Annotated in this window: 58 protein-coding genes and 1 tRNA gene (2 of these 59 running past the window's edge); 35 read left to right on the top strand and 24 right to left on the bottom strand. The window is 67.8% G+C overall.

All coding sequences use genetic code 11. The annotated features are described in order from the left end of the window. The 3 genes from rpsG to tuf form a co-directional block, all read left to right on the top strand. A protein-coding gene (rpsG, locus tag ACW174_RS17505) for a 30S ribosomal protein S7 (protein ID WP_168044696.1) crosses the window boundary here: on the top strand, positions 1-359 show its 3' portion. Its footprint begins 115 nt before the window's first position; the window shows 359 of its 474 coding nt (coding positions 116-474); its start codon lies beyond the left edge, outside the window; the stop codon is at positions 357-359. 145 nt (positions 360-504) lie between these two features. Next, complete coding sequence (fusA, locus tag ACW174_RS17500) at positions 505-2,586, top strand: elongation factor G (protein ID WP_492015633.1); 2,082 nt, start codon at positions 505-507, stop codon at positions 2,584-2,586. An 87-nt stretch (positions 2,587-2,673) separates the two neighbouring features. Then, entirely contained in the window at positions 2,674-3,864 is a 1,191-nt protein-coding gene (gene tuf, locus ACW174_RS17495) for an elongation factor Tu (RefSeq protein ID WP_492014552.1), read from the top strand. Positions 3,865-3,963: 99 nt separating this feature from the next. Here the strand turns inward: tuf and ACW174_RS17490 are convergent, their stop codons facing one another. Beyond that, positions 3,964-4,530 (bottom strand): YdcF family protein, encoded by a 567-nt coding sequence (locus ACW174_RS17490; RefSeq protein ID WP_492015632.1) that lies wholly within the window; start codon positions 4,528-4,530, stop codon positions 3,964-3,966. A 135-nt stretch (positions 4,531-4,665) separates the two neighbouring features. Between ACW174_RS17490 and ACW174_RS17485 the strand changes: the two genes are divergently transcribed. The 7 genes from ACW174_RS17485 to rplA all read left to right on the top strand — a co-directional run bounded on the left by ACW174_RS17485 (position 4,666) and on the right by rplA (position 8,711). Continuing rightward, positions 4,666-4,797 (top strand): hypothetical protein, encoded by a 132-nt coding sequence (locus ACW174_RS17485; RefSeq protein WP_492015631.1) that lies wholly within the window; start codon positions 4,666-4,668, stop codon positions 4,795-4,797. Between the two features lie 94 nt (positions 4,798-4,891). Continuing rightward, the gene (locus ACW174_RS17480) at positions 4,892-6,232 is read left to right on the top strand and encodes a hemolysin family protein (RefSeq protein WP_492015630.1); all 1,341 of its coding nucleotides are present in this window, start codon (positions 4,892-4,894) and stop codon (positions 6,230-6,232) included. Between the two features lie 132 nt (positions 6,233-6,364). Beyond that, a tRNA-Trp gene (locus ACW174_RS17475) sits at positions 6,365-6,440 on the top strand. Positions 6,441-6,513: 73 nt separating this feature from the next. Next, positions 6,514-6,804, top strand: a complete 291-nt coding sequence (gene secE, locus ACW174_RS17470; RefSeq protein ID WP_492015629.1) for a preprotein translocase subunit SecE — start codon at positions 6,514-6,516, stop codon at positions 6,802-6,804. A 16-nt stretch (positions 6,805-6,820) separates the two neighbouring features. After that, on the top strand, positions 6,821-7,390 hold the full coding sequence (gene nusG, locus ACW174_RS17465) for a transcription termination/antitermination protein NusG (protein WP_492015628.1): 570 nt from the start codon (positions 6,821-6,823) through the stop codon (positions 7,388-7,390). Positions 7,391-7,585: 195 nt separating this feature from the next. Then, positions 7,586-8,017 (top strand): 50S ribosomal protein L11, encoded by a 432-nt coding sequence (rplK, locus tag ACW174_RS17460; RefSeq protein WP_492015627.1) that lies wholly within the window; start codon positions 7,586-7,588, stop codon positions 8,015-8,017. Between the two features lie 4 nt (positions 8,018-8,021). Beyond that, on the top strand, positions 8,022-8,711 hold the full coding sequence (gene rplA, locus ACW174_RS17455; protein ID WP_492015626.1) for a 50S ribosomal protein L1: 690 nt from the start codon (positions 8,022-8,024) through the stop codon (positions 8,709-8,711). Positions 8,712-8,844: 133 nt separating this feature from the next. Here the strand turns inward: rplA and ACW174_RS17450 are convergent, their stop codons facing one another. Beyond that, complete coding sequence (locus ACW174_RS17450; protein WP_492015625.1) at positions 8,845-9,453, bottom strand: NAD(P)-dependent oxidoreductase; 609 nt, start codon at positions 9,451-9,453, stop codon at positions 8,845-8,847. 57 nt (positions 9,454-9,510) lie between these two features. Between ACW174_RS17450 and ACW174_RS17445 the strand changes: the two genes are divergently transcribed. From ACW174_RS17445 to ACW174_RS17410, 8 genes are all read left to right on the top strand, one after another. Beyond that, positions 9,511-9,927 (top strand): winged helix-turn-helix transcriptional regulator, encoded by a 417-nt coding sequence (locus ACW174_RS17445; protein WP_492015624.1) that lies wholly within the window; start codon positions 9,511-9,513, stop codon positions 9,925-9,927. 120 nt (positions 9,928-10,047) lie between these two features. Beyond that, positions 10,048-10,692, top strand: coding sequence for a DUF47 domain-containing protein (locus tag ACW174_RS17440; protein WP_492015623.1), 645 nt, complete (start codon positions 10,048-10,050; stop codon positions 10,690-10,692). A gap of 12 nt (positions 10,693-10,704) precedes the next feature. After that, positions 10,705-11,706 (top strand): inorganic phosphate transporter, encoded by a 1,002-nt coding sequence (locus tag ACW174_RS17435; protein WP_492015622.1) that lies wholly within the window; start codon positions 10,705-10,707, stop codon positions 11,704-11,706. Beyond that, positions 11,706-12,140, top strand: a complete 435-nt coding sequence (locus ACW174_RS17430) for an NUDIX hydrolase (protein ID WP_492015621.1) — start codon at positions 11,706-11,708, stop codon at positions 12,138-12,140. The genes ACW174_RS17435 and ACW174_RS17430 overlap by 1 nt, the downstream gene beginning before the upstream one ends. Positions 12,141-12,200: 60 nt before the next feature. Further along, positions 12,201-12,806: a DUF2059 domain-containing protein gene (locus tag ACW174_RS17425; RefSeq protein WP_492015620.1), complete on the top strand. Its 606-nt coding sequence runs from the start codon at positions 12,201-12,203 to the stop codon at positions 12,804-12,806. Between the two features lie 153 nt (positions 12,807-12,959). Next, a complete protein-coding gene (locus ACW174_RS17420; RefSeq protein WP_492015619.1) occupies positions 12,960-14,762 on the top strand; it encodes a M3 family oligoendopeptidase in 1,803 nt (600 codons plus the stop codon). A gap of 37 nt (positions 14,763-14,799) precedes the next feature. Continuing rightward, complete coding sequence (locus ACW174_RS17415; RefSeq protein WP_492015618.1) at positions 14,800-16,137, top strand: serine hydrolase domain-containing protein; 1,338 nt, start codon at positions 14,800-14,802, stop codon at positions 16,135-16,137. 86 nt (positions 16,138-16,223) lie between these two features. Next, positions 16,224-16,463 (top strand): aa3-type cytochrome c oxidase subunit IV, encoded by a 240-nt coding sequence (locus tag ACW174_RS17410; RefSeq protein WP_492015617.1) that lies wholly within the window; start codon positions 16,224-16,226, stop codon positions 16,461-16,463. A gap of 314 nt (positions 16,464-16,777) precedes the next feature. Here ACW174_RS17410 and mdoH read toward each other — a convergent pair whose 3' ends face one another. Beyond that, positions 16,778-18,682: a glucans biosynthesis glucosyltransferase MdoH gene (mdoH, locus tag ACW174_RS17405; protein WP_492015616.1), complete on the bottom strand. Its 1,905-nt coding sequence runs from the start codon at positions 18,680-18,682 to the stop codon at positions 16,778-16,780. Positions 18,683-18,858: 176 nt separating this feature from the next. Continuing rightward, positions 18,859-20,631: an acyltransferase family protein gene (locus tag ACW174_RS17400; protein WP_492015615.1), complete on the bottom strand. Its 1,773-nt coding sequence runs from the start codon at positions 20,629-20,631 to the stop codon at positions 18,859-18,861. Between the two features lie 109 nt (positions 20,632-20,740). Between ACW174_RS17400 and ACW174_RS17395 the strand changes: the two genes are divergently transcribed. The 6 genes from ACW174_RS17395 to ACW174_RS17370 are packed head-to-tail and all read left to right on the top strand — an operon-like array spanning position 20,741 to position 24,520. Further along, on the top strand, positions 20,741-21,874 hold the full coding sequence (locus ACW174_RS17395) for a Re/Si-specific NAD(P)(+) transhydrogenase subunit alpha (RefSeq protein WP_492015614.1): 1,134 nt from the start codon (positions 20,741-20,743) through the stop codon (positions 21,872-21,874). Further along, on the top strand, positions 21,871-22,083 hold the full coding sequence (locus ACW174_RS17390) for a hypothetical protein (protein ID WP_492015613.1): 213 nt from the start codon (positions 21,871-21,873) through the stop codon (positions 22,081-22,083). The genes ACW174_RS17395 and ACW174_RS17390 overlap by 4 nt, the downstream gene beginning before the upstream one ends. Positions 22,084-22,087: 4 nt before the next feature. Further along, positions 22,088-22,420: an NAD(P) transhydrogenase subunit alpha part 2 gene (locus tag ACW174_RS17385; RefSeq protein ID WP_492015612.1), complete on the top strand. Its 333-nt coding sequence runs from the start codon at positions 22,088-22,090 to the stop codon at positions 22,418-22,420. After that, positions 22,417-22,707, top strand: coding sequence for a hypothetical protein (locus tag ACW174_RS17380; RefSeq protein WP_492015611.1), 291 nt, complete (start codon positions 22,417-22,419; stop codon positions 22,705-22,707). Before ACW174_RS17385 ends, ACW174_RS17380 begins: the two co-directional genes overlap by 4 nt. Beyond that, on the top strand, positions 22,704-23,105 hold the full coding sequence (locus tag ACW174_RS17375; protein WP_492015610.1) for a hypothetical protein: 402 nt from the start codon (positions 22,704-22,706) through the stop codon (positions 23,103-23,105). Before ACW174_RS17380 ends, ACW174_RS17375 begins: the two co-directional genes overlap by 4 nt. After that, a complete protein-coding gene (locus tag ACW174_RS17370) occupies positions 23,102-24,520 on the top strand; it encodes an NAD(P)(+) transhydrogenase (Re/Si-specific) subunit beta (protein ID WP_492015609.1) in 1,419 nt (472 codons plus the stop codon). The genes ACW174_RS17375 and ACW174_RS17370 overlap by 4 nt, the downstream gene beginning before the upstream one ends. Positions 24,521-24,830: 310 nt before the next feature. Here ACW174_RS17370 and ACW174_RS17365 read toward each other — a convergent pair whose 3' ends face one another. Both ACW174_RS17365 and ACW174_RS17360 read right to left on the bottom strand, forming a co-directional pair. Further along, complete coding sequence (locus ACW174_RS17365) at positions 24,831-25,112, bottom strand: DUF2442 domain-containing protein (RefSeq protein WP_492015608.1); 282 nt, start codon at positions 25,110-25,112, stop codon at positions 24,831-24,833. Beyond that, entirely contained in the window at positions 25,102-25,377 is a 276-nt protein-coding gene (locus ACW174_RS17360) for a DUF4160 domain-containing protein (protein WP_492015607.1), read from the bottom strand. The genes ACW174_RS17365 and ACW174_RS17360 overlap by 11 nt, the downstream gene beginning before the upstream one ends. Positions 25,378-25,413: 36 nt before the next feature. Between ACW174_RS17360 and ACW174_RS17355 the strand changes: the two genes are divergently transcribed. After that, on the top strand, positions 25,414-25,833 hold the full coding sequence (locus ACW174_RS17355) for a DUF1801 domain-containing protein (protein ID WP_492015606.1): 420 nt from the start codon (positions 25,414-25,416) through the stop codon (positions 25,831-25,833). Between the two features lie 43 nt (positions 25,834-25,876). After that, positions 25,877-26,986: an acyltransferase family protein gene (locus ACW174_RS17350; protein WP_492015605.1), complete on the top strand. Its 1,110-nt coding sequence runs from the start codon at positions 25,877-25,879 to the stop codon at positions 26,984-26,986. A 2-nt stretch (positions 26,987-26,988) separates the two neighbouring features. On the opposite strand, the gene ACW174_RS17345 is transcribed toward ACW174_RS17350, so the two are convergent. Next, positions 26,989-27,210, bottom strand: coding sequence for a hypothetical protein (locus tag ACW174_RS17345; protein WP_492015604.1), 222 nt, complete (start codon positions 27,208-27,210; stop codon positions 26,989-26,991). Positions 27,211-27,299: 89 nt separating this feature from the next. Between ACW174_RS17345 and ACW174_RS17340 the strand changes: the two genes are divergently transcribed. The 3 genes from ACW174_RS17340 to ACW174_RS17330 all read left to right on the top strand — a co-directional run bounded on the left by ACW174_RS17340 (position 27,300) and on the right by ACW174_RS17330 (position 31,283). Beyond that, a complete protein-coding gene (locus ACW174_RS17340; RefSeq protein ID WP_492015603.1) occupies positions 27,300-28,289 on the top strand; it encodes a helix-turn-helix transcriptional regulator in 990 nt (329 codons plus the stop codon). A 65-nt stretch (positions 28,290-28,354) separates the two neighbouring features. Further along, positions 28,355-29,770 carry a M1 family aminopeptidase gene (locus tag ACW174_RS17335; protein ID WP_492015602.1) on the top strand — a complete coding sequence of 472 codons (1,416 nt, stop codon included), beginning with the start codon at positions 28,355-28,357 and terminating at the stop codon, positions 29,768-29,770. Between the two features lie 61 nt (positions 29,771-29,831). After that, positions 29,832-31,283 carry a glycoside hydrolase family 125 protein gene (locus tag ACW174_RS17330; protein WP_492015601.1) on the top strand — a complete coding sequence of 484 codons (1,452 nt, stop codon included), beginning with the start codon at positions 29,832-29,834 and terminating at the stop codon, positions 31,281-31,283. Here the strand turns inward: ACW174_RS17330 and ACW174_RS17325 are convergent. From ACW174_RS17325 to ACW174_RS17315, 3 genes are read right to left on the bottom strand one after another with little or no spacing between them, the layout of a single operon-like run. Next, the gene (locus tag ACW174_RS17325; RefSeq protein WP_492015600.1) at positions 31,280-31,558 is read right to left on the bottom strand and encodes a type II toxin-antitoxin system RelE/ParE family toxin; all 279 of its coding nucleotides are present in this window, start codon (positions 31,556-31,558) and stop codon (positions 31,280-31,282) included. The genes ACW174_RS17330 and ACW174_RS17325 overlap by 4 nt on opposite strands. After that, the gene (locus ACW174_RS17320; RefSeq protein WP_492015599.1) at positions 31,555-31,761 is read right to left on the bottom strand and encodes a TraY domain-containing protein; all 207 of its coding nucleotides are present in this window, start codon (positions 31,759-31,761) and stop codon (positions 31,555-31,557) included. The genes ACW174_RS17325 and ACW174_RS17320 overlap by 4 nt, the downstream gene beginning before the upstream one ends. A 39-nt stretch (positions 31,762-31,800) precedes the next feature. Beyond that, the gene (locus tag ACW174_RS17315) at positions 31,801-33,234 is read right to left on the bottom strand and encodes a helix-turn-helix domain-containing protein (RefSeq protein ID WP_492015598.1); all 1,434 of its coding nucleotides are present in this window, start codon (positions 33,232-33,234) and stop codon (positions 31,801-31,803) included. 154 nt (positions 33,235-33,388) lie between these two features. Between ACW174_RS17315 and aceA the strand changes: the two genes are divergently transcribed. Next, on the top strand, positions 33,389-34,669 hold the full coding sequence (aceA, locus tag ACW174_RS17310) for an isocitrate lyase (protein ID WP_492015597.1): 1,281 nt from the start codon (positions 33,389-33,391) through the stop codon (positions 34,667-34,669). Positions 34,670-34,695: 26 nt separating this feature from the next. Then, positions 34,696-34,905, top strand: a complete 210-nt coding sequence (locus ACW174_RS17305; protein WP_492015596.1) for a hypothetical protein — start codon at positions 34,696-34,698, stop codon at positions 34,903-34,905. Between the two features lie 28 nt (positions 34,906-34,933). Here the strand turns inward: ACW174_RS17305 and ACW174_RS17300 are convergent, their stop codons facing one another. The 5 genes from ACW174_RS17300 to ACW174_RS17280 all read right to left on the bottom strand — a co-directional run bounded on the left by ACW174_RS17300 (position 34,934) and on the right by ACW174_RS17280 (position 43,582). Further along, positions 34,934-37,219: an ATP-binding protein gene (locus ACW174_RS17300; RefSeq protein WP_492015595.1), complete on the bottom strand. Its 2,286-nt coding sequence runs from the start codon at positions 37,217-37,219 to the stop codon at positions 34,934-34,936. Between the two features lie 79 nt (positions 37,220-37,298). Further along, entirely contained in the window at positions 37,299-37,916 is a 618-nt protein-coding gene (locus tag ACW174_RS17295; protein WP_492015594.1) for a M23 family metallopeptidase, read from the bottom strand. Positions 37,917-38,133: 217 nt separating this feature from the next. Then, positions 38,134-39,957, bottom strand: a complete 1,824-nt coding sequence (locus ACW174_RS17290) for an autotransporter domain-containing protein (RefSeq protein WP_492015593.1) — start codon at positions 39,955-39,957, stop codon at positions 38,134-38,136. A gap of 89 nt (positions 39,958-40,046) precedes the next feature. Then, positions 40,047-41,936: a phosphoglycerate dehydrogenase gene (serA, locus tag ACW174_RS17285; protein ID WP_492015592.1), complete on the bottom strand. Its 1,890-nt coding sequence runs from the start codon at positions 41,934-41,936 to the stop codon at positions 40,047-40,049. 239 nt (positions 41,937-42,175) lie between these two features. Continuing rightward, positions 42,176-43,582 (bottom strand): SDR family oxidoreductase, encoded by a 1,407-nt coding sequence (locus ACW174_RS17280; RefSeq protein ID WP_492015591.1) that lies wholly within the window; start codon positions 43,580-43,582, stop codon positions 42,176-42,178. Between the two features lie 123 nt (positions 43,583-43,705). Here ACW174_RS17280 and ACW174_RS17275 point away from each other — a divergent pair, with 123 nt between their 5' ends. Continuing rightward, positions 43,706-44,626: an Hsp33 family molecular chaperone gene (locus ACW174_RS17275; RefSeq protein ID WP_492015590.1), complete on the top strand. Its 921-nt coding sequence runs from the start codon at positions 43,706-43,708 to the stop codon at positions 44,624-44,626. On the opposite strand, the gene ACW174_RS17270 is transcribed toward ACW174_RS17275, so the two are convergent. The 5 genes from ACW174_RS17270 to ACW174_RS17250 form a co-directional block, all read right to left on the bottom strand. Beyond that, the gene (locus tag ACW174_RS17270; protein WP_492015589.1) at positions 44,590-45,435 is read right to left on the bottom strand and encodes a hypothetical protein; all 846 of its coding nucleotides are present in this window, start codon (positions 45,433-45,435) and stop codon (positions 44,590-44,592) included. The genes ACW174_RS17275 and ACW174_RS17270 overlap by 37 nt on opposite strands. 21 nt (positions 45,436-45,456) lie before the next feature. After that, positions 45,457-46,248 (bottom strand): hypothetical protein, encoded by a 792-nt coding sequence (locus ACW174_RS17265; RefSeq protein ID WP_492015588.1) that lies wholly within the window; start codon positions 46,246-46,248, stop codon positions 45,457-45,459. Between the two features lie 75 nt (positions 46,249-46,323). Continuing rightward, positions 46,324-47,037 (bottom strand): CPBP family intramembrane glutamic endopeptidase, BDIM_20840 family, encoded by a 714-nt coding sequence (locus ACW174_RS17260; RefSeq protein ID WP_492015587.1) that lies wholly within the window; start codon positions 47,035-47,037, stop codon positions 46,324-46,326. Positions 47,038-47,155: 118 nt separating this feature from the next. Beyond that, the gene (locus tag ACW174_RS17255) at positions 47,156-47,443 is read right to left on the bottom strand and encodes a DUF6881 domain-containing protein (protein ID WP_492015586.1); all 288 of its coding nucleotides are present in this window, start codon (positions 47,441-47,443) and stop codon (positions 47,156-47,158) included. Beyond that, positions 47,443-49,293: a gamma-glutamyltransferase family protein gene (locus ACW174_RS17250; protein WP_492015585.1), complete on the bottom strand. Its 1,851-nt coding sequence runs from the start codon at positions 49,291-49,293 to the stop codon at positions 47,443-47,445. Before ACW174_RS17250 ends, ACW174_RS17255 begins: the two co-directional genes overlap by 1 nt. Positions 49,294-49,457: 164 nt before the next feature. Here ACW174_RS17250 and ACW174_RS17245 point away from each other — a divergent pair, with 164 nt between their 5' ends. The 3 genes from ACW174_RS17245 (at position 49,458) to ACW174_RS17235 (ending at position 51,857) form a co-directional block, all read left to right on the top strand. Further along, a complete protein-coding gene (locus ACW174_RS17245) occupies positions 49,458-50,897 on the top strand; it encodes a hypothetical protein (protein WP_492015584.1) in 1,440 nt (479 codons plus the stop codon). Positions 50,898-51,225: 328 nt separating this feature from the next. After that, positions 51,226-51,474, top strand: coding sequence for a hypothetical protein (locus tag ACW174_RS17240; protein WP_492015583.1), 249 nt, complete (start codon positions 51,226-51,228; stop codon positions 51,472-51,474). A gap of 23 nt (positions 51,475-51,497) precedes the next feature. Beyond that, on the top strand, positions 51,498-51,857 hold the full coding sequence (locus ACW174_RS17235; protein WP_492015582.1) for a hypothetical protein: 360 nt from the start codon (positions 51,498-51,500) through the stop codon (positions 51,855-51,857). Between the two features lie 21 nt (positions 51,858-51,878). On the opposite strand, the gene phoB is transcribed toward ACW174_RS17235, so the two are convergent. The 4 genes in view from phoB to pstA are tightly spaced (at most 30 nt apart) and all read right to left on the bottom strand, a layout consistent with a single transcriptional unit that may run on beyond the window. Then, positions 51,879-52,568 (bottom strand): phosphate regulon transcriptional regulator PhoB, encoded by a 690-nt coding sequence (gene phoB / locus ACW174_RS17230; protein ID WP_492015581.1) that lies wholly within the window; start codon positions 52,566-52,568, stop codon positions 51,879-51,881. Positions 52,569-52,598: 30 nt separating this feature from the next. Next, positions 52,599-53,321 carry a phosphate signaling complex protein PhoU gene (phoU, locus tag ACW174_RS17225; protein WP_492015580.1) on the bottom strand — a complete coding sequence of 241 codons (723 nt, stop codon included), beginning with the start codon at positions 53,319-53,321 and terminating at the stop codon, positions 52,599-52,601. Beyond that, positions 53,321-54,187 carry a phosphate ABC transporter ATP-binding protein PstB gene (gene pstB, locus ACW174_RS17220; protein WP_492015579.1) on the bottom strand — a complete coding sequence of 289 codons (867 nt, stop codon included), beginning with the start codon at positions 54,185-54,187 and terminating at the stop codon, positions 53,321-53,323. The genes phoU and pstB overlap by 1 nt, the downstream gene beginning before the upstream one ends. A 5-nt stretch (positions 54,188-54,192) precedes the next feature. Beyond that, positions 54,193-54,869 carry the 3' portion of a phosphate ABC transporter permease PstA gene (gene pstA / locus ACW174_RS17215; RefSeq protein ID WP_492015578.1) on the bottom strand. 622 nt of this gene lie beyond the right edge of the window, so the window shows 677 of its 1,299 coding nt (coding positions 623-1,299); its start codon lies beyond the right edge, outside the window; its stop codon occupies positions 54,193-54,195.

The following is a 54,869-nucleotide window of genomic DNA, read 5'->3' as shown; positions in this document are numbered from 1 at the left end:
CCGAGAACATCGTGTACGGCGCCTTCGACATCCTGGCTGACAAGAAGAAGGACCAGGAGCCCGTCGCGACCTTCCACACCGCGCTGGAAAACGTCGCCCCGGCGGTCGAAGTCCGTTCGCGTCGCGTCGGCGGCGCCACCTACCAGGTGCCGGTCGAGGTTCGTCCGGACCGCCGCAAGGCGCTGGCCATCCGCTGGCTGGTCAACGCCGCCCGCAAGCGCGGTGAAAACACCATGACGGAAAAGCTGGCGGCCGAGCTGCTGGACGCTTCGAACAACCGCGGCACCGCCGTGAAGAAGCGCGAAGACACCCACAAGATGGCCGAAGCCAACCGCGCTTTCAGCCACTACCGCTGGTAACGCCTTCAAGGGGCCATACCTGGTCCCTATCTAGTGACTATCCGGCGCGGGCGGTTTGAGCTAAATCGCCCGCGCTCGCTTATCCGCACAGATCGACATCTCCCCGAGGGCGCCCATCGCGTCCTGAACTCAAGGCACGCTTCTCATGGCCCGTCTCAACAAGATCGAGGACTACCGCAACTTCGGCATCATGGCGCACATCGACGCCGGCAAGACGACGACGACCGAGCGGATCCTGTACTACACCGGCAAGAACCATAAGATCGGCGAAGTCCACGACGGCGCCGCGACCATGGACTGGATGGACCAGGAGCAGGAACGCGGCATCACGATCACGTCCGCCGCGACGACCGCTTTCTGGAAAGACAAGCGCCTCAACATCATCGACACCCCCGGACACGTGGACTTCACCATTGAAGTCGAGCGCTCGCTGCGCGTCCTCGACGGCGCCGTGACGGTGCTGGACGGCAACGCCGGCGTCGAGCCGCAGACCGAAACCGTCTGGCGCCAGGCCGACAAATACCGCGTGCCGCGCATCGTCTTCGTCAACAAGATGGACAAGATCGGCGCCGACTTCGACGCCTCGGTCCAGTCGATCCGCGACCGTCTGGGCGCCAAGGCCGTGCCGATCCAGTTCCCGATCGGCGCCGAGTCGAACCTGACGGGTCTGGTCGACATCGTCGCCATGAACTCGGTCGTCTGGGACAACGACGCCCTGGGCGCCAACTTCACCGTGGGCGAGATCCCGGCGGACCTGGTCGACAAGGCCAATGAAGCCCGCCAGTACCTGATCGACAACGCCGTCGAACTCGACGACGAGGCGATGGAAGCCTACCTCGAAGGCACCGAGCCCTCGATCGAAGTGCTGAAGAAGTGCATCCGCAAGGCCGTGCTGACCGGCGCCTTCTATCCGATCCTGTGCGGCTCGGCCTTCAAGAACAAGGGCGTGCAAACCCTGCTGGACGCCGTCGTCGACTACCTGCCGTCGCCGGTCGACATCCCGCCGACCCCGGGCATCGACTACAAGACCGAAGAGCCGGTCGTGCGTCGCGCCTCGGACGAAGAGCCCCTGTCGGTTCTGGCCTTCAAGATCATGGACGACCCCTTCGTCGGCTCGCTGACCTTCTGCCGCCTGTACTCGGGCAAGATGGAAACGGGCATGGGCCTGCTGAACTCGACCCGTGACCGCAAGGAACGTGTCGGCCGCATGCTGCTGATGCACTCGAACAACCGCGAGGACATCAAGGAAGCCTACGCCGGCGACATCGTCGCCCTGGCCGGCCTGAAGGACACCCGCACGGGCGACACCCTGTGCGACCCGCTGAAGTCGCCGGTCATCCTGGAGCGTATGGAGTTCCCGGCGCCGGTCATCGAGATCGCCGTCGAGCCCAAGACCAAGGCCGACCAGGAGAAGCTGGGCGTCGCCCTGGCCAAGCTGGCGTCGGAAGATCCGTCCTTCACCGTCTCGACCGACCACGAGTCGGGCCAGACGATCCTGAAGGGCATGGGCGAGCTTCACCTGGACATCAAGATCGACATCCTGAAGCGCACCTACAAGGTCGAGGCCACCATCGGCGCGCCGCAGGTCGCCTACCGTGAATCGATCAGCCGCAAGGCCGAGATCGACTACACGCACAAGAAGCAGACCGGTGGTACGGGCCAGTTCGCCCGCGTCATGCTGACCTTCGAGCCGGGCGAGCCGGGTTCGGGCTTCGTGTTCGAGTCGGGCATCGTCGGCGGCGCCGTGCCGAAGGAATACATCCCGGGCGTCGAGAAGGGCCTGGAATCGGCCAAGGAAAACGGCCTGCTGGCCGGCTTCCCGCTGATCGACTTCAAGGCGACCCTGACGGACGGCAAATACCACGACGTCGACTCCAGCGTGCTGGCGTTCGAAATCGCGGCCCGCGCCGCCTTCAAGGAACTGCGCGAAAAGGGCGGACCGAAGCTGCTCGAGCCGATCATGGCCGTCGAGGTCGTGACCCCGGAAGAGTATCTGGGTTCGGTCATCGGCGACCTGAACGGCCGTCGCGGCATGATCCAGGGTCAGGACATGCGCGGCAACGCCACCGTCGTGAACGCCTTCGTGCCGCTGGCCAACATGTTCGGCTATGTGAACACGCTGCGTGGCATGTCGCAGGGCCGCGCCGCCTTCACCATGCAGTACGACCACTACGAAGCGGTGCCGCAACACGTCGCCGACGAAGTCATCAAGAAGTACAGCGCCTAAACCCCAACCAAACCCGACGGGCCCGAGGGCCCGTCGGACCCCTGAAAATTAGGATCAGCCCCCTGTTCAGGGGACGGAGAGAAGAGAATGGCCAAGGAAAAGTTCGAACGTAACAAGCCGCACTGCAACATCGGCACGATCGGTCACGTTGACCACGGCAAGACGACGCTGACGGCGGCGATCACGATGACGCTGGCCAAGGCCGGTGGCGCCAAGGCCATGGCCTATGCCGACATCGACGCGGCTCCGGAAGAAAAAGCGCGCGGCATCACGATCAACACGGCGCACGTGGAATATGAGACGGCCAACCGTCACTACGCCCACGTCGATTGCCCGGGCCACGCCGACTATGTGAAGAACATGATCACCGGCGCCGCTCAAATGGACGGCGCGATCCTGGTGGTTTCGGCCGCTGACGGCCCGATGCCGCAGACCCGCGAGCACATCCTGCTGGCCCGTCAGGTCGGCGTGCCGGCCCTGGTGGTCTTCATGAACAAGGTCGACCTGGTCGACGACGAAGAGCTGCTGGAACTCGTCGAGATGGAAGTGCGCGAGCTGCTTTCGTCCTACCAGTTCCCGGGCGACGACATTCCGATCACCAAGGGCTCGGCCAAGGCCGCGACCGACGGCGTGAACCCGGAAATCGGCGAGCAGCGCGTGCTGGCCCTGATGGAAACCGTCGACAGCTACATCCCGCAGCCGGAACGTCCGGTCGACCTGCCCTTCCTGATGCCGGTCGAAGACGTGTTCTCGATCTCGGGCCGCGGCACCGTGGTCACGGGCCGCGTCGAAAAGGGTATCGTCAAGGTCGGTGAAGAAGTCGAAATCGTCGGCATCCGTCCGGTCCAGAAGACGACCTGCACGGGCGTCGAAATGTTCCGCAAGCTGCTGGACCAGGGTCAAGCCGGTGACAACGTCGGCGTTCTGCTGCGCGGCACCAAGCGTGAAGACGTCGAGCGCGGTCAGGTTCTGTGCAAGCCGGGTTCGATCACCCCGCACACCAAGTTCCTGGCCGAGGCCTACATCCTGACCAAGGAAGAGGGCGGCCGTCACACCCCGTTCTTCACCAACTACCGTCCGCAGTTCTACTTCCGTACGACCGACGTGACTGGCATCGTGCACCTGAAGGAAGGCGTCGAGATGATCATGCCCGGCGACAACGCCGAGCTGAACGTCGAGCTCATCACCCCGATCGCCATGGATCAGGGCCTGCGCTTCGCCATCCGTGAAGGCGGCCGCACCGTCGGCGCCGGCGTCGTCGCCAAGATCATCGAGTAGTAGAACTCGAGGATCTGACGATCTGAAATGAAACGGCCCCCGGAGCGATCCGGGGGCCGTTTTCGTTGGGGCGGCCGCCCCGCGCGCCGGTCGGTCGCGTCAGCCCCCGAGGTAGCTGGCGTAGCCCGGGATTTCGCGGGCGAGGGCGTAGAAGTCCCGGGGCTCGAAATAGTCGGGATGGGCCGAGCCGACGCCGGGGAGGCCTTCCTGCGCGAAGGCCAGCTTTGTGCGCGGGATATGGAAATACTGGCTGACCACGATGGCGCTGTGCAGGTCATGGGCGCGCATGAGGGCGGCGGCGTTCCGGGCGGTGGCGCGGGTGTCCACGCCTTGATCGTCGACGATGACGGCGGCCTCCGGCACCCCCTGCGAGACAAGCCAGCGCTTCATCGCCGTGCCTTCCGGCACGCCTTCCACGCCCGTGCCGCCGCTGACGAGGATGCGTGACGTCCAGCCCTCTCGATAAAGCTCCAGCGCCCGCCCCAGGCGGGCCCGAAGACGGGGGGAGGGCGTGCCGTCCGGATGGACCTTCGAGCCCAGCACGACGGCGACATCGCTGTGACGAACCTCGTCCGTCAGGCCGTCGGCGACGATCAGGCCCGCGCAGGCGGCAAACAGGACGGCGCCCGCGGCGGTCGCGCCCGCCAGTCCCCGGATCACGTTCATGCTCGTCCAACTCCTGTGGTTCGCCTGTCAGGCGGCCTGACGCGGTTAACAGCGCAACCGCGGGGAGGCTTGCCCTTGCCGAAACCCGAATCCTCCGTCTTTGTGCGAGACAGTTGTTAAGGTTTCGGTAACCACATGCGTCGCGCGATCCACATCGGACTGTTCATCGGCACCCTGATCGGGATGTCTGCCTGCGCGAGCGTGAAGCCGGACGACGGCGCGTCGCGCGGGCCCTACGGCGGGGTCGAGATCGGCCGTCGCGGTTAAGCCCGCCGGAAATCCGTGGCGGTTTCAGCGAAACGCCCCTATCATTGGTGTTGCGGATGCCGACTGTTGCGCCGCGCTGGTCCTCCCCACCTAGATGTTAGCCATCGCCATCGTCGTCGTTCTGCTCCTTGTGGTGCTCAACGGCGTCTTCGCCATGACCGAACTTGCGGTCGTTTCCTCCCGTAAGTCGAAGCTGCAAAGCCGCGCCGAACGCGGAGACCGGGGCGCCCGCGTGGCGCTGAAGCTCTCCGAGAACCCGACCCATTTCCTGTCCGCCGTGCAGGTGGGCATCACGGCCATCGGCATTCTGGCCGGCGCCTACGGTCAGGCGACCATCGCGGGGGAACTGGACAAGATTCTCGAAGCCGCCTTCCCGGCGCTGACCGCCTACACCCAGATTTTCTCGACGGCCCTGGTGGTCATCTGCATCACCTATGTCTCGCTGATTGTCGGCGAGCTGGTGCCCAAGCGGCTGGCGCTGATCTTCCCCGAGTCGATCGCGGCCAAGATGGCCGGGCCGATCTCGACCCTCGCCATTGTGCTGAAGCCCTTCGTGATTCTGCTCACGGCCTCCACCTCCGGGATCCTCAAGCTGCTGGGGGTCAAGGACCGGGACGGTTCGGACGTGACCCAGGAAGAGGTCGAGATCATGATCGCCGAGGGCACCTCGGCCGGTCTGATCGAGCCTGAAGAGCAGACGATGATCGAGGAGATCCTGACGCTGGGGGACCGCCCGATCCGGGTCGCCATGACCCCGCGTCACGAGGTCTTCTGGATCGCCCTGGACGACACCGACACGCAGCTGCGTGATGAAATTCGCACCTGCCCCTATTCCCGGATCGTCGTGGCGCGCGAGAGCGACGTCGATAACCCGCTGGGCGTGGTCCACAAGAAGGACCTGCTGGACAGTCTGCTGACCAACGGCAAGTTCGATATCGAGGCCCTGGTGCAGACGCCGGCCTTTATCCCGCAGTCGACCTCGGTGCTGAAGGCGCTGGAGATCCTGAAGGGGTCGAAGGTCCATATGGCCTTCCTGGTCGATGAGTTCGGCGCCTTCGAGGGCGTGGTCACCGCCACCGACCTGCTGGAAATGATCGCCGGCGACTTCGACGAGAGCCATGATGAGGCGGACGCCTATATCCACCAGCGCGAGGACGGCAGCTGGCTGGTCGACGGGCAGACCGATCTTGAGGACCTGTCGGACGAGCTGGGCGAGGATTTCGGCGAGGCCGAGGGCTTCCACACCGTCGCCGGCCTGGTGCTGCACCAGTTGTCGCGCGTGCCCGACGAGGGCGAGGTGCTGCAACTGGGCCGCTTCGAGGTGGAGGTCATCGACATGGACGACCGCCGCATCGACAAGCTTCTGTTCCGCCAGGTCGTGGACAAGAACGACGAGGCGCAGGCCGTCGCGGCCCATCTTGAGGAACAGGGATAACGACGGTTCTTGCGACGATATGGCCTCAACGCCGTAACGACGCTTGAAAAGGCCGTCGGGGTGGGGCATAGCCCCGCCTCTGGCGAAAGCAACTGCGTTCGGGACACCCCGCCGCCTTTGACTTTCTGCTCCAGGAGTTTAGCTCAGCTGGTAGAGCACCGGTCTCCAAAACCGGGGGTCGTGGGTTCGAGTCCCCCAACTCCTGCCATTTTCCCCCTGTCGCAACCGGATGGGACTTCCCATCTGGTTGTGACAGGTTCGATTGTTTGAAGAGACGCCGCATGGCCAAGGCCAAGACTCCTTCGGGACGCCGTCCCCAGAACGCTCAACCGGCCATCGCCGGCAGCGCCGTCGCGGCTGACGCCCCGACCCCGAAGAAGCGCACGTCGATTCCCCAGTTCGCCAGCCAGGTCCGCGCCGAGGGGCGCAAGATCGTCTGGCCGACCCGCAAGGAGACCTGGATCACCTCGGTGATGGTCTTCATCATGGTCGCGATCGCCACCGTCTTCTTCGCCGTTGTCGATTTCGGCCTGACCAGACTGTCCCAGTTCGTCCTCGCGCTCGGCCAGTAAGAGAGACCGCTCCCCAATGACCGACGTCGCCAAGCCCGCCAACTCGCGCCACAAGTGGTACATCGTCAACGCCTACTCGAATTTCGAGAAGAAGGTTGCCGAGCAACTGCGCGAGCAGGCCAAGCAGCAGGGCCTCGCCGACCAGTTCTCGGAAATCCTGGTCCCGACCGAAGAGGTCGTCGAGATCCGCCGCGGCCGCAAGGTGAACTCGGAACGCAAATTCTTCCCGGGCTATGTGCTGGTGAAGATGGAAATGACCGACCAGGCCTATCACCTGGTCAAGAACACTCCGAAGGTCACGGGCTTCCTGGGCGCCGCGGGCGGCACCAAGCCGCTGCCGGTCTCGGAACGTGAAGTTCAGCAGATCGTCGGTCAGGTGGAAGAGGGCGTCGAACGTCCGAAGCCCACCATCCGCTTCGACATCGGCGAGACCGTCAAGGTCATCGATGGCCCGTTCGCCAGCTTCGACGGTCAGGTCGAGAGCGTCGACGAGGACGCCGCCCGCCTGCGCGTCGCCGTGTCGATCTTCGGCCGTCCAACCCCGGTGGATCTGGAATACAATCAGGTGGAGAAGGTCGCGGCCTAAGCCTCGACCCCATCACGGATTTCGCAGCGGCGGCCCTCGGGCCGCCGTTTGCATTTCCACCCCTTGTCCGCTATACGCGCGCCTCGCTCTGGACAGGGCGACGCGAGCAATCGCGCAAATCCGTGGGAGGCAGCCATGCCAGACCACGGCTCACCGGTTCCGATTGAGTTCGGAATCACCGTTTAGGAGAGACCAATGGCCAAGAAGATTCTCGGCTACATCAAGCTGCAGGTGCCCGCGGGCTCCGCCACGCCTTCGCCCCCGATCGGGCCGGCTCTGGGTCAGCGCGGCGTCAACATCATGGGCTTCTGCAAGGAGTTCAACGCGCGCACCGAGAAGGAAGCCAAGGGCACCCCGCTTCCGACCGTCATCACCGTCTATCAGGACAAGTCGTTCACCTTCCTCACCAAGACGCCGCCGGCGACCTGGTACCTGAAGCAGGCCACCGGCCTGAAGTCGGGCGCCAAGCTGACCGGCCGTGAAACGGTCGGCAAGGTCACGCGCACCCAGCTGCGCGAGATCGCCGAGAAGAAGATGAAGGATCTGAACGCCAACGACCTGGATCAGGCCGCCAAGATCATCGAAGGCTCCGCTCGCGCGATGGGCCTCAACATCGTGGAGGGCTAAGAGCATGGCCAAGCAAACCAAGGCTTTCAAAGCCCGCACCGGCGTCAGCGAAGACCTGATCCCGTTCACCGACGCGATCAAGCTGGTCAAGGACAACGCCAAGGCCAAGTTCGACGAGTCGATCGAGATCGCCGTCAACCTGGGCGTCGACCCGCGTCACGCCGACCAGCAGGTCCGTGGCGTCGTCAACCTGCCGTCGGGCACCGGCCGTGACGTTCGCGTCGCCGTCTTCGCCAAGGACGCCAAGGCTGATGAAGCCCGCGCGGCCGGCGCTGAACATGTCGGCGCGGAAGATCTGTACGAGAAGATCAACGGCGGCTTCATGGAGTTCGACCGCGTCATCGCGTCGCCCGACATGATGGCCCTGGTCGGTCGTCTGGGTAAGGTGCTGGGCCCGCGCGGCCTGATGCCGAACCCGAAGGTCGGCACCGTGACCCCGAACGTCGCCCAGGCCGTCAAGGACGCCAAGGGCGGCGCGGTCGAGTTCCGCGTCGAGAAGGCCGGTATCGCTCACGGCGGCATCGGCAAGGCCTCGTTCACCCAGGAAGCCCTGGAAGCCAACGTGAAGGCTTTCGTGGACGCTCTGGTCCGTTCGAAGCCGTCGGGCGCCAAGGGCACCTACGTCAAGAAGATCAGCCTGTCGTCGACGATGGGCCCGGGCTTCAAGATCGACCCGGCTTCGCTGGGCGCCTGATCGGCTCCTGCGAACTGACATGATGAAGGCCCCGGAAGAGCGATCTTCCGGGGCCTTTTTCGTTTTGGCCTGGCGCCTGTCGGCGGCTTGAGGCTGGGATGGGCCGATCACGCGGGGACAGGGCGGCCGCGTCTCAGTAGGCCGCGGTGAACCGCGCGCGGCTGTGCCGGTGCTGCTCCAGTTCGTCGATCATGGCGATGGCGTAGTCGGCGAAGCTGATCCGGCTGTCGCCCCTGGCGTCGGTGATCAGCTGGTCCGTGCCGGTGCGGAAGGCGCCCAGACGTGGACCTTCCTCGATCAGGGCGGCGGGGGAGAAGAAGGTCCAGTCCACCCCGGTTTCACCACGCAGATCGTCGAGGAAGGCGATGCCGGGCAGGGCGTAGGGCCTGAACGCCTCCGGGAAGGCCGGGGTGTCGATCAGGCGGACGCCCGGCGCGACCTCAAGACTGGCCGCGCCGCCGGTGACCAGCAGGCGGGGGACGCCCGCGGTTTTCAGGGCGGTCAGGAGGGTTTCGGCGGTGATGTCGTGATGAAGCGCGCTGATCACCGCATCGGCGCCCTTGAGCAGGGTGGCGAGGGCGGTCGGGTCGGACGCATCACCGGCCACGGCCGTGACGCCGTCGGCGGCCGGGATGGTGTCCGGCTTGCGGGCGACGGCGGTCACGGCGTGCCCGCGCGCGGCGGCTTCACGGGTGATTTCAGAGCCGGCGCGACCGCTGGCGCCCAGTACGACGATCTTCATGGGGTGGGTGTCCTTGGTGGTTTCCAATGGATACCAAGTGCGATATGGATATCGGCCATGCAAGAAGGCACCGAAATCTCATCTGGTCACCCGCCGGTAACCGCCCCCGCTTTCGAACGGGGCGATGTCTATGCCGCGCAATGCCCGACGCGGCTGCTGCTGGACCGGATCGCCGACAAGTGGACGACGCTGCTGCTGACCACGCTGGACGAAGGGGCCATGCGCTTCAATGCGCTGAAGCGGCGGATCGACGGGGTGTCGCAGAAGATGCTCAGCCAGACCCTGCGTCAGATGGAGCGCGACGGGCTGGTGCTGCGCCATGTCGAGGCCACCGTGCCGGTCAGCGTGACCTATGAGATCACGCCGCTGGGCCGGACCCTGGTGGTGGCGCTGCGTCCGATGATCGACTGGGCCGAGACCCGGATGGGCGATGTCGAGGCTGCGCGTCAGACTTACGACGCGCGGCGGGTCTGACTCCGTGACGGGCGTGTCGGCATTTGTGAAGAACGCTCCGCGACCTGACGGGTTGACGCACGCGCCCTGACGCGGGAGTGAGCGCAAAGGATCGCGACCGCGGTTCGGGGAGGATCGTCGATGTTGGGCTGGTTTCAGAGTCTGCTGCCGAAGGAAGAGAATTTCTTCCGGCTGTTCGACGCCCATGCGGCGACCCTGATCCAGGGCGCGGAGGCGCTGCGCAAGGTTCTGGAGGGCGGCGATGACGTGCCGCGCTGGTGCCAGCGGATCGTGGACCACGAGCATGAGGCCGACGCCGTCGCGCGCGAGGTCCTGTTCGCCGTCCGCCGCAGCTTCATCACCCCGTTCGACCGGTCGGACATCCGCGGCCTGACCAACTCGCTGGATGACTCCATCGACCAGATGCAGAAGACGGCCAAGGTCATCACCCTGTACGAGATCCGCGACTTCGCCCCGCATATGCGCCAGCTCGGCGACATCGCGGTGGAGGCGGCGACCCTGACGGTCGAGGCGGTCGGCCTGCTGCCGGCCATGCGCCGCAACAGCGGCCGTCTGAACGAGCTGACAGAGAAGATCGCCCGGCTGGAGAGCGACAGCGACGCCCTGTACGACGCGGGCATGAAGGCGCTGTACGAGCAGCACAAGGCGGGCAACGCCATGGCCTTCATCACCGGCGCGGAGGTCTATGACCACCTCGAGAAGGTCGTCGACCGGTTCGAGGACGTGGCCAACCGGATCAACGGCGTTCTGGTCGAACACCTGTAGGGAGCGGCCCGGATGGACCACGCTCTGCTGATCCTGATCTTTCTGATCGCCGTCGCCCTGCTGTTCGACTTCCTGAACGGCCTGCACGACGCCGCCAACTCGATCGCCACCATCGTGGCGACGCGGGTGCTGCCGCCGGTCTATGCCGTGGGCTGGGCGGCCTTCTTCAACTTCATCGCCTTCCTGTTCTTCGGCCTGCACGTGGCCAATACGATCGGGAAGGGCATCATCGATCCGACGGTGATCTCGGATCAGGTGATCTTCGGCGCCCTGATGGGGGCGATCAGCTGGAATGTCATCACCTGGCTGGCCGGCATCCCGTCGTCGAGTTCGCACGCCCTGGTCGGCGGCTTACTGGGCGCGGGCGTGGCCAAGGCGGGGACCGGGGCCATCGTCATCTCGGGCGTGACCAAGACGGTCGCGGCCATCTTCCTGTCGCCCGCGGTCGGCTTCGCGCTGGCGCTGCTGCTGGTGTTCATCGTGTCCTGGCTGTTCGTGAAAGCCAATCCGTCCTTCGCCGACAAGGTGTTCCGCAAGCTGCAGTTCGTCTCGGCCTCGGCCTATTCGCTGGGGCATGGCGGCAATGACGCGCAGAAGACCATGGGGATCATCGCCGTGCTGTTGCTGTCACGGGCGCCGGCAGGGTCCGAGTTTCATGTGCCGTTCTGGGTGGTGCTGAGCTGTCAGGGCGCGATCGCGCTGGGCACCCTGTTCGGCGGTTGGCGCATTGTGCACACCATGGGATCGCGCATCACCCGACTGAGCCCGCAGCAGGGCTTCTGCGCCGAGACGGGCGGGGCGATCACCCTGTTCCTGGCCACCGGTCTGGGCATTCCGGTTTCGACCACCCACACCATCACCGGCGCCATTATCGGCGTGGGGGCGGCGCGGCGGGCCAGCGCGGTGCGCTGGGGCGTGGCGCGCAGCATCGTCACCGCCTGGTTCATCACCATGCCGGCGGCGGCGGCCATCGGCGCGGCCTTCTTTTGGGTCGGCGGGTTCTTCCTGACCTGATGGCCAGTGATGTGATCCGCACCGAACGGGCCGAGCGGCGTCAGGTCGCGGCCCTGCCATGGCGGCGGGGCGAGGACGGGCTGGAAATCCTGCTGGTCACCTCGCGCGAGACGCGCCGCTGGGTCACGCCCAAGGGGGGGCGCATGCCCGGCAAGACCGACCCCGAAGCCGCCGCCATCGAGGCCATGGAGGAGGCGGGGGTCGAGGGCTTCATCGGCGACGAGCCGCTGGGCACCTTCCGCTATCTGAAGGTGCTGAAGCGCCGGGCGCCGCGCTGGTGCGTGGTCGCGGTCTATCCGCTGGAGGTCTCGGCCATGCATCCGGTCTGGAAGGAGCAGGGCCAGAGGGATCGGGTCTGGATGTCGGCCGAACAGGCGGCGGCCTGCGTTACCGAAGCTGATCTCGCGGAGATTATTCGCGCCTTCTCAGGCTGATCCGGGGTTGTGCCCGTCCGGCCTGTTTGGGCAAGATGGGCGCGAACGGGGGACACCATCATGCGTCTTATCACCGCCTGCGCCGCTGCCGCGCTGGCCGCATCCACGCTGATCGCGACACCCGCGACTGCCCAGGAGGGGGAGCGCCTCATCCAGGTCCGGCCCGCGCCGTCCGCCGCTGCGCCGTCGCCGCGTCAACTGGAGCTGAGCCGCCGCTATCTCGACCTGATGTTCACCGACCAGTTCGAGAGCGTCATCCAGCAGATGCTCGGGGAGCAGATGGCCTCGGACCAGGCCATGCAGAATGTGCCGGATGCGGACCGCCAGTTCGCCGTTGATCTGACGGCCGAGCTTGTGACCGACATGGTCCCGATGATGATCTCCGAAATGGTCCCGGTCTATGCGGCCCAGTTCACCGAGGAGGAACTGCAGGCGCTGGTGGACTTCTTTGGCTCGCCTATGGGCCAGACGATCGCGCGGAAGAACGTCGAGGTGATGCCGGAGGCGAACCGGGCCGTGATGGCCGTGGTGCCGCAAATGCTGGAGAAGATGGCCGCCCGGATGTGCCAGCACTACGGCTGCACCCCTGCGGAACTGCAGGAGCTGCGTCGCGGCATGCGCGAGGGCCTGACCGACAGCGCTGACCCGCCGCGCCGCAGCAAGTAACCGCCGCGGCCAGACACGGCGCGCGTCGGCCATGACGCCGGTCCGCGGGGATGGATGCGGACGGTCGCGCGCGTCTCATTTCGACGGCGCGGGCGAATGTCCGGCGGCTTCCCGCGGTTGCGCCGGGGCCTCGCCGTCCCCACAACGGAGGGCATGAACGCGCCCTTCAAAACCCCCGCCGATCCGCTGGACGCCCCGCTGTGGGACCTGTCCGACCTGTACGCCTCACGTGAGGACGCCCGCATCGAGGCCGATCTGGAGCGCACCCGCGCCCTCGTCGCTGAGCTGAACACCCTTCAGGGGCAACTGCTGGCGGCGCAGGCGGAGCCGGCCGTGCTGGGCCAGCGGCTGGACCGGGCCATCACCCTGTACGAACAGGCGTCGGACGGTCTGGGGGCCTTGGGCGCCTACGCCTTCCTGGCGGCCTCGACCAACCGCAACGATGCGGGCGCGCAGGGCTTCGAGGCCACGGTGCGCGAGAAGCTGACGGCCATCGCCACCCCGACCATCTGGGTCACCCTGGAGATCAACCAACTGGACGACGCCGCCGTCGAGGCGGCGCTGAAGGCCTATCCGGCCGCCGCGCGCTGGACGCCCTGGCTGCGCCGGACGCGGGCGATGAAGCCGCACGAGCTCAGCGAGGAGCTGGAAACCTTCCTGGCCGAGCGCGGGCCGATCAGCGCCCAGTGGCCGCGCCTGTTCGACGAGACGCTGGCGGCGATGAAGGTCAGGGCCGGCAAGGACGAGCTGACGCTGGCGGAGGCGCTGAACAGGCTGTCCGATACGAAGAGCGCCAACCGCAAGGCCGCGGCCGAGGGCTTGAACGCGGCGCTGGGCGCCCGGGCCTCGACCATGGCGCTGGTGCTGAACACCGTCGCCGCCGACAAGGCGCTGGAAGACAAATGGCGCGGTTTCAAACGGCCCGCCGACGGCCGCCATCTGTCGAACGAGGTGCATGGCGAGTCGGTGGATGCGATGGCCGAGGCCGTGGCCGCCGCCTATCCCCGGCTGTCGCACCGCTACTATGCGCTGAAGGCCCGTGTGCTGGGCAAGGACAGGCTGGACCAGTGGGACCGCAACGCGCCGCTGCAGACCACGGCGCCGCGGGGCTACGACTGGGCGGCGGGCAAGGCGCTGGTGCTGGACAGCTTCGGCGATCTGGGCGGTGAGTTCGCCGAGCGGGCGCGGGACTTCTTCGACAAGCCGTGGATCGACGGCAGGGCGCGGCCGGGCAAGCAGTCCGGCGCCTACGCCCACCCGGTGACCTCGGACAAACATCCCTATGTCTTCCTGAACTGGATGGGCGAGCGGCGCGATGTGCTGACTTTGGCGCATGAACTGGGCCACGGCGTGCACCAGACCCTGGCGGCGGGGCAGGGGTCCTTGCTGGCCGATACGCCCCTGACCCTGGCCGAGACGGCGTCGATCTTCGCCGAGGGTCTGACCTTCGACCGGCTGCTGAAGACCGCGCCGAAGGAAGAGAAGCGCGGCCTGCTGGCCGGGCGGATCGAGGACGGGCTGAACACGGTCGTCCGCCAGATCGCCTTCCACCGCTTCGAGACGCGGTTCCACGATGAGCGCGCGCAGGGCGAGGTCCCGGTCGAGCGGATCGGCGAGATCTGGCTGGAGGAGATGGGGGCGTCTCTGGGCCCGGCGGTGACTCTGAACCCCGGCTACGAGCACTGGTGGAGCTACGTCAGCCACTTCGTCCACTCGCCCTTCTACGTCTACGCCTACGCCTTCGGCGACCTGCTGGTGGCGGCGCTGATGGAGACGCGGGCGAAGGACCCGGAGGGCTTTACGCCCCTGTACCGCGAGCTTCTCGCGGGCGGCGGGTCGAAGGGCTATGTCGAGGCGCTGGCGCCGTTCGGGCTGAACCCGCGCGATCCAGCCTTCTGGACCATCGGCACGAAGCGGCTGGAACGGTTGATCGACCAGTTCGAGGCCCTGGTCTGAGTTGACGGTCGGGCAGGGGCGGGCGACCGTCCCGGCCATGCGCCTCCTGATCCTCGCGGCCGCCGCCGCCTTCGCCCTGCCCGCGGTCGCCCAAACGCCCGCTCCGGCCCCCTCAGCGGCCACCCGCGCCATGGCGGCGGGGTACAAGGCGCTGACGGTGTGCAGCGCTGTGCTGAACGCGAGAGCCGCCGGCGCCGAACGTACGGTGGAGAGCGTCGAGGCGAACGAACTCGTCGGCATCTATCCGGAACTGGATGCGCTGGTGCGCGAGATGCCGGTGGAGGTGTGGAACGGTGCCGCCTCCGTTCGCTGGGACGAGGCCATGCCGCCCCGGATCGCCGTCTATGGCGACAACGGCTGCTCGATCATGCCGGTGGGCTGGCGGGGCGACGCCGCCGAGTCTGGACACCTCGCCCCGGGAGCTCTGCGCGAAGAGGTCGTGGAGGCCTCGTCCCGGGAAGGGCGAGACGCCCTGGATGCGGTGATCCGGCGGGGGGCGGCAGAGGGCTACGGGGAGGGGACCAGAACGACCGCGGTCGTGGTCCTGAACAACGGCCTCCAGGTCGCGGAATGGTATGCGCCGGGCTTTGGCCCCTACACGCCGCAGCGGACCTGGTCGGTGGGCAAGTCGATCGCGGGGACCCTGATCGGCGCGGCTGTACAAAGGGGCGAGGCGGATGTGAACGCGCCGGCCGCCATCGCCGACTGGAGCCGCGACGGCGATCCCCGCGCGACGATCAAGCTGGACCAGTTGATGCGGATGGCGTCAGGCCTGACCAGCGACACGGCGGGCAATCGCACGGACGCGCTCTATTTCGGCGGAGTCGGGATCGATGAGCAGGCGACCACCTGGCCGCTCATCGCGCCGCCGGGAACACGGTTCAGGTATGCGAACAACGACACCCTGTTGGCGGCGCTCGCCATCGCGCCGACGTTCGCGCGTCATCCCCCTGCTGATCTGTTCCGGCGACTGGGCATGAACGACACGCGCGCCGAAACCGACTGGCGCGGCAACTATATGCTGTCCAGCCAGGTGTGGACGACCGCTCGCGATCTGGCGCGGTTCGGTCAACTGTATGCAGACAACGGCGTCGCGGGCGGCGCGCGCATCCTGCCGGAGACCTGGCTGGAGTATGTCTCCACCCCATCAGGACCCCAGCCGGACGGTCCGCAAGGCTATGGCGCGACCTTCTGGCTGATGAACCGGTCCGAAGGCGTCCCGTCCGACACCATTTCGGCCAACGGCAACCGGGGCCAGTACGTCATCATCGTGCCCAGCCGGAACATCGTCATCGTGCGGCGCGGCGAGGATCCGGCCGGCAAACGCTTCGACCCGATCGCCTTCACCCGCGACGTTCTGGCGGCGCTGGACTGAGCCGAAATCGCCGCGCCCGCTTGAGCCTGAGCGCCGCGCCGCTATAAGGGCGGTGAACGTTCTTTTCCCGAATCCGGACCCGACCCATGGCCGACCAAAACGATCACGATGACTATGTCCGCGGCACGATGGAAATCGGCGAGCAGTCGTCGACCTACCTGCTGTTCCTCGACATGGCCAAGTACGGTTCGCTGTCCATCGCGGCCCTGCTGGCCTTCCTGACGCTCTGGTTCATGCCGGCGGGCAGCTTCATTCTCGGCGCCATCGTCGCCGTGGTCATGATGGCGGCGGGCATCTACTTCCTGCGGTCGCCGAAAAAGCACTGACACGACAAAGCCCGCGCGGTGGCGCGGGCGGTTGTGTCTATCGAGATTTGAGGAGCCGGGCTGTTCAGGCAGTCCGGCTTTTTCGCGTCTGCGAAGTCTGCCGGGCCGGGAGCCGGGTCCACGGCCCAACCCTGAACCACCATCCGGAGATGGAGATCGAGGCTGTTGGGCCGTTTCCCGCCTTCTGAAAGCGGGATCAGCCTATCAGCGGGACGCCGTTCGGCCAGAGCCGAGGCGCGAAAATATGCTGCGCCGCAGCATAATCGGGGCGGATGTTGCGCGGATGCACCATGACGGCGCGCCCGCCGGAACGATCACGCCCCGGCGACGGCCCGCAGCACCGACGACTGGGTCGAGCTGGGAATGGTGCTGACGCTGACGCCCGCTTCGTCCGGCACGGCGAGGAAGCCGGCCTTGGCGGCGGCGTCGCCGAGGCCGCGGCGCGACGTGAAGACCACCAGCGGGACGGAGAACAGCAGGGGCAGGACCACCGGAGCGAACCAGGTGACCAGGTCGGGGCGGAAGCCCAGCCCGACGCAGAACAGCAGGCCCGTCGCCATCTGCCAGCGCATCGCCCGGAAGGCGTCACGCCAGCTGACGCCGTCGGCGTTGCGGTCTTGGGCTTTCCAGCCCGCGTCATGGCCCGAGGCGATCTGGATGATGGCCTTGGTGCTGGCGACCATCATGATCGGCGCGATCAGGGCCGACAGGAGAATCTCCATGGCCATGCCCTTGGCGATGCGGCGACCGCCGCCGAAGGCGCGCCGCTCCCGCGGACGGCTGAGAACCAGCAGGCCGCCCATGACCTTGGGTCCGATCAGCAGCACGCCCGACAGCAGGGTGGCCAGCATAAAGGGCGAGAACTCGGGGTGCAGCAGATAGGCGAACGACGACCAGTCGGTCGGGTATTGCAGCTGGATGACCATGCCGGCCACCAGCGACGCCAGCCACAGGGGGGAAGAGAAATAGGCCATGAAGCCCATGGCCATCTGGATACGGTTCATGACGGTCATGCTGCGGGTCTTCAGCAGACCCAGGTGCTGCATATTGCCCTGGCACCAGCGGTGATCGCGCTGGATGAAGTCCAGCATGGTGGCCGGGGTTTCCTCGCAGCTGCCGTCGAGGGCGGCCGTGACGTGCACGGCCCAGCCCGCGCGGCGCAGCAGGGCGGCCTCGACCGTGTCGTGGCTCAGGATCGCGCCGCCGAACGGCTCGCGCCCCTCAAGGATGGGCAGGTGGGCGCTGGAGGCGAAGGCTTCCGTGCGCAGGATGGCGTTGTGACCCCAGTAGCTGGCTTCCGAACCGGCCCACCAGGCCAGGCCCGCGGCGGCCACGCGGCCGTACAGGCGCACGCTGAACTGCGAGACGCGGGCGAACAGGGTCTGGCCCTTGATGATGGTCGGCGTGGTCTGCAGCAGGCCGATGCCCGGATTGCGTTCCATGGCGTCAACCATGCGCAGGATGGTTTCACCGGCCATCGTCGAGTCGGCGTCCAGCACCAGCATGAATGGATAGGCGCCGCCGAAGCGGTGGGTCCATTCGGCCAGGTTGCCGCATTTGCGCTCGATGTTCTTCTCGCGACGGCGATAGAAGACGCGGCTGTGGGCGTGGGCGCGGAAGCCCAGATAGGCCTGATGCTCCTGATCGGCGGCCTCGGCCTTGGTCGAGTCGCTGAGCACGAAGATGTCGAAGGCGTCCGAGACGCCGAGGCGGGCCAGCGAGGCGTCGATCAGCGCCAGACGGGCGAAGGCGGCGCGGGCGTCCTCATTGTACAGCGGCATCAGCAGGGCGGTGCGCTGGGTCGGCTCGGCCGGATGCGGCGCGAAGGCGAGGTCGTCCTGTTCACGACCGGTCAGCAGAACCCAGAAACCGATGGCGGCGCTGGAGAACCAGCAGCCGATGGCCGTGATCAGCACGCCGAAGATGGTCAGGGACGCCAGTTCCAGCGCGTCGAACCCGTGACGGGCGAACAGCGCCACCGGCGCGATCAGGGCCAGGGTTGTAACAAGGGCGGTCAGGACGGCGAGCAGCAGGCGGCGGCCGCCGACGTTGGCGGGAGAGGTGGCGGGCGTGGGGACGTCAGGCGTGGCGTCCCAGCCGTTCAGCGACTGGCGCGGCATGGCCATCGGGGATTCGTCGGGCAGCCAGGTCCAGGCGGGGCGCGCGTTGAGGCCCTGCTCGGTGTTGGCGGCGTCGATCCGGATCGCTTGATTGTTCATTCGTCGGCCCAGCGTCTGTTCCCGAGCAGCCGAAGCGCCGACGGGAAATGTTGCATTGCAACAGTTCCGCAATGTCGATCACTTCCGCGCGATTTTCAATCACGCAATGGTGAAGACGCGAAGATTCTTTGGATCAGGTCGGGTTTGTGGCGACGGCGTGGCGGGAAGCCGACGATTCAGGCGTCGTCCTGCTCCGCGTGGGCCTTCAGGCGGCGGTCAAGCACCCAGGCGGCGACGCCGACCCAGCCCACGAGGATAACCGCATAGCCGCGCTCCCACCAGCCGACATTGGCGTCCGTGACGGTGCCCGGAAAGACGAGATGCTTGGTCAGGACGGTCAGCACGGCCATGACAACGAAGACCACGGCCAGGAAGAGTTTCAGCCGCTTCAGGTTCATATGTTTCCATAGCCCCCAGAGCAGCAGCAGGGGCGCCAGCTGGATGCCGAGGCCCAGGTTGATGGCCATGTGGCGCGGGTCGGGCCAGGGGAAGAGGCTGGACGCCGACAGGCCGATCCCGGCGAGGGTGAAGACCACCGCTGTCAGGGCCGCCACGACGCGCCCGCCGGTGAGGGTGTGGATGGCCAGCCCGAAACCCACCCCGGCGGCGATGCACATGGCCCCGGCGAGGAAGACGCCGCCGTTGAAGATCAGGGGCATGGGGGCCGAGGCGCCGCCCAGCTCGCTCAGATACTGGCGGGCGTGGTCGAAGCCGGGCCAGGTCGCCACGCCGATCAGCACCGCCGCCAGCGCCAGCACCGGCGCGCCCATGGCGATATGCAGCAGGCGACGGCGGCGGTGATAGCGCGGAGTCCCCGGCCGGACCGGGAAGGGCTTCAGGCCCCAGATCGGTCGGATCACGGGAATGCGGCGCATGATCTCGTAGATCAGCAGGCTGACCCCGAAGGTTATGCCGACCAGACAGGCGGCTTCCAGCGGCGCGGGCAGGTTGGCCGGACGGAGGAACCAGACCCCCACGACCAGCACGGTCTGATGGGCGAGGTAGAGGGGGAAGGTGGCGTCGACCAGATAGGGCAGGGCCGGGCCCGTGGTGTTGCGCAGATGGCGGCTGGCGTAGCCGAGGATGGCGGCGATCATCGCCCACTGGTCGATGGCGAAGACGACGGCGCGCGGGATGCCGAACCAGGCGCCGCCACCCGGGTGCGCCGCCTGCAGCATCATGATCGGCAGGGCGATCAGGGCGATGACCAGCGCCAGGTGGCGCCGCCGCTCCAGCTCGGCCCATAGCGCCGCGTGCCGCACCATCAGGAAGCCGAAGAGGAAGGCGCCCAGCGACAGGAAGTGGTTGTAGAAGTCCCAGGTCAGCTTGTTGGTGATGCCGAAGATCGGGAACAGCACGATCCGGATCACGATCAGCCAGGCCAGCGGTACGACCAGCAGGCGCCAGCCCGCCGTGTTGCGCACCAGCCAGGCCTCGGCCCTGGCCATCAGGGCGGGACGGGTCATAAGGCCGATGGTGATCAGGCTGTAGACCGCGATGTAGACGATGAACCACAGGTGGTTGACCGGCACCCCGTTCGACAGGCCCGCGGGGCTGAACTCGTGCCACAGCCAATCGGCGAAGTTCCCGGTGAAGCCGCCCTTGTCGATCGCCTCGACGAACGACTGGATCGGCACCAGCAGCAGGGCCCCGAACAGCAGGGGGGGGATCAGCCGCTCGGCCCGGGCGCGAAGGGTCTGGGCCGGGGATCGTCGGGCGGTCATGAAGCGCAGGGCCGCGCCCGAGACCAGGAACAGCAGCGTCAGTCGCCAGGGGTTGGTCAGCAGCAGGGCTTCGTGCAGCCACGGGAAGGTGTGGGTGCTATGGATGTGCCAGTCGTACGGGGCGTAGACCAGGGCCACATGATACAGGATCAGCAGTCCGAACGCGGCCACCCGGATCCAGTCCAGGTCATTGCGGCGCAGGGTCGGGGCGGGGCTGTCTGACACGCGGCGTCTATGGTCGAGGGCGGGGCCCGTGTCCATCAGGGTGCGTCTTTGACGCGCCGCGCCGGAACGGCCTAACGTCGCTCAACAAAAGAACGAGGGAGGGATTCGCTTGGCCGTCGCCATCGCCGTGACCCGCGAACGCCGTGAAGGCGAGACGCGCTGCGCCGTCACTCCCGAAACCGTCAAAAAGCTGATTGCGCTGGGCGCGACCGTGACGGTCGAGGCCGGGACCGGCGCCGGGTCCTCCATTCCCGACGCGGACTATGAAGCCGCCGGCGCCACCGTGGCCGCCGACACCCGCGCCGTCCTGTCGGGCGCCGATCTGGTGTTGAAGGTCCGGGGCCCGACGGCGCAGGAGACCAGCGCGCTGAAGTCCGGCGCGATTGTCGTCGCCATGCTCGACGCCTGGCGCGAGAAGGACACGGTCGAGGCCCTGGCCCGGGCCGGAGTCACCGCCTTCGCGATGGAGTTCGTGCCGCGCATCACCCGGGCCCAGGTGATGGACGTGCTGTCGTCCCAGGCCAACCTGGCCGGCTACCGCGCCGTGATCGAGGCCGCCTATGCCTATGGCAAGGGCTTCCCGATGATGATGACGGCGGCGGGCACGGTGGCCGCGGCCAAGGTCTTCGTCATGGGGGCCGGGGTCGCGGGTCTGCAGGCCATCGCCACGGCCCGGCGTCTGGGCGCGGTGGTCACCGCCACCGATGTGCGTCCCGCGTCCAAGGAACAGGTTGAGTCGCTGGGCGCCAAGTTCGTCGCTGTCGAGGACGAGGAGTTCAAGGCCGCCGAGACCGCCGCCGGCTACGCCAAGCCGATGTCGCCCGAGTATCAGGCCAAACAGGCCGAGCTGACGGCCACACATATCGTCAAGCAGGACATCGTCATCACGACGGCCCTGGTCCCCGGCCGTCCGGCGCCGCGGCTGGTCACGGCGGCGCACGTCGCCTCGATGAAGCCTGGCTCGGTGCTGGTCGATCTGGCCATCGACAACGGCGGCAACGTCGAGGGCGCGAAGGCGGGCGAGATCGTCACCACGGCCAACGGTGTCCAGATCGTCGGCTGGTCCAACCTTCCGGGCCGCATCGCGGCGGACGCCTCGGCCCTCTACGCCCGCAACCTCGTCGCCTTCGTGGGGCTGCTGGTGAAGGACGGAGTGCTGGCGGTGGATCTGGACGACGAGATCCTCAAGGCGTCGGTGGTCACCAGCGGCGGGGCCGTGGTGCATGAAGGAGTGAAGGGATGACGGCGATCCGGAAGTATCCATGGCATCTCGTCGCGATTGCCGCCGGAATGGCTGCGGTTGTCGTTGTTCTCTGGAAAATCGATCCCTCGGGTCAGCATTTCGCCGCGTATGTCGGCCTGTTGATCGCGATGTTGGCATCTGTTGATTTGGCTCGTCGTCTTGGACTGGAGCCAAGTGATGATCCGGCCAGACCGAAGAATAGGACGTAGCGCCGTGGAACACGTCGATCCCACCATCTTCCGGCTGGCCATTTTCGTGCTGGCGATCTTCGTCGGCTACTATGTGGTCTGGAGCGTCACGCCGGCCCTGCATACGCCGCTGATGGCCGTGACCAACGCCATTTCGAGCGTCATCATCGTGGGCGGCCTGATCGCGGCGGCCGCGACCGCCTCGGGCGGTGACGGCTGGATCGCCAAGGGGGCGGGCGTGGCGGCCGTCACCCTGGCCAGCGTCAACATCTTCGGCGGCTTCATGGTCACGCGGCGCATGCTGGCCATGTACCGCAAGAAGGAGAAGCCCAGGGCCGTGGAGACCGGCGCCTCGTGACCTTCGACGCCCATCAGTTCGCCCTCATCGTCTCGCTGGCCGGACTGGTCGTCGGCGTGGGCCTGTGGCTGCGGTCCTTCTTCGAGAAATTGCCCCTGCGTCGCCTGCGTCAGGTGGACTGCGGCACGGTGCTGGTCTTTTCGTCCATCCTGCTGCGGTTCGTCGGCCAGACGCGGCCGCTGGGCGTGGTCGAATGGGCGCTGGCGCTGATCTCGCCGCTGTTCGTGGCCGGGGCGCTGTGGCGGCTGTCGCGCACGGCCTGTCCGCCGCCGGGAGCCGGACGATGAGAGCGCTTCCGGCCGGGCTGGCCGCCCTGATGCTGGCCGCGCCGGCGGCCGCCCAGACCCATGTCGGGCGCAGTCTGGAGACCGGGCTGCACTGGGCGGTGTCGGCGCCGCGGGGCGCGTCATGGCGGCTGGTCTGCCGGTTTCCGCCGGTGACCTATGAGCGCAACTCCTATGACCGGAACGCCTGGATCAACCAGCTGGACGATGAGGGCTCCGGGCCGTCGCGCGGGCGGCTGCCGCTAGACACCGGCTCGTGTGAAGTGACCAAGACCGGCGGGCCGGGCCCCGTCGGCATCGCGGTCGGCCGGACCGGTGAGGTCCAGACCGGCGTGGCGAGAGAGACCGGACAGACGGCGGCCGCCGGACTGTTCGCCAGAACGAACGGGGCAAGGGAATGAACGCATCCATCGCGGCGCTGGCCTATCTGGTCGCGGGCGTCCTCTTCATCCTGTCGCTGCGTGGGCTGTCCAGCCCGGAGACCAGCCGGCAGGGCAACACCTTCGGCATGATCGGCATGGCGCTGGCGGTCGGGGTGACGGTGCTGACGCTGTGGAGTTCGGACGTGCTGGACCTGCTGACGGCGGGACTGATCGTCGGCGGCGTGGTGGTCGGCGGCGGCGCGGGCGCGCTGATCGCGGGCCGGGTGCAAATGACCCAGATGCCGCAACTGGTCGCCGCCTTCCACAGTCTGGTCGGCATGGCCGCCTGTCTGGTGGCGATCGGCGCGGTCTACGCCCCCGACAGCTTCGGCATCGCCACCGCAGCTGGCGGCATCAAGACCCTGTCGATCATCGAACTGAGCCTCGGGGTGGCCATCGGCGCCATCACCTTCACCGGCTCGGTGATCGCCTTCGCCAAGCTGAACGGGAACATGAGCGGCGCGCCGATCATCCTGCCCGCGCGGCATCTGATCAACGTCGCCCTGGCGCTGGGGCTGGTCCTGCTGATCGGTGTGATGATCGGGTCGGGCGGTACGGCGACCTGGGCCTTCTGGGGCGTGTTCGCCATCGCCCTGATCCTGGGCGCGACCCTGATCATCCCCATTGGCGGCGCGGACATGCCGGTGGTGGTGTCGATGCTCAACTCCTACTCCGGCTGGGCCGCGGCGGCGCTGGGCTTCACCCTGGAGAACATCGCCCTGATCATCACCGGGGCCTTGGTCGGCAGCTCGGGCGCGATCCTGAGCTACATCATGTGCAAGGGCATGAACCGCAGCTTCATCTCTGTAATTCTTGGTGGTTTCGGCGGTGGAGATGCGGCTGCCGGGCCCGGCGGCGTGGTCGAGACGCGGCCGGTCAAGCAGGGCTCGGCCGAGGACGCGGCCTTCATCCTCAAGAACGCGTCCAAGGTCATCATCGTCCCCGGTTACGGCATGGCCGTGGCCCAGGCCCAGCACGCCCTGCGCGAGATGGCCGACAAGCTCAAGGAGGAGGGCGTCGATGTGAAATACGCCATCCACCCCGTCGCGGGCCGGATGCCGGGCCACATGAACGTCCTGCTGGCCGAGGCCAACGTCCCCTATGACGAGGTGTTCGAGCTGGAGGACATCAACAGCGAGTTCGGCAGTTGCGACGTGGCCTTCGTCATCGGCGCCAATGACGTGACCAACCCGGCGGCCAAGACCGACCCGACCAGCGCCATCTACGGCATGCCGATCCTGGACGTGGAGAAGGCCGGCACCGTGCTGTTCATCAAGCGCGGCATGGCGGCGGGCTATGCGGGCGTCGAGAACGAGCTCTTCTTCCGCGACAACACGATGATGCTGTTCGCCGACGCCAAGAAGATGGTCGAGGGGATCGTGAAGGCGCTTTAGTCGTCTGCGTCGAAGGTCTCTGCGCAGATGGATATCGTCTGTCCTTGCTGCACGCGGCAACGCCGGCCGCATTCGAACGTCGGCGTTCCGCTATCGCCCAGGTCAATCAGGGTGCGAGGTCCGGGCGCTTGGAGGTACGACTGGACAGCCTCTCTGCCAGCGAACCTGCACATATCATGGCTGAATCCTGGGGTGATGATCGCATAGCCGCTGCTACCCGCCGGGTAGACGAACAACGTCCAGTCATTGGGTCTGCCGCACGAACCGACCAGTGCAATTGAGGACAACGCTATCGCAGCGAGTATGCACTTCACGCCGCCGCGTTCTCGACTTTCAGGACACCCGCCGCCGCCATGTCCGAGTGCAGGGCGTCGGGGGCCCAGTCGTAGCCGCTGGGCCAGGTCAGGGCGCCGAACTCCAGGAAGACGCGGTCGAAATAGGCCGGATCGCGGAAGGGCAGTGTGACGGGCGTGTCGCGGCGCGCCAGTTCGGAAAAATCCCATTCACCCGCCCGGCCGTCGGAGAACCAGAGCTTCAGGCGATAGTCGCCCAGCCGCTGAAGCTTCCGAATGCGGATTACGTCAGTTGTCATTGTCGGCGTCCGGTCCGGGAATCCGTTCTGGCGAAAGGTCGTGCCGCACGGCGCGCCACGCCTCGCGTAACTCCGACTTATACAGCGTGATCCACTTCTGGACGAGCTTGCGCTGGGCGGAGGGCAGTCGCCCGCCGATCACCTCGCCGGTTTCGATATCGAACTTCGCCTCGTGGTCACCATGGTAGGCGTGGAAATGCGCCGGCGCATGATCGTTGAAGAACATGCGGATGGCGATGCCATGGAAGAAGGCTATGGTCGGCATAATGGTTACGGATAACACGTAAAGATTGTATTCGCCATGCCCGCTGAACCCAAGACCAAACCCACCGACGTGCCCGTCGCCGACTTCATCGCGACCGTCGAGAACCCGCGCCGGCGAGCCGACGCCGAGGCCGCCCGGGCGATACTGACCGAGGTCACGGGCGAGGAGCCGGTGATGTGGGGGCCGTCGATCGTCGGCTACGGCAGCTATCGCGGCCCGACCGGTGACTGGCCGATCATCGGCTTCTCACCGCGCAAGGCGCAGCTGGTTTTCTACATCATGCGGGGGTTCGCCGGGAGCGGCGACCTGCTGGCGCGGCTGGGCAAGCATAAGACGGGCGGCGCCTGCCTTTACGTGAACACGCTGGATGACGTCGACCTGTCCGTCCTGCGGGAAATCGCGGCGCAGTCCGTGGCGTGGGTGCGAGCGACGCACCCGCCCACAGGTTCGCCGTAACAAGGCTCTATCGCCGGTCATCGGGCGGCGCTATCACGCGGCTGTGAACCCGACAGCCGCCCCCGCGAACCCCGCCCATCGCCGTTTCGAGGCGCTGGATTCCCTGCGCGGGGTCTGCGCCATTCTGGTGGTGCTGTTCCACATGCCGGTGGCGGCCCACTGGCGCGACTGGGGTCTGATCCAGCACAGCTATCTGTTCGTCGACTACTTCTTCGTCCTGTCCGGTTTCGTGATCGCCCACGCCTACAGCCAGCGGCTGAAGACGCCGACGGACGCGGGCCGGTTCATGGTGCGGCGCCTCGGCCGGGTCTGGCCCCTGCACGTCCTGATGCTGGCCGCCTTCATCGGGCTGGAGCTGGTGCGGTTGTGGACCCATTTCGACAGCGTCACGCCCTTCGCGCGCGACCGGTCGGTCGAGGCGATCTTCTCCAACCTGTTGCTGATCCAGGCCTTCAACATCCATCCGTCCCTGACCTGGAATGGTCCGGCCTGGACCTTGAGCGTCGAGGTCGGCTGCTACGTCGTCTTCGCCCTGCTGGTGCTGGCGACGCCGAAGGCCTGGCGCTGGATCGGCGCGGTCCTGGCGGTCATCGGGGCGGTGATCGTGCTGACCCAGGCCAGGCGGTACATGAACACCACCTATGACTTCGCCTTCCCGCGGGCGGTCTACGGATTCTTCCTCGGCGCCCTGTTGCAGGGGGGCTGGACCCGGATGCCGCGCCTGAAGGGGCACGCGGCGACGGTGCTGGAGATCGCGACGGTGGTCGGCGTCTGCGCCTTCATCGGCTATGCGACCGGGCCGGTGACGGTGCTGGTGACGCTGCTGTTCGTCTTCTCGGTCTGGGTGTTCGCGGGCGAGGAGGGGGCTCTGTCCCGCCTGCTGGACACCCGCCCGCTGGTCACGCTCGGCCGGTGGTCGTTCGCCATCTACATGGTGCACATGTTCGTGCTGGTCGTGACCCTGATCATCGGCCGCAAGCTGGACTGGCTGCCGGGCGGACGGCGCATCGACTTCGGCTCGGTCTGGCTGAACGATCTGTTCGGCATCGCCCTGTTCGGCCTGATCGTCGTCCTGGCCGTAGTGGCGCACCGGTTCGTCGAACAGCCGGCCCAGCGCATGATCGACCGCTGGACCAAACCCAAGACCGCCTGAACTCAGGCCGCCAGGCGGAAGTCGCCGGCCGGGTCGAACAGCGGGCGGGCCTCGTCCCACAGGGCGTCCTCTTCGGCGTAGCGGGCCGACTGGCGGGCGTCGATGACGTCGATCACCTGTTCCTCCAGACGATCCCAGATGACGGCCAGGCCGGCTTCGGCCTCGCACGGAACGATCAGGTAGCGGCTGGCGGCGATCTGGGCGGCGGGATTGAAGCGGGCCATGGGTGAACTCCGTGAAGCGATGTCGCTGTCGATGGAGAGAGTTCTAAAACAGCGTTGCGTCATTTTTGGTCGTATGCTCTGGTCCGGCCATGAGATTTGACAAGGCGGCCCTGGTTCTGGATCTGGCGCGGCGCATGGCGGCCAGCGCCGAAGGCGTGACCATGGAAGAGATCATGCGCGAAACCGGCACGGCCCGGCGCACCGCCGAGCGCCTGCGTGACGCGGTCGTGGCCATGTATCCGCAGGCGGAGGAGGTCTCGGACCCGCCGTTCAAACGCTGGCGCATCCGGGGCGGCCTGTCGGCGTTTGAACAGGCCCCCACGGCCGAGGAGTTGATCGAGCTGACCCGGGCGGCGCAGGGCTTGCGGGCGACCGGCGAACCGGCGCGGGCCGAGGCGCTGGAGGCGCTGGAACGCAAGCTGAAGTCCGCTGTCCGCTCCACCACCCTGAACCGGCTGGCGCCGGATCTGGAGGCGCTGGTCCGCGCCGAGACGCTGGCCGTGCAGGCGGGACCGCGCGCCTCCGCCGACGAGGTGGTTCTGGCCGAGGTGCGGCAGGCGGTGCTGGCGGGGCAGCCGCTGGGCTTCATCTACAGCCGCCCGGGCGCGGAGGCGCGGCGGCGGGTCATGATTCCGTGCGGGCTGATGTTCGGTCGCGCCAACTATCTGGTCGCCGCTGAACGCGAGGGCGGAGCCATCAAGACCTTCCGTCTGGACCGGATGAGCGCCGTCAAGGCCGAGCCCGGCGTGGCCGTCCCGCCCGCCGACTTCGACCTGCAGGTCTTCGCGGGCCAGTCCTTCGGCATCTATCAGGACGCCATCGAGGACGTGGTGCTGAAGATCACGGCGGAGGGGGCGGATGAGGCGCGCGGCTGGCGCTGGCACCCGACCCAGTCGTTCGAGGAACAGCCCGACGGCGGCGTCATCGTCCGCTTCCGGGCGTCCGGCATGCGGGAACTGGCCTGGCATCTGTTCAGCTGGGGCGAGCAGGTGGAGATCGTAGCGCCGCCACGTTTGAAGAGCGTCATGGCCGGCGAACTGGCGGCGGCGACGCGCGCCCTTGACCGGTCGCAAGCGTGACCAAAGCTTAAGCTGACGGCCGCCCGCCCGCATGGCTAAGCTCCGGGTGCAGAGGGGAGCCTTCGATGCGTTCAGCCTTCATCGCCGCCAGCGCGGCCGCCGTCCTGCTGACCGGGTGCGCCACGACGTTGACGCCTGAGGCGGCCCGATCCGTTCCGCGGGTGGCCGTCAGCCGTGACGGCGAGCGCTGGACGGCGGACTTCGCCCTGCCGTCGGACTCCCCGACCTGGGTGTTTGCGCGATCGGCATTGGCGCGCGAGAGCGGCCAGCCCTGGCGGCCGGGGCAGTGGACGGTCGAGACGCCGGGCGTGGTGCTGGAGCGCCGCGGATATTTCGACATCCTCCGCGCCGTGAACGGTGGGCCGGTCCCGCGCGAGATCCGCATTCGCATGACGCCCAGGGCCGAGGACCTGCAGGCCGACTATGACCCGGCCCTGATGTTCACCGATGGATCCGCCGCCCTGTTCTCGGGCCAGTTTGATGTGTTTCCGGTGGCGTCGCCGGGCGAGGTCGAGGCGCTGCCGATGGATCTCAACGAGGTCGAGATCGCCTCCGAAGCCTCGCGCATCACCTGGCGGGACCGCGCCGGCCCCGTGCTGTTGCAGGGGGAGCGACAGGCCAATCCGACGTCGGAGCAGAGCGATATCTATGTGCTGTTCGGCCGGGCCGATCTGGTCGACAGCCCCGGCCTGGCGACGGTGATCGATCCCGGGCTGCCGGCCTGGATGGGCGATGAGATCAAGAGCTTCGCGCCGCGTGTCGCAGCCTATTATGCGCGGCGTCTGGGGCCGGGCGAGACCGACAAGCCGACCGTCATGGTCAGCTGGAACGGCCCGACGCCCCGGTTGCGCAGCATGGGCGGCAGCGTCCTGCCGGGCCTGATCACCATGGCCTTCGAAGGCGACAGCGTGGTCAGCGAATCTGCAGAGATGCGCGACCACGCCCGCTGGTTCATCGCCCATGAGAGCGCGCATTTCTGGCTGGGGCAGACGGTCGGTTACGCCGTGGCCCGCGACGCCTGGATCACCGAGGGCGGCGCCGATCTGATGGCCGTTCGGGCCCTGTCGCACATCAATCCGGCCTATGACGCCCGTTCCGAACTCCAGACCGAAATCGACGACTGCACCGCCTTGGCCGTCAAGCCCGTGGCCTCGGCCAATGAGCGGGGCGAGCATCGCGCCTACTACGCCTGCGGCGCGGTCTTCGCCCTGGCGGCGGAAGCGGCGCAGAAGCGGGCGACCGGGGGGGACTGGTTCGATTTCCTCAAGCCCCTGATTGACGACAATCGCGCGGAAGGACACCTGACACGCGACGAATGGCTTGAGGCCCTGTTGCAGGTGACGGGCGACCCTGATGTGCGTCGTGAGATCGAGACCCTGCTGGACGCGGGCGCCGCCGATCCGGCGTCCCTGATCGCCCGATTGTTCGACCGGACGGGCGTCGAATACCGGATGGAGGGCGGAAAAGTCAGGCTGATCTGACGGCTACGCTCGACAACGGCGCGGGGCGCGGGCGATCCTGCAGCCCTGTGAAGGAAACGCCGTGACCGCTTTTGACCGCCGCAGCCTGCTGATCGGGGCCGCCGTCGCCTCAACGACCGCGACCTCGGTCCGCGCTCAGGCGGCGGGCGAACCCCAAGCGACTAACCCGCTCGGCAATGGCCGCCCCGGTCCGGACAGTCGCCATTTTCGCTGCCGCGCCGTTGATCGCGCCGTCGAGGAGGTGCAGCGCCACCTCGGCCGTTCGGGAACGCGCGGCAAGCTGGGCGCGCTGTTCGGCAACTGCTTCCCCAACACCCTCGACACCACGGTGGAGCAGGAGACGCTGGACGGCGGCCCGGACACCTTCGTCATCACCGGGGACATTCCGGCCATGTGGCTGCGCGATTCCTCGGCGCAGGTCTGGCCCTATGTGGCGCTGGCGTCGGAAGACCCTGCGCTGAAGACCCTGCTGGCCGGCGTGATCCGGCGTCAGGCGCGGCAGATCCTCCTCGATCCCTATGCCAACGCCTTCAACAAGGGGCCGACGGGGTCGCCCTTCTCGACCGACGAGACTGAGATGAAGCCCGAAGTCTGGGAGCGGAAATACGAGCTGGATTCGCTCTGCTATCCGGTTCGTCTGGCGCATGGCTACTGGAAGGCCACCGGCGACGCCTCGCCCTTCGACGACGCCTGGCGCATGGCCTCGCGGCTCAGCGTCGAGACGATGCGGGTGCAACAGCGCAAGCGCGGCCCAGGCCCCTATCATCACAAGCGCACCACCAGCTGGAGCCCGGACATGGCGCCGGGGCAGGGCTGGGGCAATCCGATCCGGCCCGTCGGCCTGATCGCCAGCATGTACCGCCCGTCCGATGACGCGGCGATGTTCCTGTTCCTGGTCCCTTCCAACATGTTCGCGGTGGTCTCGCTGCGGCAACTGGCCGAGATGCATGAGGCCCTGTTCGCCGACCCGGTCTTCGCCGCCGACTGCCGCGCCCTGGCGGACGAGGTCGATGCGGCGTTGAAGGCTCACGCCCTCGTCCAGCATCCGACGGCGGGCCGGGTCTGGGCCTATGAGGTCGATGGTTATGGCGGGCGGGTCTTCATGGACGACGCCAATGCGCCCAACCTGATCTCCGCGCCCTATTTCGGCTACGGGACCGCCGAAGACGCGGACTACAGGCGCACGCGGTCCCTGATCTTTTCCGACGGCAATCCGTATTTCCATGCGGGCCGCGCGGCCTCTGGCGTCGGCAGTCCGCACACCCCGGGCCGCCGCATCTGGCCCATCGCCATCGTCATGCGCGCCCTGACCAGCCGCAACGACGAGGAAATCCTGACGGCCCTGCGCGTCCTCGCCGCCACCGATGCGGGGACCGGCTTCATGCATGAGGCCTTCGACGTCGACGATCCGGCGACGTTCAGCCGCCCATGGTTCGCCTGGGCCAACACCCTGTTCGGGGAGCTGGTGCTGACGCTGTACCGGGAGCGGCCGGAGCTTTTGCTGCGAGTCTAGCGGTCCTCGCGCATGTGGAGCACGCGTTCAATGTGCACCTCGACCCCGACGATCCGGTAGTCGGCGAGATAGCCAGATTGGCCAAATGGGATAACGAGGCGTCGTCCGTACCCGTGTTCCGCGCCGCGCTCGGGAAATGTCACGAGGCTGCGTAGGGCGGCTTCTATGGCGTCCACCGCAGCCAGAGCGGCACGCGGATTGTCGTTCACGAGGAAATCACCCAATCGGATCAGATCGCGTCTTGCCCGGCTCTGGACGATGACGCGGAAGGTCACCCGCGGGCGGCCAGCTTTGCCTCGACATGCCCGCGAAACTCGCTGAGAGCGTCTTCGAGGGGGAGGGGGGCGTCGAGCGACAGCGACGCCGACAGGCGATCCGCCGCGTACTCTTCGGGCGAGACGCCTGCTTCACGCGCGGCTTCTTCCAGACGGCGCACCGTTTCGGGATCGAGCTGAAGGATCAAAGCGCCGTCGGCCATGCGGTTACCCTATCACAGAAGCGGGGCGCTCGCGACGTCTCAGCCCGCCGTCTCCTGCACGAACGGCCAGGGGCTGACCGATTTGGACCAGTCGTCGACAGCCGGCGCGCGGTCCACCGGCGGTGCGGCGCGTTCGGCGCAGGGGTGGCGGTGGCACAGGCGACAGGCCGGGCCGATGGGCGTGACCTCGGGCGCCGCCAGGTCGAGGCCGCGGGCGTGGATCAGGCGGCGGGCATATTTCAGCTCGCACCCCAGGCCGATGGCCAGGTCGTGCCCCTCGGTGAAGGCGTCACGGCCCTGACGCTCGACGGTGCGGGAGAGGGTGAACCAGCGCTGGCCGTCGGGTGTCTCGATGATCTGGGTGACGACCCGCCCCGGCGTGCGGAAGGCGCTGTGCAGCCGCCAGCGCGGGCAGGCGCCGCCGAAGCGTGAGAAGGGGAAGGCCCCGGAGGCGAAGCGCTTGGAGATATTGCCCGCCTGATCGACCCGCATCAGGAAGAAGGGCACGCCGCGCGCCGTCGGGCGCGACAGGGTGGTCAGGCGGTGGGCGACCTGCTCGAAGCTGACGCCGAAACGGGCCTCCAGTCGCGCCATGTCGTAGCCGTTGGCCTCGGCCGCCGAATGGAAGGCCGCATAGGGCATCAGGATGGCGGCGGCCAAGGTGTTGGTCAGGGCCACCTTCAACACCCGCCGCGTGGCGTCATCGGGCATGTCGGCGGCGGTCGCCAGCGCGGTCAGCTCCGCATCATGTTCGGCCAGGGCCAGTTGGAAGGCGACCGCGAAGGCGCGGGAGGCGGGGCCGAGGGTTTCGGACAGATGCAGCCGCTTGCGATGCGGGTCATAGCGGCGCGTCCACTCGACCATCACATCGTCGGGCAGGGTGCGGACCGTCAGGCCGTGGCGCGCCAGCAGACGGGCGCGGGCGCGGGCTTCGAAGGTCTCGCCGGGACTCTCGGCCTCGAGCGCGGCGGCGAGAGCCTCGCCCATCGCATCCAGATCGGGGAAGTGGTTCTGCCGCGCCTGGACATAGTCGCGGACGCGGTCGGCGGGCGTCTCATCGCCCCCGCCCCCGGTGATGTCGGCCTCCGCGCGGTCGCGGGTGCGGCGGTCGCTGAAGGCGCGGTAAAGGCGCAGCACCGCGTCGGCGACGGCGGGCTGATCCTCGGCCAGCTGAACGATCTCGTGCCGGGGCACGGACAGACCGTTGAACACCGGATCGGCGAAGGCCTCGGACAGGGTGGCTTCGGAGGCCGGGCCTCCGGACTGGCCCAGCGCGCGAAGGTCCACGTCATAGGTCTCCGCCAGACGCAGCAGCAGCTGGGCGGACACGGGGCGCTGGTTGCGCTCGATATGGTTCAGATAGCTGGGAGACACGCCCAGATCGCCGGCCATGGCGGTCTGGGTCAGGCCCAGATCCCGGCGCAGCCGCTTGAGGCGGCCGCCCAGGAACAGCTTGCGGTCAGCGGTGTCCATCCCGCTACGATGTCACAAAATGACTTAAGAACAAGTGTCATGTTGTGACTCAATGACGCGATATGTCTGCCTCGCCGTGTGTCGTTTGTGACCGGCGCATGTTTCTCTGCCGTGACCCGCCGCGCATCGACGGCCCACTGGACAGAGACCCGCCATGACCACCTTCGCCGATCTGGTTCCTTCGCCCTCCGGCCGCTTCGACGGCATTGAACGTCCGTACACGCCGGAAGACGTGCTGCGCCTGCGCGGCTCGGTCCCGGTGACCCATACCCTGGCCGAGCGCGGCGCCAACCGCCTGTGGCAGTTGCTGCACGACGAGCCCTTCATCAACGCCCTGGGCGCCGTCACCGGCAACCAGGCGATGCAGATGGTCCGCGCGGGCCTGAAGGCCATCTATCTGTCGGGTTGGCAGGTCGCCGCCGACGCCAACACCGCCGGCGCCATGTATCCGGACCAGTCGCTGTACCCGGCCAACGCCGCGCCGGAACTGTGCCGCCGCATCAACCGCACCCTGCAGCGCGCCGACCAGATCGAGCATGCCGAGGGCGGGGCCAAGCGCGACTGGTTCGTGCCGATCGTCGCCGACGCCGAGGCCGGTTTCGGCGGGCCGCTGAACAGCTTCGAGATCATGAAGGCCTTCATCGAGGCCGGCGCCGCCGGCGTCCACTTCGAGGACCAGCTGGCCTCCGAGAAGAAGTGCGGCCACCTGGGCGGCAAGGTGCTGATCCCGACCCAGGCGCATGAGCGCAATCTGGTCGCCGCGCGTCTGGCCGCCGACGTCATGGGCACGCCGACCATTGCGGTCGCCCGCACGGACGCCGAGAGCGCCCAGTTGATCACCTCGGACATCGATGAGCGCGACCAGCCCTTCATCGACCGCGAGAACCGCACGCCCGAGGGCTTCTTCCGCCTGAAGGAGGGCACGGGTCTGGACCACTGCATCGCGCGGGGCCTCAGCTATGCGAAGATCGCCGACGTCCTGTGGTGGGAGACGTCGCACCCCGATCTGGATGACGCCAAACGGTTCGCCGAGGCGATCCAGAAGGAGCATCCGAACAAGTTGATGGCCTACAACTGCTCGCCGTCCTTCAACTGGAAGGCCAAGCTGGACGACGCCACCATCGCCAAGTTCCAGCGCGAGCTGGGGGCCATGGGGTACAAGTTCCAGTTCGTGACCCTGGCCGGCTTCCACAGCCTGAACAACGGCATGTTCGAACTGGCCGACGGCTACCGCGATCGCGGCATGGCGGCCTATTCGGAGCTGCAGCAGCGCGAGTTCGCCAACGAGGCCCGCGGCTACACCGCCACCCGCCACCAGCGCGAGGTCGGCACCGGCTATTTCGATCAGGTGGCCACGGTCATCTCGAACGGCCAGTCGTCGACCACGGCGCTGAAGGACTCCACCGAAACCGCCCAGTTCGTCGCGGCCGAATAAGGCCGCCAAACCTCAAGGAGAGACCCATGGAACCGCTGAACAACCCCACGGCCATCATCGACTTCTGCCTGGCGCCGCTGAATCTGGACAGCCAGACCGAGGCGGAGCGGGAGGTGCGGCGTCGTCTCGAGCATGTGCTCAAGACCTTCCGGGCCAAGAGCGTCCAGCCGGTCAGCGTGGACTTCTCGGAGATGCCTTCGCAGGTCATCAACGAAGCGGCTCACGGGTACGAATAGTCGAAGGCGAAGCGATCGCCGTCTGAATTCAGGCGGCGATCGCGGCGTCGGCGGCGCGGGGCAGGGAGATCACGAGCTCCAGCAACTCCCCCGCGTCGAAGGGCTTGGCCAGATGCCGGTCGGTCCCGGCGGCCTCGGCCGCGGCGATATGCTCGGGCAGGGCGTTGGCGGTCAGCATCACGATCGGCGTCCGCGGCAGGCCCATGGTCGCCTCATGCAGGCGGATCTCACGGGTGGCCGTCAGCCCGTCCATCACCGGCATCTGCATATCCATCAGGATCAGGTCGTAGTCGCCGTCGCGGACGGCGGTCAGGGCCTGTGCGCCGTCTTCCACCGAGGTCAGATCGATCTCGGCCTGGGCCAGGATCATCTCCACCACCTTGCGGTTCACCGGATGGTCGTCGGCCAGCAGGATTCGCAGGCGTCGATCATCTCCCGCGGCGAGCGCCGAGTGGGGCACCGAGGGCGCAGCCGGGGCTTCCGCCACGCGCATCGGAATCGTCAGCATGAACGACGAACCGCCGCCGGGCTCGCTCTCGCAATCCAGTTCGCCGCCCATCATCTCGGCCAGCTGGCGCGAGATGGACAGGCCCAGACCCGAGCCGCCGAACTTGCGGGTGATGCCGCCGTCGGCCTGTTCGAAGCGGCTGAACAGGCGGGCGCGGGTCTCGCTGTCGAAGCCGATACCGGTGTCTTCGATGGAGAAGCGCAGCGTCGGTTGCCCCTTGCGGGTCGGCCCGGGCGCGGCCGTCAGGCAGACGAACCCCTCGCCGGTGAACTTGACCGAGTTGGAGACCAGATTGGTCAGGATCTGCTTGAGGCGCACGACGTCGCCGGCGATCCAGCGATCCACTTCGGGCGCGATCTCGACGAAGAACTGCAACCCCTTCTCGCGGGCGGAGGCTTCATACAGCTGGGCGGCCTCGCGAACGGCGCGGCCCAGATCGAAGGCTTCCTCCGACAGCTCCAGACGGCCGGATTCAACGCGGGCCAGATCGAGGATGTCGCTCAGCAGCACCTGCAGGGTCTGGCTGGATGACTGGATCAGGTCCAGCATCTCGCGCTGCTGGGCCGACAGGTCGGTGTTGGCCAGCGCCTGCGCCACGCCGATGACGCCGTTCAGAGGCGTGCGGATCTCGTGGCTCATATTGGCCAGGAACTGGCTCTTGGCGCTGTTGGCCTGCTGGGCGGCGTCCCGGGCGTCGGCCAGGGCGCGGGCGTCGTCCTTGAGCTCGGTGATGTCGGTGCAGATGGTCACGGTGCCGCCGGCGACGGCGCGACGGTCCGAGACCCGCAGCCAGCGATCGCCCGCGATCTTCTGCTCCATCGTCGTCGACAGGGCCTTGCGCACCTTCAGGCGCTCCTCGACCCAGTCATTCTCGCGGCCGATGGCGTCGGCGTAGAGGCCTTCGTCAATGCCGATCTGGAGGATTTCCCGGAAGGTCATGCCCGACTTGAGGGCGGAGGCCAGTTCGGGGTTCACCTTGGCGTAGCGGTTGTTCCACAGCACCAGCCGGTCTTCGGCGTCGTAGAAGGCCAGGCCGTCGGGCATGGCTTCGATGGCCTGGCGCAGCTGGCCCAGCGCGTTGGCCCGCGACATCCACCACATCCAGGCGACCATGCCCGCGATGGCCGCAACGCTTACCGTCATGGCGGCCAGAACCAGACCCATGACGCCGCCCGACACGCTCCAGGCCGTATTGGCAGGGGCGAACCGGGGTTCGATGGACATGGCGCTCATGGCCGTAAAGTGCAGGATCACCACCGCGATCGCGCCGCACAGACCCGCGACCGAGCGCGCCCAGGTCCCGCGTCCCGGCAGGAAGGCGGCGCTTCCCGAGGCGAGGGCGACAGAGCCGGCCACGGCGACGGCGACGAGCTCGGCGCGCCAGACGATGAGACCCGGCAACTGCATCGCTGCGACGCCGAGGAAATGCATGGCGGCCACGCCGGCCATGGCGAGGGCCGCGGCCAGCGCCCGCTCAACCGGGCCATGGCGCGACAGGAAGACCAGACAGGCCAGACCGATGCTGGCGAAGGCCATGAAGAATGAACTGATGGTGGACCAGACGGCGTACCGCACCTCGGCGCCCGCGTCGTAGCCCTGCATGGCCATGAAGTGGGTCGAAAAGACCGCCAGGCCGCCGGTGAGAGCGGCCAGAATCGCCAGATTACGTCGCCGTGCGCCGGCAGCGCCGCGCGCGCGACCCAGCAGCTGGTAGACCGTGCCCACGCCGAAAACGCAGACCAGGCCCGCGGCGAGGGTCCAGCGCCAATCGTGCTGGAACGCGATGCAGTACAGGATCTGGTCCAAGGCGCCCCCTTTCGGCGGGAGCGACTATCGCGGAAAGGGGTGAAGAAAGCGTGGGCATATGTAAGCCAACCGACTCAAATCAGCCCTCGGCGACCACCATCGCGAATTCCCGACCCATGACCTTCACCGGGTTGACCTGACGGTCGCCGCGGCGGACCTCGAAATGCAGGTGAGGTCCGGTGGAGCGTCCGGTGGAGCCGACCAGGCCAATGCGCTGGCCCGAGCCCACCGCGTCGCCACTGGCCACGTCCACGCGGCTGAGGTGGCCGTAGAGGGTGCTCATGCCGTTCGGATGGCGAACCTCGATGAAGCGGCCATAGCCGCCGGCGTCGTAGCCCGTGCGCAAGACCTGCCCCTCGGCGGCGACCATGACGCCGGTGCCGGTCGGGGCGGCGATATCGACGCCTTCGTGACGTCGGGCGTTCTGGCCGGGCAGCCGCCGCATGCCGAAGGCGGAGTTCACCTGATAGCCGCGGATTGGCTCCTCGAACGCGATTACGCGGGTGATCGGGCCCGCCGGCGCGGCGACGGCGGAGACGGGCGGGGCCTCGGGCACAGCGAAGCCGTCAAGCGGGACCGGATCGTTGGCGGGAGCCAGCGGTGCGGCGGCCATGGCAAGGACGGCGACGGCGCCGAGCACGGCGGCCTGGCCGGAGTGGATGAGAAACGACCGGGCGGTCGGCAACAGGCGTCGCATGGGCGGCGTCGGCTCCGTCTTCGGCTCGGATGAGCGGGATGGGGGCGCAGCGGTGCGCCACATTCGCGGCGCGACCGGGCTCTGCGCCTCGGGAAGACGGGAGATAGGGGAGGGCCCGGGCGACTTTGGGGCAGCCGGGGGTGGCAGGTCGTCGCAGGCGGGCAACGAAAAGGGCGCGCGACCGTAGCCGCGCGCCCTTCGTGGCTGTCTGAAAGCCTTACTGCAGCGCGATGCTGTAGGTCAGGGCGCCGACGTGGCTGTCGGCGTTGTCCCCGAACCGGCCGCGATAGCCGAGGGTCAGCTTGCCCGGACCGACTTCGGCTTCGACGCCGGCCGAGGCCAGCAGCGATCCGCCGAACGGGTCCTCGATCTCGCGCTCGAGGATCTGGGCGGGGTTGCCGAGGATGCCGACGTGGACGCCATCGCTGCTGTCGGCGAAGGAGTCGCGATAGCCGCCCTCGACGAAGAAGCCGATGCCGTCGCCGCCGCCTTCGGCGCGCAGAGAGATTTCAGCCGCGGCGGACTGAACGGTGCGGTCCTGATAGTTGTACTGGGCCGCAAAGCCTTGTTCCGCATAGCCATTGACGTCGGTCGAGCCCCAGCTGACGGCGGCGCGGGGCGACAGGGCGATACCGCCCATGTCGAACCACAGGCCGCCCTGGATGCGGGCGCCGATGCTGCCGCCGTTGGTCTCGCCCGTGTGGACGATGGGCGCCAGGGAGGTCACGCGGGTGATGTCGTCATAGTTGTCGATCGACCCGCCGACGGCGGCCCCGAGGAACATATTGCCCGAGCGCCAGCCGCCCCAGGCGTCAAAGGCATAGGTCTCGACGTCGAAATTCATCGGACCGGCCTCGACCTCGGCGGTGCGGAACGTGCCGGCGATGCCGAAACGGAGCGACTCGGAGGCGACGTGGTCGAGGGCGAGGCGGCCGCCCCAGCCGGTGGCCTTGGCTTCAGCGACCACGCCACGGGCATCGGTTTCGACGCTGTCGGCGACGGCGCCGAAGGTCATGTGGGTGCCCGCTTCCCACGGTCCGCGACCGGCGAAGGTCTCGGTCGAGAGGTCCAGCAGGTCCTCACGCTGGCGGAAGGCCGTCTCGGCCTGCACCGCCGACTGGGCGCCGATATCGCCGTAGTACAGGTAGTCCACCGCCAGCCGCGCGATCAGACGGTGGCCTGCGGCTGTCGGGTGAACGCCGTCCCAGTACAGGTAGGTGTCCGGCGTGGCGCAGACCGTGGCGCCCACGAGGCAGCTGTTGGTCGCGTTGGTCAGGCCGAAGCGGCCCGGGTTGGCGGCCAGCGGGTCGCTGATCTTGTAGAGGTCCATCAGGATGATGTTGGTGTTCGGCTGGTTGGCCGCGGTGGTCATCAGACGGCTGAGCAGGGCGCTGTTGAAGGTGCTGCCGGCATAGTCCGCCAGCCCCGCGCCGCTCGGGCCGGTGGCCGAGAACTGCGGCGTGATGCCGAGGCGGGGCAGGTTGGTGACCAGCACGGTGCCGGCGCCCGCCGTGGCGATGCTGTTGACCATCAGGTTGATGTCGGTGGCCGCCGCGTTGGCGACGCCCTGCATGGTGGACTGGGCCGTGGCCGGGCTGGCCGCGGCGCCGGGGAAGGCCTGGAAGATGTTGTTGGCGCCCCCGAGGACGCTGACCAGATCATTGCGGCCGAAGGTGCCGCCCGCGCCGGTATAGGCCAGCAGCTGGGCGCGCATGCCCGGAGGGCTGGCCGACAGGTCGGTGCGGGCCCCGCCGAAGGCGTAGTTGACGCTGCCGGTTACGGGCGCGCCGGCGGTGAAGCGACCGGCGTTGAAGCCCAGCAGCTCCGTGAACACCGGCCCGTTGGAAAAGCGGCCCTGATAATAGGGCGGCGACAGGGGATTGGTCCCGCCGGTGACGGCGTAGAGGTTGCCGTTGTCGCTGAGGCTGTCGCCGAAGACGACGAGGCGGTTGTAGGTCTGGGCGCTGGCCGTCGAGGCGACAGCGCCCACGGCGGCAACCGCCAACGCGGCGCAAGCCGCGTTACGCAGAAAACGAGACATTGATTTCCTCCCTCGGCCGTCAAAGCGCGACCGTTAACCGCACTCTGCGCCCGTTTGGCGGGTATGCAAGATGCCGCGAGGTAAGCTTTCTAATACAACATCCGGAAGCGAAGCGTCCCGGCCACACCCCGCAGGGTCTGCACCGCGTCCGGATCATAGTCGCGGTCCACGTCGGTGATGACATAGCCGGTGCGTTCGTCCGTCTTCAGATGTTGTCCGAGGATGTTCAGACCCGCCTCGGCCACCGTGCGGTTCAGCTCGGCGAGGACGCCGGGCTGGTTGCGGTGGATGTGCAGGATGCGGTGCGCGCCGGACACCTCGGCCAGCTGCACATTCGGCAGGTTGACGCAGAAGGTGGTGTCGCCCCGGTTCAGATAGGCCAGCAGGCGTTCGGCCGCGAACTCGCCGATGGCTTCCTGGGCCTCCTCGGTCGAGCCGCCGATGTGAGGCGTCAGGATGACGTTCTTCAGGCCGCGCAGCGGGCTGTCGAAGGGGTCGGCATTGGTGGCGGGCTCTTCAGGGAAGACATCCACCGCCGCGCCGCCGATGCGGCCCGAACCCAGGGCCTGGGCCATGGCGCCGATGTCGACGATATGGCCGCGGGACAGGTTCAGCAGCAGGGCGCCGTCCTTCATCTTCGCGAACTGGGCCGCGCCCATGACGTTGGCGTTGTCGGCGCGCCCGTCCACGTGAAGGCTGACCACGTCGCTTTCGGCCAGCAGGGCGTCGAGAGACGGCATCCGCCGCGCATTGCCCAGGGCCAGCCGTTCGGTCAGGTCGTGGAAGATGACCCGCATGCCCAGCCCCTCGGCCAGCACGGACAGTTGGCTGCCGATGGCGCCGTAACCGACGATGCCCAGGGTCTTGCCGCGCAGTTCGCGGGAGCCGGTCGCGGACTTGTTCCATTCGCCCCGGTGCATGGCGGCCGACTTGTCGGGCACGTCGCGCATCAGGTTGATCATCACGCCGACGGCCAGCTCCACCACCGAGCGGGTGTTGGAGTAGGGGGCGTTGAACACCGCGACCCCGTGATCCGAGGCGGCGGCCAGGTCGATCTGGTTGGTGCCGATGCAGAAGGCGGCGACGGCCATCAGCCGGTCAGCGGCGGCCAGAACCCGCTCGCTGACTTGGGTCTTGGAGCGGATGCCGAGGACGTGGACGCCCTTGATGCGGGCGATCAATTCGTCCTCGCCCAGCGCGCCCTTGACCGTCTCGACGGTGTAGCCGGCGTCCTCCAGCCGTTCGACGGCGGCGGGGTGGATGTTCTCCAGCAGAAGGATGCGCATACGGCTGCGCGGGTAGGACCAGCGCCCGGTCAGGCCCTCGGCATGGAGCAGTTCGTCCATTGAAGCGACCTCCGCATCGGCGACGGCGACGACGGTCGGGCGGCGGACGATCTCGGTATAGGCGTAGAAGCGGTCGGCGGCCCCGGCCTGTCTGACCTCTGCATCGGTCCAGCCGTCGCCGACCATGACCACGGGCGAGGGCAGGTTCAGAGCCTTGATGACCTGGGGCTTTCCGCCCGCGTGCGACAGGGGATTGGCGTCGTCGACACCGGTGACGCGGCCGTCGGCGTCGTAGATCAGGTCGTTGCACAGCACCCGCTCGGGCGCGATGCCCAGACGCTCGGCGACCGGGGCGATGATCTCGCGGAAGCCGCCGGACAGGATCAGGATGTTGGCGGCGTTGGCGCGGAAGAAGGCCAGGTTCTTGCGGACCGACGGCGCGCCCTCGTCGAGGATGCGATCAGCGAGCGCGCGGACGTGGTCGCGGGTCAGGGGCAGGAGGGCGAGGCGGAGGCGAAGGGCCTCGCCGAACGGCAGGTCGCCCGCCATGGCCTGTTCGGTCAGGGCGGCGATCTGCGCGCGGACGGTCGCGGCGTCGGACGCGCCTTCCAGCGCGATATCGGCCAGGACCTCGAGCGTCTCCACGCGCACGAGGGTCGAATCGAAGTCGAAAACATAGGTCGCGTCAGCCATGGCGGGACCTTGGCCCACCTTCGCAGTTGCAGCAACGGACGCGGGGGCACGCACGCGAAAAACAGGGTGCAATGGGTGCAATGGGTGCAATCCGTGCAGCCGGGTGAGGCGCCGCAGAGGATCGAAAACACACCGTCTTATTCCGCTTGTTCGTCGCCGCGCGTGAAAACGCCGGCCGCTCCGTAAGGAACGACCGGCGCTTTTGTATCAGGCGTGTGCGTCAGAAACGGACGTGCGTATCAGAACTTGCCGATGTTCCGCAGGCGGCTGTCGGGGCGACGGGCGTCCAGGGCGGCGGCGCCGATGGCGGCGGCGATGGTGGCCAGGGCGATCAGGCCGGCGCCTTCCTTTGCGTGGGTCCTGGCGTAGTCGCCGGCGTCCTCGGCATAGTGACGGACCTTGCGGCCGTGCTTCTTCAGCGCCTTGCGCGACGACTTCTGCGTCTGGTTCCACCAGCGGCCGCCGCGGTCGCGGGCGTCGTCGGTGAGGTCGTGGGCGCGCTCGCCCGCCTCGCTGAGGCTGTGGCGGACCGTTTCGGCGATGTCCTCGAACCGGCCGCGCAGGCCGTCCGTGTCGACCCAGCCGCGCGGGTTCAGGCGGCCGCGCAGATTCTCGTAGCGGGTCGGTCCGGTGCGCTGGTTCAGCAGAAGGGTGGCGAGGCCGACCCCGGCCAGAACCGCCACGACGCCGGCGGTGATGCCGGGATGTTTGCGGACTTCGGCGAGGGCGGAGAACTGGCGAACCATGGGATAGTGAACCTCTTCATCGAGGCCGTCTTCGGTCGGGTCATAGAGCCCGTCGTCGTACGGCGCATAGGCGGAACCCCTGTCCCGCATCAGGGAAGGAGCGAACCGGGCGAGAAGAGGTTCCGCGACACCGGGCAGGGCGTTGTAGAGGCTGGCGATCAGACGGCCGCCCCCGCCGACGGTGATCTCGCGGATCGGATGGCTGGCGCAGTGCAGGATGGTGTCGGCCGCGATGCGGGTCGCATAGACCGGCTGGGGATTGTGCACCGCATAGCCGGTCAGGTTGCGGGCATGCTTGCTGTAGGGCGTGTCCAGGGCGGCGGGTTTGACCAGGGTCAGGCTGATGGGCGACTGGTCGCGGATCAGCTCCATCCGAAGGGCGTTGGTGAAGCCCTTCACCGCATGCTTGGACGCGGAATAGACGCCCTGCACGGGCATGGGCGCGTCGGACAGAATGGACCCGACATTGATGATGGCCCCGCCCCAGGGCCGTTCGCGCAGGCGTTCGGCGGCCAGCAGCGAGCCGTTGACCACGCCCCAGTAGTTGGTTTCGAACAGCCGACGCTGGTCCTCCAGCGTCGTCTCGCGGATCGGGCCGAAGATCGAGACGCCCGCGTTGTTGATCCAGGTGTCGAAGCCCCCGAACAGCCGGCGGCATTTGTCGGCGGCTTCGGCCAGGGCCCCGGCGTCGGCCACGTCGGCGGCGGCCCAGGCGATGCGGGCGCCGGTGGCCTGAAGCTCCTCGCACAGGGCCTGAAGATCCTTTTCGCCCCGCGCGATCAGGAAGACGCAGGCGCCGGCCCTGGCCGCCCGCCGCGCCACCGCCAGACCGATTCCCGAGGTCGCGCCCGTAATGACGATCGTCTGCTTGTTCAGGGGCTTGAGATGCGCTCTGGACATGAAATCACCGGTGTCTGTTCGGGGATGACTATAGCCCCGGACGCCGGTCGCGCGAGGGGGCCTTATCATCGCCCCTCCGGCCCCCTATCTAGCCGCCTTCGTATTTCCAGATCGAGGATCGCCGTGACCGATCACGCGCATACCCATTCCACGCCCTCTGACGACCTGGCCGCCGCCTTCCAGATCGAGGGCTGGCCCGTGCGCGGTCGTCTGGTGCGGCTGGGCGAGACCATCGACGCCATCCTGTCGGCCCACGCCTATCCGGAGCCGGTCGCGGCCCTGCTGGGCGAGGCGTGCGCGCTGGCGGCCCTGATCGGGTCCAGCCTGAAGTTCGAAGGTCGTCTGATCGTGCAGGCGCAGGGCAATGGTCCGGTCCGCTATGTCGTGGCCGACTACGGCACCGACGGTTCGATGCGCGGCTACTGCCGGTTCGAAGCCGATGAAGTGGCGGCCGCGTCGCAGGGGTTTGCTCGGCCCGGCGCGAAGACCCTGCTGGGCGAGGGCGTGTTCGTGATGACGCTCGATCGCGGTCCGGACTTCGAGCGCACCCAGGGCATCACGCCGATCGAGGGCGAAAGCCTGTCGCTGGCCGCGGAACACTATTTCCAGCAGTCGGAGCAGATTCCGACCAAGGTGCGTCTGGCCGTGGGATCGGTGGAAACCGCCGCCGGGTCGCAATGGCGCGCGGGCGGGGCGTTGATCCAACTGATCGCGGGCGATGACGCGCGCGGCTCGACGGAAGAGGTGTGGGACCGCTCGCGCGCCCTGTTCCAGACCCTGGCCGACGACGAACTGATCGATCCGACCATCACGCCTGAAGTCCTGCTGTTCCGCCTGTTCCATGAGGATGGCGTGCGGCTGGAAGACGCCCGCGCCCTGAAGGCCGAATGCCGGTGTTCCAGGGACCGGATCAGCGCGGTCCTGTCGTCATTCGATCCGGCCGAGCGCGCCGACATGGTCGAGGACGACGGCAAGATCCGCGTGACCTGCGAGTACTGCGCGACGGTCTATGAACTGGAGCCGGAAGAGGTCTCGGCGGGCTGAGCTCCGGCGGGCGGCGAGGCGGTGGTCGGACCCACCGCCAGCACGCCGTCATAGGCCCCGTCCTCGACCGGGCCGAGGATGATCCCGCGGGCGTCGGGGTCGTAGCGGCCCATACCGGTCTGGACACCACAGGTCTGTTGGCATTGCCAGGCCGTTCCGCCCTGCTGGGCGATGTGGAGGGTGAAGGTGTCAGAGGCGTGCAGATGCCCGGCAGCGGGGACGCCGATGTCCGGGAGGCGGGCGTAGCCCTTTTTCCGTGCGTGAAGATCGCCGACGAAGACGATCACCCGGGCCTCGGGTCGGTCGACGAGGGCGCGACTGATGCCATAGGCCATTTCCAGTTCCCTCCAGGCTTGATCCCGGCCCGCGATTCGGGACTCGACGGCGACGAAGGGGTGGATGACCACGTCATGTCCGGCGGCCTTCAGCCGCCAGAAGTCGACCATCATATCCAGCATGGCCACGCTGTTGCGGCCGTCGTCATTGCGGGGATTGCCAAAGTCACCGTACAAAAAAGTCGCGCGGGCGACCGCCTCAGAGGGCGCAGAAAGCGCGTTCCGGAACAGGGCGCGATGGGTCTCCGGCATTTCCAGCGCGATGGTCACGGGCCCCTGTTTCGCCGCCTCGCAGACGATGCCGAGGAAGGCGGCGGGGATTTCGACCGTGCCGTGATCGTCGCCGACCACAAGAATGCGCTCGGGTCTCGCCAGCAGGGCGTCGGTCCCGGCGGGCGCCGCGCAATCCATTTGAGCGGCCGACTGGGCGGGCGGGGCCGCGAACAGGGCGGCGGCGGCGAGGAGTTCGAGCATCCGGGGAGCCTTGGGGCTGAATCAGGGGCGGGATACGGGCGGGGAGGCGGTTGCGGGGCCGACAGCCAGATAGCCGTCAAAGGCCCCGTCGGCCTCGGGCGCGATGACGACGCCGCGACGGTCGCCGAGACCAAGCGAGGGGACGGCGCTCGCGCCGCATTCGTCCCGGCAGTTCCAGGCTTCGCCGCCATCGGAGGCGACGTAGAGGGACAGGATCTCTTCCGGACGGAAATGGGCGGCGGCGGGCAGGCCGAGGCCTGACCCCGCCCGGCGGGCCTTACCGGCGTGGACCGAGCCGACGAAGATCATCATGCGTCGCTCGGGCGCGGCGCGGGCGGCGGAGGACCACAGCTGGGCGCGGTCCAGTTCGGAATGGGACTGGGTGAAGCCCTCCACGCGCGGACTGTCAGGGACATAGGCCAGAAGGTTCAGGTCGCCGCCAGCCTGATGCAGGCTCCGGAACCGCTGAAACATCGCCAGCATCGCCTCGCTGCCGCGCCCGTCGTGATAGCGGAACGGCCCGTACGGCCAGGCCAGCAGGATATCGCGCGCTGCGTCGGCGTCCGGCTCGGCCATGAAGGCGTCGAAGGTCGGCTGCATCTGGACCGGGTATTCCAGCAGGACGGTGACCGGCCCCCTGTCCAGCGCCAGACAGACCAGATCGGCGAAGGCAGCGGGCGCCTCGACCGTGCCATGCATCTCGCCGACGGCGACAAAGCGCAGATCGTCTCGCCACAGGGCGTCCGAGCCCTCGACCGGCGCGCAGGCGGGCGCGGACGCCAGCAGGCCGGCGGCGGCGAGAAGCGAGATCATGGAACCCCCGGTTGGCGCGCCGCCCTACCGGCGCGTGTTCAAGCTCGGCAGACAATATGGCGGGGCTGTGGCCGGTCAGAGCAGCAGGGAGATGCTGTTGGCGAAGTTGTGCATCAGGACCGGCAGCAGCAGGCTGCCCGTCTTCTCACGCAGCCAGACCAGAAGCAGGGCCGGACCGCCGGTCAGGGCCATGGTCAGGGCGTCGAAGGTGAAGCCGCCGTCGCTGTAGCCGAGGGCATGGGCCAGCCCGAAGGCGACGGAGGTGATCAGCGCGCCCCAGCCCATGGGCGCGCCGAGGATGCGCCACGACCGGGCGAAGGCTTCGTTGAACATCAGCAGCAGGACGCCGCGATAGAAAAGCTCTTCGTCCAGACCGGGCATGGTCAGCTGGAAGGCCAGTTCATCGGCGTTGATGGGCGTGTTGGGGGACCACAGGGCGAGTGCGAGGAAGACGGCGATCAGGGCGCCGCACAGGACCAGGGCGCCGGGCAGGCCCTTGCGGTCCTGCTTCAGCGTCAGGCCGGTCCGCCGCGCGCCGAGGATCAGGGCGACGGTCAGGGACAGGGCGATCGCCAGCGTCTTGCCCTCCCAGTTCCAGTCCGAGGGCCAGAACTGGATCGGGATCTGGCCATAGCCGCGGGTCAGCAGGGCGTCATAGGCGGCCATCAGAATGAGGGCGCCGGCGAACCAGCTCCATTTCACCTTGCCGCGCAGGCACAGGGCCGCGACCAGCCCCAAGGCCGCTGTCGCGCCGATCCACCCCGCCAGCGCCATGATCGCATCCGGCATCCCGCCCTCCGAGAGATATTCGAGGAGAGAGGCCGCGAAGCGGGGCCGTGGATGCGGGCGGGAAGATGAAATCGCGGTGAGGCGGCCGTGTCGGCTGTCTAGACGGGATCAGGTCAAGTTACCGGGGATGTGCCTTTCCCTGCTCCCAAGCCCGCTCAAACTCGGCACGACTGATCTCCACCGGTTCGAACTGTGGGTCACTCGCGATGTCTTCGATTGATGGAAGCGGTTCGATGCTCAGTCCGGTGTCGCCATGCTCCTCATGTGCATCCGCGAATATCGCTGTGCCGTCAGTGAACAATTCAACTTTCCGGTGCTCCCAGCGTTCGCCATCGATCTCGCTGTAGAGGAGAACAGGCTCATCCTGTGAAGAGTGGATCCATCTGACTTTCAGGTACTGCATCATCAGTATGCCAGCGCGATGCCGTCCTTGCGCATCTCCGTGGCCGCGCCATAGGTCCAGCGCCCGCCGGGGTTCTGCTGCATGACCACGTTCTGATAGCCGCCGAAGCCGCCGTCGGGCGGGCCCAAGGTCCAGCCCATGGCCTCGAGCTGGGCCCGGGTGGCGGCCGGGACGCCGCTTTCCAGATGCAGCCGACCGACGCCCTCGGCCATTTCGCCGGTGGGTTCGGATGAGCCGTAGTGCTGCCAGCGCGGGGCGTCGCCGGCCTCCTGCGGGTCGAGGCCGTAGTCGACCATGTTGATGATGATCTGGGCCTGCCCCTGCGGCTGCATCCCGCCGCCCATCACCCCCATGGCCATCCACGGCTTGCCGTCCTTGACCGCGAAGCCGGGGATGATGGTGTGGAAGGGCCGTTTGCCGGGCGCATAGACGTTGGGGTGGCCGTCGGTCAGGCTGAACAGCTCGCCGCGGTCCTGGAACATGAAGCCCAGGGTGCCGCCGTTCCCGTCGTCGGGGACGAGGCCGGAGCCCATGCCGCGGTAGTTGGACTGGATCCAGCTGACCATCATGCCGTCCTTGTCGGCGACGCTGAAATAGGTGGTGTCGCCCTGGGTCGGGGCGTCGCCGGGGAAGGCGCGGTCCATGACCCGGTCGGGGCGGATCAGGGCGGCGCGCTGGCGGGCGTAGTCCTTGGAGTTCAGCCATTCGACCGGGGTGCGGCTGAAGCGGTCGTCGGCGAACCATTTCGCCCGATCCTCGAACGCCAGTCGCTTGGCCTCGGCCTGGTGGTGGATCGAGGCGGCGGACTGGAAGCCCATGCCCTTGAGGTCGAACTGTTCGCAGATGTTGAGGATCTGGTTGGTCGACAGGCCCTGGGTGTTGGGCCCCAGTCCGTAGACGTCGACGCCGCGATAGTTGGTCCGGATCGGCTCAACCCATTCGGTGCGGTGGGCGGCCAGGTCGGCGCGGGTCATCCAGCCGCCGATACGACGGAAATAGGCCTGGATCGCATCGGCGATGGGACCGTCATAGAAGGCGTCGCGCCCGTGTTCGGCGATCAGGCGCAGGGTGCGGCCCAGATCGGGGTTGGCGAACATCTGGCCGACCTTGGGGGTCTCGCCGCCGGGGGCGTAAACCCGCTTGCGGTTGTCGTTTTCCTCGATGATCGCGGCCGAACGGTCGAAGCCCGCCATGTTGCGCTCGAGGTAATAGGCGATGACCTGCGGGATCGGCACGCCTTCCTCGCACAGCTCGGCGACCGGCAGCAGGACATCCTTCCACGGGAGCTTGCCGTAGCGCTGGTGAGCGCTCCACCAGGCGTCGACCGTGCCGGGGACATTGACCGTGACCGCGCCGTAGGAGGGCAGCAGGCCGTTGGGCCGGGCCTTGGTGCGGGCGGTCTCCAGCGACAGGCCGCGGGGGCTGTTCCCCGAGCCGTTGAAGCCGACGACCTTCCTCTGGGCCGGGTCCCACAGCATGCAGAAAGCGTCGCCGCCGATGCCGTTGGCGACGGGCTCGAGGAAGCCGAGCGCGGCATTGATGGCGATGGCCGCGTCGATGGCCGAGCCGCCGCGGCGCAGGGTGTCGATGCCGATCAGGGTCGCGCGCGGATGGGCCGTGGCGGCGGCGCCATTGGCCCCGTACACCGTCGAGCGACCGACGAATTTGGGACCGGTGATCCGGTCGCCGGGGCCGATGCCGGCATAGGGATCCGGCCGCGGCGCAGGGCGGGGCGGGGCGGTCGTGGGAGCAGGGGTCTGCGTCGGGACCTGGGCGGTGGCGGCGCCGGCAAGACCGCTCCCCGCCAGAAGCGCTCCGGCGGGCAGGCTCGACAGGAAGGTGCGGCGACGCATGGGCGAACTCCTTCGGAACTGAGGGATGGAGCCTAGCGGGATTGGGACGAGAGGGAAGCGGGTCATTGGGGGCGCCGCCGAAAATCGCCTTGTTCCTTACGGCGTTGTAACGGGCGCTTTCTGAAACGGCCAAGCTAGGCTCCCGGTCAGTCAGGGAGTGTGGAATGCGGTATCGGGTCGTCCTGTCGTGCCTCGCGGGTCTGCTCGCCGTCGGCGCCCTGCCCGTCGAAGCGTCGGTCGCATCGGCAAGCGTGGGGCAGGTCGAGGACATCGCGCCCGGCGCGCTGATCAGCGTGACGCGTGACGGCGACCTCTGGACCGCCGACTACCTGCTGTCGCAGGACGCACCGGTCTGGGCCTTCTATCGATCCTCGCTGACGAACCGGACGCGTGTGGCGTGGCGGCCCCGCGACTGGCAGGTGCTGACGCCGGGCGTCACGCTGGAGCGGGTCGGGGATCTGGATGTGCTGCGCGCCGCGGACGGCGGGCCGGTTCCCCGTCGCCTCAGTCTGAGGCTGACGCCGAGCGGGGAGAATCTGGAAGCGGACTATCCGGTCCTGAAATTCACGGACGGGTCGGTGGCGATGCCGACCGGCGCATTCGATGTCTTTCCCTTGCCGTCGGTGGAGGCCATCCGGTTGTCCGACGAGGCGCGCGCCCCGTTCCGGCGCTCGGTCAGCAATGCCCGCGTCACGTGGCGGGATAGGGCGGGACCGGTGCTGCACCATGGGCGTCGACAGGCCGAGGTCGAGAGCGATGACGGCAGCACCTATGTGCTGTTCGGCCAGACCGAGGTGAGCGAGAGCGAGCGGCTGGTGACGGTTGTCGATCCGGAGCTCCCGTCCTGGGTGGCCACCTCGATCCAGACCTTCGCGCCGCGGGTGGCCGACTATTACACCGCGCGTCTCGGCGCCGGGAAGGCGGATCGGCCGACCGTCATGGCCACCTGGTACGGACCGACCGTCGGCACGACCAACTACGGCGGCAGCGTCCTTCCGGGCCTGATCGTCATGACCTTCGAGGGCCAGGAACTGCTCACGTCCAGCGCCACGGTGCTGGATGAAAACCGCTGGTTCATCGGGCACGAGAGCGCGCATTTCTGGCTGGGACAGACGGTGCGGGCCGAGCGGTCGCGCGAGTCCTGGATGACCGAGGGCGGCGCCGACCTGATGGCGGTGCGGGCGCTGCAGGCGTTGGACCCGGCCTTCGACGCGAAACCGGTTCTGCAGGCGGAGGTGGATGACTGCGCGCGCCTGGCGGTGCGTCCGGTGGTGGAAGCCGCGCAGCGCGGCGAACACCGCGCCTGGTATGCCTGCGGGGCGGTCTTCGCCCTCGTCGCCGAGGCCGCGGAGACGCGGGCGAGCGGGGGCGACTGGTTCGACTTCCTGAAACCCCTCATCGACGCGGGCCGTACGGAAGGCGTCGTGACCCGCGAGGCCTGGCTGACGCACCTGACGGGCGTGTCGGGCGACGCCGGACTGAGGATCGACATTGAAACCCTGCTGACGGAGGGGGCGGCTGATCCGGTGGCGACGATCGCCGCCCTGTTTGATCGGGCAGGGGTCGCCTACGGGGCCGCCGACGGGAAGATCGTGCTGGACTGAGCGAGGCGCGCGGTGGGGGCGCCGCCTTGCTTTCGCCGCCTCCCGGGCGCACAGTGATCACTGTCATACAGCCCCGCAACGCTTTGGTATCCTGCGCGTTCTGTCGGGGATCACAAGCGATCCGATCCGGAGACGAGCAGGCGCGATCCCGCGCCGGCGCCCTCCACTGGAAGCCATACCATGTCACGACGATCTGTGAGCCGGCGCCTGCCGACGGCTCGATCCCGCGCGAGGGGCGCCTGAGGACAAACTCGCGACCGCTGTCCGCACCTACGTGGCCCAGGCCTTCAGGCGACCATCGCCCCCGCTGTCGGACCGCCGCCAAGGCATGAGCGGGCATGATCAGCCGACCGTCCTGCCGTTGGCCCAACGTCCGATCGCGTTCTGGCTGGTGGTTCTGCCCATGCTTCTGCTGGTCGCCGCCCTTGTCGGCGGGATCTTCATGAAGGAGCGGGCCGCGCAGGCCCTCCTGACGGAACGCGCCCTGCGTTACGCGGTCGACGCGCGTGCGATCGACCAGGCTTACGAGCAGCGGGCCGTCGAAGAAAACGCCCGTCGCGCGGCGTCCATGCAATGATTTATCCCCCTGAGGAGACCCCGATGGTCGAAGAGAATTTCGTTCGCCTTTACGCCCGTGATTTCGTTCAATTGGCCTGGCGCAGCGAGATCGGCCAGGCCGTGGACGACTCCCTCCAACGCCGGATGACCGAGGTGCGTCGTCACTCCGACCTCATGCAACTGCGGAAGGGCGCCGATCACCTTGTCGCGGTGATCGACCGCCTGCGTCTGGAGGCGGAGCGTTACGATCCGCGCCTGCTGCAGAAGGGTGTCGATCCGGTCGATGCCGGGAAAAGACACCGGACCTTCCTGCTGAACGTCATCGAACGGCTGTCAGCGGCTCCGGTCGTCGAGGAACCCTCGATGGCCCTGCCGGCGATCAAGGCCCGTCGTCAGCGCTGAGGCGCCGACGACGGCGCGCGCTCAGCCGCCCAGATCCAGCGAATAGCCGGCCGAGCGGACCGTGCGGATCGGATTGACCGTGCCGTCGACGTTGAGCGCCTTGCGCAGGCGCCCCACGTGGACGTCGACGGTGCGCGCCTCGACATAGACATCCGAGCCCCAGACGGCGTCCAGCAGCTGTTCGCGGCTGAACACCCGGCCGGGGTGCTGCATGAAGTGGTCGAGCAGGCGGAACTCGGTCGGCCCGAGGTGGATTTCGAGGCCGGCGCGGCGGACGCGGTGGGCGACCCGGTCGATGACGATGTCGCCGTGGTTGATACGGTCATCGGCCAGGCCCGGACGGATGCGGCGCAGCACGGCGCGGATGCGGGCCGTCAGCTCGGTCATCGAGAAGGGCTTGGTCAGATAGTCGTCGGCGCCGGTGTCGAGGCCGCGGATGCGATCCGATTCCTCGCCGCGGGCGGTCAGCATGATGATCGGCAGGTTGCGGGTCTCGGACCGGCCGCGGATGCGACGGCAGACCTCGATGCCTGACAGCTTGGGCAGCATCCAGTCCAGCAGGACGAGGTCTGGAAGACGCTCGTCGATCTGCAGCATGCCTTCCTCGCCGTCCGAGGCCACCACGACCTTGTATCCCTCTTTTTCGAGGTTGTAGGACAGCAGCGTGGCCAGCGCGTCCTCGTCTTCCATCACCAGAATATAAGGCTGCACGTCAGGCTCTCCGGTCGTCAGGCAGTTTGCTTAGGCGGGGGTCGGCTGGTCGGGGGCGTCGATCTCGGTATCCGGGTTCCAGCGCGGGCGTTCGCCCGTGAACTCCAGACCGGTGATCTCGTAGTGGATGGTCTCGGCGATGTTGGTCGCGTGGTCGCCGATGCGTTCGAGGTTCTTGGCCATGAACAGCAGGTGGGTGCAGGCGCTGATCGTGCGCGGGTCGCCCATCATGTAGGTCAGGAGCTCGCGGAACAGGGCGTTGTAGTGCTCGTCGACCTCGTCGTCCGTGTTCCAGACGGCGATAGCGCGGTCGACTTCCCCGACCGCATAGGCGTCCAGCACGTCGCGCAATCTCATCGAGACAAGTTTGCCCATCCGCTCGATGGAGCGGGTCAGGGGCTGCATCGGTTCGCCTTCGGCCAGGATCAGCGCACGCTTGGCGATGTTCTTGCCGAGGTCGCCGGTGCGCTCCAGATCGACCGCCAGCTTCATCGCCGCCAGCGTCTTGCGCAGGTCGCTGGCGACCGGCTGGCGCAGGGCGATCAGGCGGATGGCCTTCTTCTCGATATCGCGATGCATGGCGTCGAGACGGGCATCCCGCTCGACCACGGCCTTGGCGAGGGCCACGTCGCGGCGGGCGACGGACTCGACGGCGTCGGCGACCTGGGCCTCGGCCAGGCCGCCCATGCGGGCGACCTCGGCGGTCAGCTGGTTCAGCTCGTCCCCGTAGGCCTTGACGGTGTGCTGGTTCATCAGCCGAACCGCCCGGTGATGTAGTCGAGGGTGCGTCGTTCGCGGGGATTGGTGAAGATCTCTTCGGTCGGGCCGGTCTCGACCAGGCGGCCGAGGTGGAAGAAGGCGGTGCGTTGCGAGACGCGCGCGGCCTGGGCCATCGAATGGGTGACGATGACGATGCAGTAGCGTTCGCGCAGTTCGTCGATCAGTTCCTCGATCCGCGCCGTGGCGATCGGGTCCAGGGCCGAGCAGGGCTCGTCCATCAGGATGACTTCAGGCTCGACCGCGATGGCGCGGGCGATGACCAGACGTTGCTGCTGGCCGCCCGACAGGCCGGTGCCCGGCGAGTGCAGGCGGTCGGCGACCTCGTCCCAGAGGCCGGCGCGCTTCAGCGAGGCCTCGACGATGACGTCCAGTTCGGCCTTGGAAGAGGCCAGGCCGTGGATGCGAGGGCCGTAGGCGACGTTCTCGTAGATCGACTTCGGGAAGGGGTTCGGCTTCTGGAACACCATGCCGACGCGGGCGCGCAGCAGGACGGGATCGACGGAGCGGGCGTTGATGTCCTCGCCGTCCATGTCGATGCGGCCGGTCACCTTGGCGTGGCTGATGGTGTCGTTCATGCGGTTCATGGTCCGCAGGAAGGTCGACTTGCCACAGCCCGACGGGCCGATCAGGGCCGTGACTGTCTTGTCCGGGATGTCCAGCGAGACGTCGTACAGCGCCTGTTTGCCGCCGTAGAAGACCGACACGTCGCGCGCGCTGATCTTGGTCGGGCCGACGGGGCCGCCGCCGTGGGTGACGGCGGGAGCGGCGATGACAGGGGTTCCGGCGGCGGTCGCGCCGCTTTCGGAGCCGTCCGCGGCGCGGAAGATTTTCGAGAACATGGGGCTTACCACCGGCGTTCGAAGCGCCGGCGCAGCAGGATGGCGGCGGCGTTCATGACGATCATGAAGGCGAGCAGGACCAGGATCGCGGCGGCGGTCCGCTCGTGGAAGGCGCGCTCGGACGCATTCTCCCAGATGTAGATCAGCGAGGGCATGGCGCCGCCCGGCTCGACGATGCTGTGCGGCAGGCCCGGCACGAAGCTGACCATGCCGATCAGCAGCAGGGGGGCCGTCTCGCCCAGGGCGTGGGCCATGGAGATGATGGCGCCGGTCATCACGCCGGGCATGGCCAGCGGCAGGGTGTGCTGGAAGACCGTCTGGGTCTTGGAGGCGCCCATGGCCAGCGCGGCCTCGCGGATCGACGGCGGCACCGCCTTCAGCGAGGAGCGGGTGGCGATGATGATCGTCGGCAGGGCCATCAGGGCCAGCACCAGACCGCCGACCAGCGGACTGGCGCGGGGCAGGTGCATCCAGTTGATGAACAGGGCCAGACCCAGCAGGCCGTAGATGATCGACGGCACGGCGGCGAGGTTGTTGATGTTCACCTCGATGATGTCCGTCAGCCGGCCCTTGGGCGCGAACTCTTCAAGATACAGCGCCGCGCCGACACCCAGCGGGATGGCGATCAGGGCGGTGACCAGCAGCATCAGGGCCGAGCCGATCACGGCGCCCAGGACGCCGG

The sequence above is a fragment of the Brevundimonas sp. AVps31 genome, assembly GCF_058681355.1.
The sequence above is the reverse complement of the archived record's forward strand: the minus strand, read 5'-3'. Positions and strand labels throughout refer to the sequence as shown.

Coding starts and splice junctions, on each gene's coding strand:
- fusA (WP_492015633.1), top strand. CDS start 505: ATGGCCCGTCTCAACAAGATCGAGGACTACCGCAACTTCGGCATCATG.
- tuf (WP_492014552.1), top strand. CDS start 2,674: ATGGCCAAGGAAAAGTTCGAACGTAACAAGCCGCACTGCAACATCGGC.
- ACW174_RS17490 (WP_492015632.1), bottom strand. CDS start 4,530: ATGAACGTGATCCGGGGACTGGCGGGCGCGACCGCCGCGGGCGCCGTC.
- ACW174_RS17485 (WP_492015631.1), top strand. CDS start 4,666: ATGCGTCGCGCGATCCACATCGGACTGTTCATCGGCACCCTGATCGGG.
- ACW174_RS17480 (WP_492015630.1), top strand. CDS start 4,892: ATGTTAGCCATCGCCATCGTCGTCGTTCTGCTCCTTGTGGTGCTCAAC.
- secE (WP_492015629.1), top strand. CDS start 6,514: ATGGCCAAGGCCAAGACTCCTTCGGGACGCCGTCCCCAGAACGCTCAA.
- nusG (WP_492015628.1), top strand. CDS start 6,821: ATGACCGACGTCGCCAAGCCCGCCAACTCGCGCCACAAGTGGTACATC.
- rplK (WP_492015627.1), top strand. CDS start 7,586: ATGGCCAAGAAGATTCTCGGCTACATCAAGCTGCAGGTGCCCGCGGGC.
- rplA (WP_492015626.1), top strand. CDS start 8,022: ATGGCCAAGCAAACCAAGGCTTTCAAAGCCCGCACCGGCGTCAGCGAA.
- ACW174_RS17450 (WP_492015625.1), bottom strand. CDS start 9,453: ATGAAGATCGTCGTACTGGGCGCCAGCGGTCGCGCCGGCTCTGAAATC.
- ACW174_RS17445 (WP_492015624.1), top strand. CDS start 9,511: ATGCAAGAAGGCACCGAAATCTCATCTGGTCACCCGCCGGTAACCGCC.
- ACW174_RS17440 (WP_492015623.1), top strand. CDS start 10,048: ATGTTGGGCTGGTTTCAGAGTCTGCTGCCGAAGGAAGAGAATTTCTTC.
- ACW174_RS17435 (WP_492015622.1), top strand. CDS start 10,705: ATGGACCACGCTCTGCTGATCCTGATCTTTCTGATCGCCGTCGCCCTG.
- ACW174_RS17430 (WP_492015621.1), top strand. CDS start 11,706: ATGGCCAGTGATGTGATCCGCACCGAACGGGCCGAGCGGCGTCAGGTC.
- ACW174_RS17425 (WP_492015620.1), top strand. CDS start 12,201: ATGCGTCTTATCACCGCCTGCGCCGCTGCCGCGCTGGCCGCATCCACG.
- ACW174_RS17420 (WP_492015619.1), top strand. CDS start 12,960: ATGAACGCGCCCTTCAAAACCCCCGCCGATCCGCTGGACGCCCCGCTG.
- ACW174_RS17415 (WP_492015618.1), top strand. CDS start 14,800: ATGCGCCTCCTGATCCTCGCGGCCGCCGCCGCCTTCGCCCTGCCCGCG.
- ACW174_RS17410 (WP_492015617.1), top strand. CDS start 16,224: ATGGCCGACCAAAACGATCACGATGACTATGTCCGCGGCACGATGGAA.
- mdoH (WP_492015616.1), bottom strand. CDS start 18,682: ATGAACAATCAAGCGATCCGGATCGACGCCGCCAACACCGAGCAGGGC.
- ACW174_RS17390 (WP_492015613.1), top strand. CDS start 21,871: ATGACGGCGATCCGGAAGTATCCATGGCATCTCGTCGCGATTGCCGCC.
- ACW174_RS17375 (WP_492015610.1), top strand. CDS start 22,704: ATGAGAGCGCTTCCGGCCGGGCTGGCCGCCCTGATGCTGGCCGCGCCG.
- ACW174_RS17370 (WP_492015609.1), top strand. CDS start 23,102: ATGAACGCATCCATCGCGGCGCTGGCCTATCTGGTCGCGGGCGTCCTC.
- ACW174_RS17365 (WP_492015608.1), bottom strand. CDS start 25,112: ATGACAACTGACGTAATCCGCATTCGGAAGCTTCAGCGGCTGGGCGAC.
- ACW174_RS17360 (WP_492015607.1), bottom strand. CDS start 25,377: ATGCCGACCATAGCCTTCTTCCATGGCATCGCCATCCGCATGTTCTTC.
- ACW174_RS17355 (WP_492015606.1), top strand. CDS start 25,414: ATGCCCGCTGAACCCAAGACCAAACCCACCGACGTGCCCGTCGCCGAC.
- ACW174_RS17345 (WP_492015604.1), bottom strand. CDS start 27,210: ATGGCCCGCTTCAATCCCGCCGCCCAGATCGCCGCCAGCCGCTACCTG.
- ACW174_RS17340 (WP_492015603.1), top strand. CDS start 27,300: ATGAGATTTGACAAGGCGGCCCTGGTTCTGGATCTGGCGCGGCGCATG.
- ACW174_RS17335 (WP_492015602.1), top strand. CDS start 28,355: ATGCGTTCAGCCTTCATCGCCGCCAGCGCGGCCGCCGTCCTGCTGACC.
- ACW174_RS17320 (WP_492015599.1), bottom strand. CDS start 31,761: ATGGCCGACGGCGCTTTGATCCTTCAGCTCGATCCCGAAACGGTGCGC.
- ACW174_RS17315 (WP_492015598.1), bottom strand. CDS start 33,234: ATGGACACCGCTGACCGCAAGCTGTTCCTGGGCGGCCGCCTCAAGCGG.
- aceA (WP_492015597.1), top strand. CDS start 33,389: ATGACCACCTTCGCCGATCTGGTTCCTTCGCCCTCCGGCCGCTTCGAC.
- ACW174_RS17305 (WP_492015596.1), top strand. CDS start 34,696: ATGGAACCGCTGAACAACCCCACGGCCATCATCGACTTCTGCCTGGCG.
- ACW174_RS17295 (WP_492015594.1), bottom strand. CDS start 37,916: ATGCGACGCCTGTTGCCGACCGCCCGGTCGTTTCTCATCCACTCCGGC.
- ACW174_RS17290 (WP_492015593.1), bottom strand. CDS start 39,957: ATGTCTCGTTTTCTGCGTAACGCGGCTTGCGCCGCGTTGGCGGTTGCC.
- serA (WP_492015592.1), bottom strand. CDS start 41,936: ATGGCTGACGCGACCTATGTTTTCGACTTCGATTCGACCCTCGTGCGC.
- ACW174_RS17280 (WP_492015591.1), bottom strand. CDS start 43,582: ATGTCCAGAGCGCATCTCAAGCCCCTGAACAAGCAGACGATCGTCATT.
- ACW174_RS17270 (WP_492015589.1), bottom strand. CDS start 45,435: ATGCTCGAACTCCTCGCCGCCGCCGCCCTGTTCGCGGCCCCGCCCGCC.
- ACW174_RS17265 (WP_492015588.1), bottom strand. CDS start 46,248: ATGATCTCGCTTCTCGCCGCCGCCGGCCTGCTGGCGTCCGCGCCCGCC.
- ACW174_RS17260 (WP_492015587.1), bottom strand. CDS start 47,037: ATGCCGGATGCGATCATGGCGCTGGCGGGGTGGATCGGCGCGACAGCG.
- ACW174_RS17255 (WP_492015586.1), bottom strand. CDS start 47,443: ATGATGCAGTACCTGAAAGTCAGATGGATCCACTCTTCACAGGATGAG.
- ACW174_RS17250 (WP_492015585.1), bottom strand. CDS start 49,293: ATGCGTCGCCGCACCTTCCTGTCGAGCCTGCCCGCCGGAGCGCTTCTG.
- ACW174_RS17245 (WP_492015584.1), top strand. CDS start 49,458: ATGCGGTATCGGGTCGTCCTGTCGTGCCTCGCGGGTCTGCTCGCCGTC.
- ACW174_RS17240 (WP_492015583.1), top strand. CDS start 51,226: ATGAGCGGGCATGATCAGCCGACCGTCCTGCCGTTGGCCCAACGTCCG.
- ACW174_RS17235 (WP_492015582.1), top strand. CDS start 51,498: ATGGTCGAAGAGAATTTCGTTCGCCTTTACGCCCGTGATTTCGTTCAA.
- phoU (WP_492015580.1), bottom strand. CDS start 53,321: ATGAACCAGCACACCGTCAAGGCCTACGGGGACGAGCTGAACCAGCTG.
- pstB (WP_492015579.1), bottom strand. CDS start 54,187: ATGTTCTCGAAAATCTTCCGCGCCGCGGACGGCTCCGAAAGCGGCGCG.